The organism is Mesorhizobium sp. M0011 (genome assembly GCF_040324155.1).
Lineage (GTDB): Bacteria > Pseudomonadota > Alphaproteobacteria > Rhizobiales > Rhizobiaceae > Mesorhizobium.
Genome location: NZ_JAMYVQ010000006.1, coordinates 55133 through 110616 on the forward strand (window position 1 = coordinate 55133; position 55484 = coordinate 110616).

Annotated in this window: 53 protein-coding genes and 3 tRNA genes (2 of these 56 running past the window's edge); 20 read left to right on the forward strand and 36 right to left on the reverse strand. The window is 62.5% G+C overall.

The window, feature by feature from the left end; all coding sequences use genetic code 11:
- Together NKK51_RS08865 and NKK51_RS08870 are read left to right on the forward strand one after the other, a co-directional pair.
- On the forward strand, positions 1 to 340 hold the 3' portion of the coding sequence (locus NKK51_RS08865; RefSeq protein WP_352552334.1) for a VOC family protein. The gene continues 101 nt to the left of window position 1, outside the view; 340 of the gene's 441 nt are visible here — the last part of the coding sequence; its start codon lies off the left edge, out of view; its stop codon occupies positions 338 to 340.
- A 146-nt stretch (positions 341 to 486) separates the two neighbouring features.
- A complete protein-coding gene (locus tag NKK51_RS08870; protein ID WP_352552336.1) occupies positions 487 to 777 on the forward strand; it encodes a DUF2218 domain-containing protein in 291 nt (96 codons plus the stop codon).
- A gap of 8 nt (positions 778 to 785) precedes the next feature.
- Here NKK51_RS08870 and NKK51_RS08875 read toward each other — a convergent pair whose 3' ends face one another.
- Positions 786 to 1346 carry a DUF1697 domain-containing protein gene (locus NKK51_RS08875; protein ID WP_023812161.1) on the reverse strand — a complete coding sequence of 187 codons (561 nt, stop codon included), beginning with the start codon at positions 1344 to 1346 and terminating at the stop codon, positions 786 to 788.
- 15 nt (positions 1347 to 1361) lie between these two features.
- A complete protein-coding gene (gene ilvA / locus NKK51_RS08880; protein ID WP_352552338.1) occupies positions 1362 to 2618 on the reverse strand; it encodes a threonine ammonia-lyase IlvA in 1257 nt (418 codons plus the stop codon).
- Positions 2619 to 3083: 465 nt separating this feature from the next.
- On the opposite strand from ilvA, the gene NKK51_RS08885 reads away from it, so the two are divergent.
- Positions 3084 to 4157: an alpha/beta hydrolase gene (locus NKK51_RS08885; protein WP_352552340.1), complete on the forward strand. Its 1074-nt coding sequence runs from the start codon at positions 3084 to 3086 to the stop codon at positions 4155 to 4157.
- A 143-nt stretch (positions 4158 to 4300) separates the two neighbouring features.
- Entirely contained in the window at positions 4301 to 5464 is a 1164-nt protein-coding gene (locus tag NKK51_RS08890; RefSeq protein ID WP_023812165.1) for an alpha/beta hydrolase, read from the forward strand.
- Positions 5465 to 5489: 25 nt separating this feature from the next.
- Here NKK51_RS08890 and ade read toward each other — a convergent pair whose 3' ends face one another.
- Entirely contained in the window at positions 5490 to 7298 is a 1809-nt protein-coding gene (ade, locus tag NKK51_RS08895) for an adenine deaminase (protein WP_352552342.1), read from the reverse strand.
- 147 nt (positions 7299 to 7445) lie between these two features.
- Here ade and NKK51_RS08900 point away from each other — a divergent pair, with 147 nt between their 5' ends.
- The 3 genes from NKK51_RS08900 to NKK51_RS08910 all read left to right on the forward strand — a co-directional run bounded on the left by NKK51_RS08900 (position 7446) and on the right by NKK51_RS08910 (position 9426).
- Complete coding sequence (locus tag NKK51_RS08900) at positions 7446 to 8297, forward strand: alpha/beta fold hydrolase (protein WP_352552344.1); 852 nt, start codon at positions 7446 to 7448, stop codon at positions 8295 to 8297.
- Between the two features lie 93 nt (positions 8298 to 8390).
- Entirely contained in the window at positions 8391 to 9056 is a 666-nt protein-coding gene (locus NKK51_RS08905; protein ID WP_352552345.1) for an outer membrane protein, read from the forward strand.
- A 284-nt stretch (positions 9057 to 9340) separates the two neighbouring features.
- A tRNA-Leu gene (locus NKK51_RS08910) sits at positions 9341 to 9426 on the forward strand.
- 240 nt (positions 9427 to 9666) lie between these two features.
- Here NKK51_RS08910 and NKK51_RS08915 read toward each other — a convergent pair.
- Genes NKK51_RS08915 through NKK51_RS08925 form a run of 3 tightly spaced genes read right to left on the reverse strand, consistent with a single transcriptional unit; the run spans position 9667 to position 12841 of the window.
- Positions 9667 to 11115 (reverse strand): aromatic amino acid lyase, encoded by a 1449-nt coding sequence (locus tag NKK51_RS08915; protein WP_352552347.1) that lies wholly within the window; start codon positions 11113 to 11115, stop codon positions 9667 to 9669.
- Between the two features lie 26 nt (positions 11116 to 11141).
- Positions 11142 to 11726 carry a GDYXXLXY domain-containing protein gene (locus tag NKK51_RS08920; RefSeq protein ID WP_352552348.1) on the reverse strand — a complete coding sequence of 195 codons (585 nt, stop codon included), beginning with the start codon at positions 11724 to 11726 and terminating at the stop codon, positions 11142 to 11144.
- A complete protein-coding gene (locus NKK51_RS08925; RefSeq protein ID WP_352552350.1) occupies positions 11723 to 12841 on the reverse strand; it encodes a DUF2157 domain-containing protein in 1119 nt (372 codons plus the stop codon). The genes NKK51_RS08920 and NKK51_RS08925 overlap by 4 nt, the downstream gene beginning before the upstream one ends.
- A 236-nt stretch (positions 12842 to 13077) precedes the next feature.
- Here NKK51_RS08925 and NKK51_RS08930 point away from each other — a divergent pair, with 236 nt between their 5' ends.
- The 5 genes from NKK51_RS08930 to NKK51_RS08950 all read left to right on the forward strand — a co-directional run bounded on the left by NKK51_RS08930 (position 13078) and on the right by NKK51_RS08950 (position 16062).
- A complete protein-coding gene (locus tag NKK51_RS08930) occupies positions 13078 to 13218 on the forward strand; it encodes a DUF1127 domain-containing protein (RefSeq protein WP_013531315.1) in 141 nt (46 codons plus the stop codon).
- 49 nt (positions 13219 to 13267) lie between these two features.
- The gene (locus NKK51_RS08935; RefSeq protein WP_013531314.1) at positions 13268 to 13408 is read left to right on the forward strand and encodes a DUF1127 domain-containing protein; all 141 of its coding nucleotides are present in this window, start codon (positions 13268 to 13270) and stop codon (positions 13406 to 13408) included.
- A gap of 555 nt (positions 13409 to 13963) precedes the next feature.
- Positions 13964 to 15382 (forward strand): methylenetetrahydrofolate--tRNA-(uracil(54)-C(5))-methyltransferase (FADH(2)-oxidizing) TrmFO, encoded by a 1419-nt coding sequence (gene trmFO / locus NKK51_RS08940; RefSeq protein WP_352552351.1) that lies wholly within the window; start codon positions 13964 to 13966, stop codon positions 15380 to 15382.
- A gap of 73 nt (positions 15383 to 15455) precedes the next feature.
- Positions 15456 to 15746: a type II toxin-antitoxin system ParD family antitoxin gene (locus tag NKK51_RS08945; RefSeq protein WP_352552353.1), complete on the forward strand. Its 291-nt coding sequence runs from the start codon at positions 15456 to 15458 to the stop codon at positions 15744 to 15746.
- Positions 15730 to 16062 (forward strand): type II toxin-antitoxin system RelE/ParE family toxin, encoded by a 333-nt coding sequence (locus tag NKK51_RS08950; RefSeq protein ID WP_128304048.1) that lies wholly within the window; start codon positions 15730 to 15732, stop codon positions 16060 to 16062. The genes NKK51_RS08945 and NKK51_RS08950 overlap by 17 nt, the downstream gene beginning before the upstream one ends.
- Before the next feature lie 8 nt (positions 16063 to 16070).
- Here NKK51_RS08950 and NKK51_RS08955 read toward each other — a convergent pair whose 3' ends face one another.
- The 7 genes from NKK51_RS08955 to yajC form a co-directional block, all read right to left on the reverse strand.
- Positions 16071 to 17021 carry a sterol desaturase family protein gene (locus tag NKK51_RS08955; protein ID WP_206638039.1) on the reverse strand — a complete coding sequence of 317 codons (951 nt, stop codon included), beginning with the start codon at positions 17019 to 17021 and terminating at the stop codon, positions 16071 to 16073.
- Positions 17021 to 17395: a hypothetical protein gene (locus tag NKK51_RS08960; RefSeq protein WP_348629836.1), complete on the reverse strand. Its 375-nt coding sequence runs from the start codon at positions 17393 to 17395 to the stop codon at positions 17021 to 17023. Before NKK51_RS08960 ends, NKK51_RS08955 begins: the two co-directional genes overlap by 1 nt.
- A gap of 136 nt (positions 17396 to 17531) precedes the next feature.
- Complete coding sequence (locus NKK51_RS08965; RefSeq protein ID WP_352552355.1) at positions 17532 to 18374, reverse strand: phytoene/squalene synthase family protein; 843 nt, start codon at positions 18372 to 18374, stop codon at positions 17532 to 17534.
- Position 18375: 1 nt separating this feature from the next.
- Positions 18376 to 18768, reverse strand: coding sequence for an Mth938-like domain-containing protein (locus tag NKK51_RS08970; RefSeq protein WP_023812175.1), 393 nt, complete (start codon positions 18766 to 18768; stop codon positions 18376 to 18378).
- A 28-nt stretch (positions 18769 to 18796) separates the two neighbouring features.
- Positions 18797 to 21346 (reverse strand): protein translocase subunit SecDF, encoded by a 2550-nt coding sequence (secDF, locus tag NKK51_RS08975; RefSeq protein ID WP_352552357.1) that lies wholly within the window; start codon positions 21344 to 21346, stop codon positions 18797 to 18799.
- Positions 21347 to 21471: 125 nt separating this feature from the next.
- On the reverse strand, positions 21472 to 22596 hold the full coding sequence (locus NKK51_RS08980; RefSeq protein WP_352552358.1) for a SecDF P1 head subdomain-containing protein: 1125 nt from the start codon (positions 22594 to 22596) through the stop codon (positions 21472 to 21474).
- Positions 22597 to 22625: 29 nt separating this feature from the next.
- Positions 22626 to 22964, reverse strand: coding sequence for a preprotein translocase subunit YajC (gene yajC / locus NKK51_RS08985; RefSeq protein ID WP_023812178.1), 339 nt, complete (start codon positions 22962 to 22964; stop codon positions 22626 to 22628).
- A 275-nt stretch (positions 22965 to 23239) separates the two neighbouring features.
- Here yajC and NKK51_RS08990 point away from each other — a divergent pair, with 275 nt between their 5' ends.
- On the forward strand, positions 23240 to 24115 hold the full coding sequence (locus tag NKK51_RS08990; RefSeq protein WP_352552360.1) for an ATP-binding protein: 876 nt from the start codon (positions 23240 to 23242) through the stop codon (positions 24113 to 24115).
- A gap of 119 nt (positions 24116 to 24234) precedes the next feature.
- On the opposite strand, the gene NKK51_RS08995 is transcribed toward NKK51_RS08990, so the two are convergent.
- The 13 genes from NKK51_RS08995 to NKK51_RS09055 form a co-directional block, all read right to left on the reverse strand.
- Entirely contained in the window at positions 24235 to 25746 is a 1512-nt protein-coding gene (locus NKK51_RS08995) for a peptidoglycan DD-metalloendopeptidase family protein (RefSeq protein WP_352552361.1), read from the reverse strand.
- A gap of 201 nt (positions 25747 to 25947) precedes the next feature.
- Positions 25948 to 26607, reverse strand: a complete 660-nt coding sequence (locus tag NKK51_RS09000; RefSeq protein ID WP_352552363.1) for a protein-L-isoaspartate(D-aspartate) O-methyltransferase — start codon at positions 26605 to 26607, stop codon at positions 25948 to 25950.
- Positions 26604 to 27362 (reverse strand): 5'/3'-nucleotidase SurE, encoded by a 759-nt coding sequence (gene surE / locus NKK51_RS09005; RefSeq protein WP_128363301.1) that lies wholly within the window; start codon positions 27360 to 27362, stop codon positions 26604 to 26606. Before surE ends, NKK51_RS09000 begins: the two co-directional genes overlap by 4 nt.
- Positions 27362 to 28666 (reverse strand): serine--tRNA ligase, encoded by a 1305-nt coding sequence (gene serS / locus NKK51_RS09010; protein WP_352552365.1) that lies wholly within the window; start codon positions 28664 to 28666, stop codon positions 27362 to 27364. The genes surE and serS overlap by 1 nt, the downstream gene beginning before the upstream one ends.
- A 197-nt stretch (positions 28667 to 28863) precedes the next feature.
- Positions 28864 to 29739 carry a twin-arginine translocase subunit TatC gene (gene tatC / locus NKK51_RS09015; RefSeq protein WP_023812186.1) on the reverse strand — a complete coding sequence of 292 codons (876 nt, stop codon included), beginning with the start codon at positions 29737 to 29739 and terminating at the stop codon, positions 28864 to 28866.
- Positions 29736 to 30518 carry a Sec-independent protein translocase protein TatB gene (gene tatB / locus NKK51_RS09020; protein ID WP_352552367.1) on the reverse strand — a complete coding sequence of 261 codons (783 nt, stop codon included), beginning with the start codon at positions 30516 to 30518 and terminating at the stop codon, positions 29736 to 29738. Before tatB ends, tatC begins: the two co-directional genes overlap by 4 nt.
- Positions 30519 to 30547: 29 nt before the next feature.
- Positions 30548 to 30769: a twin-arginine translocase TatA/TatE family subunit gene (locus NKK51_RS09025; RefSeq protein WP_023812188.1), complete on the reverse strand. Its 222-nt coding sequence runs from the start codon at positions 30767 to 30769 to the stop codon at positions 30548 to 30550.
- A gap of 169 nt (positions 30770 to 30938) precedes the next feature.
- Positions 30939 to 31706 carry an SMC-Scp complex subunit ScpB gene (gene scpB, locus NKK51_RS09030; RefSeq protein WP_128304011.1) on the reverse strand — a complete coding sequence of 256 codons (768 nt, stop codon included), beginning with the start codon at positions 31704 to 31706 and terminating at the stop codon, positions 30939 to 30941.
- The gene (locus tag NKK51_RS09035) at positions 31703 to 32503 is read right to left on the reverse strand and encodes a segregation and condensation protein A (protein WP_050596706.1); all 801 of its coding nucleotides are present in this window, start codon (positions 32501 to 32503) and stop codon (positions 31703 to 31705) included. The genes scpB and NKK51_RS09035 overlap by 4 nt, the downstream gene beginning before the upstream one ends.
- Before the next feature lie 62 nt (positions 32504 to 32565).
- On the reverse strand, positions 32566 to 33585 hold the full coding sequence (gene nagZ, locus NKK51_RS09040; RefSeq protein ID WP_128304010.1) for a beta-N-acetylhexosaminidase: 1020 nt from the start codon (positions 33583 to 33585) through the stop codon (positions 32566 to 32568).
- Between the two features lie 131 nt (positions 33586 to 33716).
- Positions 33717 to 37073, reverse strand: a complete 3357-nt coding sequence (locus tag NKK51_RS09045) for an SPOR domain-containing protein (protein ID WP_352552369.1) — start codon at positions 37071 to 37073, stop codon at positions 33717 to 33719.
- A 103-nt stretch (positions 37074 to 37176) separates the two neighbouring features.
- Positions 37177 to 38934, reverse strand: coding sequence for an arginine--tRNA ligase (gene argS, locus NKK51_RS09050; protein WP_352439903.1), 1758 nt, complete (start codon positions 38932 to 38934; stop codon positions 37177 to 37179).
- Between the two features lie 75 nt (positions 38935 to 39009).
- Positions 39010 to 40224, reverse strand: a complete 1215-nt coding sequence (locus NKK51_RS09055; protein WP_023812194.1) for a deoxyguanosinetriphosphate triphosphohydrolase — start codon at positions 40222 to 40224, stop codon at positions 39010 to 39012.
- A gap of 90 nt (positions 40225 to 40314) precedes the next feature.
- Here NKK51_RS09055 and erpA point away from each other — a divergent pair, with 90 nt between their 5' ends.
- From erpA to NKK51_RS09075, 4 genes are all read left to right on the forward strand, one after another.
- Entirely contained in the window at positions 40315 to 40662 is a 348-nt protein-coding gene (gene erpA / locus NKK51_RS09060) for an iron-sulfur cluster insertion protein ErpA (protein WP_013531288.1), read from the forward strand.
- Between the two features lies 1 nt (position 40663).
- Positions 40664 to 41059, forward strand: coding sequence for a VOC family protein (locus tag NKK51_RS09065; protein ID WP_128304007.1), 396 nt, complete (start codon positions 40664 to 40666; stop codon positions 41057 to 41059).
- 17 nt (positions 41060 to 41076) lie between these two features.
- A complete protein-coding gene (gene xth, locus NKK51_RS09070) occupies positions 41077 to 41871 on the forward strand; it encodes an exodeoxyribonuclease III (RefSeq protein WP_023812197.1) in 795 nt (264 codons plus the stop codon).
- Positions 41872 to 41960: 89 nt separating this feature from the next.
- Positions 41961 to 42260: a hypothetical protein gene (locus tag NKK51_RS09075; RefSeq protein WP_023812198.1), complete on the forward strand. Its 300-nt coding sequence runs from the start codon at positions 41961 to 41963 to the stop codon at positions 42258 to 42260.
- Between the two features lie 49 nt (positions 42261 to 42309).
- On the opposite strand, the gene NKK51_RS09080 is transcribed toward NKK51_RS09075, so the two are convergent.
- From NKK51_RS09080 to NKK51_RS09115, 8 genes are all read right to left on the reverse strand, one after another.
- Positions 42310 to 43170 (reverse strand): tetratricopeptide repeat protein, encoded by an 861-nt coding sequence (locus NKK51_RS09080; RefSeq protein ID WP_032901393.1) that lies wholly within the window; start codon positions 43168 to 43170, stop codon positions 42310 to 42312.
- Positions 43157 to 44881 carry a dihydroxy-acid dehydratase gene (gene ilvD / locus NKK51_RS09085; RefSeq protein ID WP_352552371.1) on the reverse strand — a complete coding sequence of 575 codons (1725 nt, stop codon included), beginning with the start codon at positions 44879 to 44881 and terminating at the stop codon, positions 43157 to 43159. The genes NKK51_RS09080 and ilvD overlap by 14 nt, the downstream gene beginning before the upstream one ends.
- Positions 44882 to 45188: 307 nt before the next feature.
- Positions 45189 to 46409 carry an OmpP1/FadL family transporter gene (locus NKK51_RS09090; protein WP_128304005.1) on the reverse strand — a complete coding sequence of 407 codons (1221 nt, stop codon included), beginning with the start codon at positions 46407 to 46409 and terminating at the stop codon, positions 45189 to 45191.
- 357 nt (positions 46410 to 46766) lie between these two features.
- Positions 46767 to 49550 carry a valine--tRNA ligase gene (locus NKK51_RS09095; RefSeq protein ID WP_352552373.1) on the reverse strand — a complete coding sequence of 928 codons (2784 nt, stop codon included), beginning with the start codon at positions 49548 to 49550 and terminating at the stop codon, positions 46767 to 46769.
- Positions 49551 to 49771: 221 nt separating this feature from the next.
- Positions 49772 to 50590: a PopZ family protein gene (locus tag NKK51_RS09100; RefSeq protein ID WP_352552374.1), complete on the reverse strand. Its 819-nt coding sequence runs from the start codon at positions 50588 to 50590 to the stop codon at positions 49772 to 49774.
- 214 nt (positions 50591 to 50804) lie between these two features.
- Positions 50805 to 52196 (reverse strand): TolC family outer membrane protein, encoded by a 1392-nt coding sequence (locus NKK51_RS09105; RefSeq protein WP_352552375.1) that lies wholly within the window; start codon positions 52194 to 52196, stop codon positions 50805 to 50807.
- Between the two features lie 181 nt (positions 52197 to 52377).
- A complete protein-coding gene (locus NKK51_RS09110; RefSeq protein ID WP_352552377.1) occupies positions 52378 to 53046 on the reverse strand; it encodes a protein-L-isoaspartate O-methyltransferase family protein in 669 nt (222 codons plus the stop codon).
- A 90-nt stretch (positions 53047 to 53136) separates the two neighbouring features.
- Positions 53137 to 53210 (reverse strand) — tRNA-Cys (locus tag NKK51_RS09115).
- A 220-nt stretch (positions 53211 to 53430) separates the two neighbouring features.
- Here NKK51_RS09115 and NKK51_RS09120 point away from each other — a divergent pair.
- Complete coding sequence (locus tag NKK51_RS09120; RefSeq protein WP_352552379.1) at positions 53431 to 53634, forward strand: hypothetical protein; 204 nt, start codon at positions 53431 to 53433, stop codon at positions 53632 to 53634.
- Positions 53635 to 53658: 24 nt separating this feature from the next.
- Here the strand turns inward: NKK51_RS09120 and NKK51_RS09125 are convergent, their stop codons facing one another.
- Positions 53659 to 53916 (reverse strand): hypothetical protein, encoded by a 258-nt coding sequence (locus NKK51_RS09125; protein WP_024503836.1) that lies wholly within the window; start codon positions 53914 to 53916, stop codon positions 53659 to 53661.
- A 223-nt stretch (positions 53917 to 54139) separates the two neighbouring features.
- Between NKK51_RS09125 and NKK51_RS09130 the strand changes: the two genes are divergently transcribed.
- Positions 54140 to 54214: transfer RNA gene (locus NKK51_RS09130), tRNA-Asn, on the forward strand.
- 440 nt (positions 54215 to 54654) lie between these two features.
- On the forward strand, positions 54655 to 54903 hold the full coding sequence (locus tag NKK51_RS09135; RefSeq protein WP_352552381.1) for a hypothetical protein: 249 nt from the start codon (positions 54655 to 54657) through the stop codon (positions 54901 to 54903).
- 381 nt (positions 54904 to 55284) lie between these two features.
- Here NKK51_RS09135 and NKK51_RS09140 read toward each other — a convergent pair whose 3' ends face one another.
- On the reverse strand, positions 55285 to 55484 hold the 3' portion of the coding sequence (locus NKK51_RS09140; RefSeq protein ID WP_127291562.1) for a hypothetical protein. Its footprint extends 46 nt past the window's final position; only the last 200 of its 246 coding nucleotides appear in the window; its start codon lies off the right edge, out of view — the gene reads right to left on this strand; it ends in the stop codon at positions 55285 to 55287.

Sequence of the window (55484 nt, forward strand, 5' to 3'; positions counted from 1 at the left end):
CGAGCAAGGCCGCTTCACGCTGATCTTCCTCGCCGCATCGGAAGACGAGCAAAGCGGCATCGCCGACAAGGCGCCGCTAATCGAACTGACCTACAATTGGGATCCGGAAGACTACAAGGGCGGGCGCAATTTCGGCCACCTCGCCTATGAGGTCGACGACATCTACGCCACCTGCCAGCATCTGATGGACAACGGCGTCGTCATCAACCGGCCGCCGCGCGACGGCAACATGGCCTTCGTCAAGTCGCCGGACGGCATCTCGTTCGAGCTGCTGCAGAAGGGACCGGCCAAGGCCAAGGCCGAACCATGGGCTTCGATGGCGAACACCGGAAGCTGGTAGCCGATCACGCTGTCTTGAGCGGACAATGGCAGTCTGACGGCCCGGTACTGTTTGGTTTTTCAGGGACGGCGCCTATCTCTCTGGCTGAGGCGCCAGGCTTGGGCCGGTGCCCCGGCCACGCAACAGGCGCTTGCCCAGGAGAATTCATGCCGACCAGCCATGCCGACGTCGCCACCGAACATGCCAGCCGCTACCTGCAGCAGCTGTGCAAGCACTGGGCGCACAAATTCCCGGTCGAGTTCGATCCCACCCACGGCACCATCGATCTCTCAATGGGCCGTACCGTCATGGATGCCGATGCGGCAACGCTGCATATCACGGTGTCGACTGACGAAGCAGGATCGATCGAGCGCCTGGAAAGCATTGTCGCCGATCACATCAAGCGCTTTGCTTTCCGCGAAGAGCTGACCTTCGACTGGAAACCCACCTCCGCCTAGGCAGTGACCTACTTCTCACCGGCGTGTGCGGCCATCTCCAGCAACGCCTGCACGGAGCGCCAATTGCGCGCGGTTCCCGGCACTTTCAGCGTGCGCGGGATCAGCCCGGCAAACACCGATTTGCCCAGCCCGTCCGGTGCGCTGAGGTAGAGCACATCGCCCTTGATCTCGAAGCGTTCGGGGCCGGTACACTTTTCGGTCAGCCGCGCCACCTCGTCCGCTGTCGGCTCGCGCTCCAGCACATAGGCGTGCAGCTTCGTGTGGTCCGCGGCAATTTCCGGATAGGGATTTTCGCTCACCAGCCGCTCGAACCACGAGAGATCACGCACCATGATGCGCGAATAAAAACCCCATTTCTTCTCGAAGGCTGCTTCGATCTGTTTCGTCAACGTGACCGCTTCGCCCTCTTTCGCCCGGAACACGGCATTGCCGCTCTGCACATAGGTGGCGACATCGGAGAAGCCGAGCCCCTCGAAGAACGACCGCAGCTCCGCCATCTTGACGATGCGATTGCCGCCGACATTGATGCCGGAAAACAGCGCGACGAAGATTTTTCCCGGCTCAATCATTTGATCTCCGATCGCTCATATGATGAACCCGGCCAGTGTCTCGTTGTCGGTGATGTCCTGATACTGGACGCCCTCGGCCTCGAACTTCGCCTTGAGCAGATCGAAATTGCGGCGGTCCCTGGTTTCGATGCCGATCAGCACCGAACCGAAATTGCGCGCCGATTTCTTCAGATATTCGAAACGGGCGATGTCGTCGTCGGGCCCGAGCAGTTCGAGGAAGTCGCGCAGCGCGCCGGGCCGTTGCGGAAAACGGATGATGAAGTATTTCTTCAGGCCCTCGAAGCGCAGCGCCCGTTCCTTGACGTCCGGCAGCCGCTCGAAATCGAAATTGCCGCCCGAAACCACGGCGACGATGGTCTTGCCCCTGATCTCCTTCTTGGAGAAATCCTTGAGCGCATCGATCGCCAGCGCGCCGGCCGGCTCCAGCACGACGCCTTCGACATTGAGCATCTCGATCATGGTGGCGCAGAGCCGGTTTTCCGGGATCAGTCGCACCGTGTCAGCTGGAAAATCCTTGAGATGACGCAACGGCTCGCGGCCGATCTCGGCCACCGCGGCGCCATCGACGAAATTGTCGACCTTGGCGAGTTTGAGCCGTTTTCCCGCCGCGAGGCTCTCGCGCAGGCTCAGCGCGCCGGCCGGTTCGCAGAAGACGAACCGTGCTTGCCTGCCCTGATCGGCGAAATAATGGGTGACGCCCGCGGCAAGTCCGCCACCGCCGACCGGCAGCATGACGATATCGGGCATGCGGGCGCCCGGCATCTGGTCTGCGATCTCGTAGGCGACGGTTGCCTGGCCCTCGATGATGTCCTTGTGATCGAAGGGTGGCACCATATGGGCACCGGAACTGCCGGTGAATTCCAAGGCAGCGCGATAGCAGTCGTCGAAGAAATCGCCGACCAGTCTGATCTCGATGAAATCGCCGCCGAACAGCCTGGTCTTGTCGATCTTCTGCTGCGGCGTCGTCACCGGCATGAACACAACGCCTCGCCTGCCGAAATGGCGGCAGACGAAAGCAAAACCCTGCGCGTGGTTGCCGGCCGACGCGCAGACGAACAGTTCAGCCTCGTTGCCGGCCGCCAGTGTCTTGCGGAAGAAATTGAAGGCGCCGCGGATCTTGTAGGAGCGGACCGGCGACAGATCCTCGCGCTTCAACAGCACCCGCGCACCGGTCTTTTTCGACAGATAATCGTTTTCCTGCAGCGGCGTTTCAGGGAAGATCTGGCGGATCGCGGCGGCAGCGGCAGCAACACGGGAAGAGAAACTGTTCATCGGAAACCACCCTTGGGAAAGCCGCCTTGCGTTGCACGCTGTCCGCGGACCTCTATCATTGATCGGGTCGCGCACGTCGGTTGTTGAGCGCCCGGACAAGGTGCGGCGCGAGCCCGCGTATTGCATATCCGGCTACGCGGCGCCATCGTCCATCATGTGCGTCCTTCCGGGCGGAAATTTTGCGGAATACTTTCAGCTACTTGCGGGTGCATTCTAATGCCCCCTCGCACCGGGCGGCTTGAAATCGCTATCTCTGCGGGAATTGGAAGGCCGGCGGCGACGGCGCTTATTGCGCGGATCACGCAGGCGTTTTCCGCCATTTTGGCTTTCGCGCAACACTGCGATGCCCGCAGCGGGGCGCCGATCACATTTCGACTGGACATGACTTAGTTCTGCCGCACTCTGCCTGTCCGGGAGGTATCGTGAGGATAGACAGGCCTTTCGGCCGGAGTTGGAAATTCAGGCGTGCCTTTGAAGAAGATTTTTACCGTTGTCCTGGCCTTGTTCGTCGCCGGCTGCGCCGGCCAGCAAACACAGGAATTGCTGGGCAGCGCCATGGTGTCCGCGCCGGTGACGGAGATTGCCGGCAACCACTCGATCTTCATCGCCACGACGCGCAAGAGATCCGACGATCCCAACAAGGTTTTCGACGGCGAACGCTCGGCGACGCTGAACTATGCCCGCGTCAACGTCACCGTTCCGGGGCTTCACAAGACCGGCCAGATCGAGCGCCGCTCGCGCGGCAAGTCGGACGACCCGGCCAAATATTTCATGGCTTCCGAGGTCGTCGGCTACGACACGCAGCCGAAATTCTCCAGCGCGCTCAACGCCGACATCGCGGCGCGTGGCGGCCGCGTCATGGTCTTCGTGCATGGCTACAACACCGGCTTCGATGCCGCCGTCTATCGCCTGACCCAGATCGTCCATGATTCCGGCTATCCCGGCACACCAGTGCTGTTTTCCTGGGCATCGGGCGCCAGGACCACCGACTACGTCTATGACAAGGAAAGCGCCAGCGCTGCCCGCGACCAGTTGGAGGTGACGCTCAGGATGCTGGAGCAGTCCGGCGCGCGGCGCATCGACATCGTCGCGCATTCGCTCGGAACCTGGGTCACCATGGAAACGCTGCGCCAGATGGCCATCACCGGCGACCGCGACCTCGGCGGCAAGCTCGGCGACGTGGTGCTGGCCTCGCCCGACATCGATGTCGACGTGTTCAAGAGCCAGATGCGGCGCTATGGCAAGCCCGACAAGCCATTCATCCTGCTGTTGTCGGACGACGACCGCGCGCTGCGGCTCTCCGGCCTGATCGCCGGTTCACGGCCGCGCGTCGGCGACTACAAGGATGCCGCCGATCTTGCCTCCTATGGCGTGACGGTCGTCGACCTGTCCAAGGTCAAGGGATCGGACAGCTTCAACCATACGAAGTTCGCCGACAATCCGACGCTGGTGAAGATGATCGGACAGCGGCTACGCGAGGATGACGGCTTTGCCAGCGACCGTGACGTGACCGATCGTATCGGCCTGCTTGGACAATAGATGCGGTCCCGCGGTTTTCGCCGTGCCTGTTCACCACTGCGGATGTATCGATTCACTTTGAACTGGACCGCGCCGGTCTCCGGCCTTATCGGAATAGCCAGCGACGTCATGCGTTTGACGTCCCCCTTTGCGGGAGCCGGCGTATGACCATGCGTTCGAAGAGTTATCTCGTCGTTGCATTGACGCTCGCTGTCACCGGCTGCGCCGGCGGGAAAACGCACGACCTGCTCAACAGGACGACGGTCACGGTGCCCGCTTCCGACATCGCGGCCACGCATGAGATCTTCGTCGCCACGACACGCCAGAGGGCAACAAAAGACCCGCGACAGGTGTTCGACGGCGATCGCTCGCTGACCACCAGCTTTGCCCGTGTCGACGTCACCGTCCCGAAAAACCATCAGGTCGGCGCCATCGAGCGGGCCAAGGGATCCGCGAACAGCAATCCGGCCAAGGATTTCACCGCCAAGGACGTCACCTTCTATGAAGGCGCGCCGCAATTCGCCAAGGCGGTCGGCGCCGACATTTCCATGCGCGGCGACCGTGCGCTGGTTTTCGTGCACGGCTTCAACAACGGTTTCGACGACGGCATCTACCGGCTGACGCAGATCGCCCACGACACGAAATATCCCGGCACGCCGGTGCTGTTCTCGTGGGCTTCGAGCGGCAAGACCACGGGTTACATCTACGACAAGGAAAGCGCCAACGCAGCGCGCGACGACCTGGAGGCGACGCTCAGGATGCTGGCCAAGACCAAGGTCAAGAGCATCGACATCATCGCCCACTCGATGGGGACCTGGGTGACCATGGAGGCTCTGCGCCAGCTTGCCATCACCGGCGATCGCGATCTCGACGACAAACTCGGCTACGTCATCCTGGCCTCGCCCGACATCGATGTCGACGTCTTCAAGAAGCAGATGATCCGCTACGGCAAACCCGACAAGCCATTCGCCATCCTGCTCTCGGCGGATGACCGGGCTCTCAAGCTGTCCTCCCTGATCTCGGGCGACAAGCCGCGCGTCGGCGATTATGGCGATGCGGCGGACCTCGCCAGCTATGGCGTGTCGGTGGTCGATCTTTCCCAGGCCAAGGGCGGTGACCGCCTCAACCACGCCAAATTCGCCGACAACCCGATGCTGGTGCAACTGCTGGGCGACCGGCTGCGGGCGCCTGCCGGCCTTGCCTCGGACGAGCCCGTCCCGACTCAGCTCAACAATCTCGGCCAGGGCCTCGGAAAGGCCGTCGGCTCGGTCGCCGAGATCGTCATCACCACGCCGTTCAAGGTGCTGACCATCGCCACCGGCGGGTGAACCGGCTGAGCGCAGACGGCTGATCTCAAACGAAAAGATCAACCTTCTGGAACGTCGTCACGTCGATCAGGCCGACATCGGAAATCCTGAGTTCGGGAATGACGACCAGCGCCAGCAGCGAGTGCTGCATGTAGGCGTTGTTCAGCGAACAGCCCATCTTGCGCATCGCCTCGGTGAGCTTCTCGGCCTTGGCCGCGACGATTTCCGCCCGCTCGTCCGACATCAGCCCGGCGATCGGCATTTCGACCAGCGCCAGTTCCTTGCCCTTGGAGAACAGCACGACGCCGCCGCCGATCGCACCCAGGCGATTGACGGCCAGCGCCATGTCCTGCTTGTTGGTGCCGACGCAGATGATGTGATGGGCGTCATGCGCGACGCTGGACGCCATGGCGCAGTCGCCCATATAGCCGAAGCCGGAAACGAAGGCGTTGGTGACGCCGCCCGTGCCCCGGTGGCGCTCGACCAGCGCGATCTGGCAGATGTCGTTGCGGCGGTCCATGGCGACCAGCCCGTCCTCGACCGGCAGATCGGCCTCCAGCGCGCGCGTCGGCGCCTGGTTCTCGATGACGCCGATGACGCGCACCCGCACCTCGTTGGCGCCTTTGGGAGCAACGATATCGAAGTCGCCGCCCTTCAGCTTCTTGCCGAGCTTGACGGTGTTCTTCGCCGTCTTCGGGTAATCATAGGCCGGAATATCGATTTCGAGCTTGCCGCCCTTGGCCAGCCTGACGCCGCGTGCATAGACCTCGTCGATGGTCATTGCGGCGAGATCCGATACGATCAGCAGGTCGGCCAGCCGGCCCGGCGCGATCGAGCCGATCTCGCGCTCCAGTCTGAAATGCTGGGCGGTGTTGAGCGTCGCCATCTGGATCGCCGTCACCGGCTTCAACCCCTGTTGGATGGCGTGGCGCACCACGCGGTCCATATGGCCTTCCTGGACCAGCGTGCCGGAATGGCTGTCGTCGGTGCACAGGATGAAATTGCGCGGGTCGATGCCGCTCTCCGTCACCGCCTTGATCTGCGAGGCGACGTCGTACCAGGCCGAGCCGAGCCGCAGCATCGCCTTCATGCCCTGGCGCACACGGGCGATGGCATCCTCGGCGCGTGTGCCCTCATGATCGTCCTCGGGACCGCCGGCGGCATAGCCATGGAACGGAAGGCCGAGATCGCGCGAGGCGTAGTGGCCGCCGACCGTTTTCCCCGCTTTCACCGTTGCGGCGATCTCGCCCGACATGACAGGATCGTTGGCGGCGACGCCGGGGAAATTCATCACTTCGCCAAGACCGATGATGTTTTCCCAGCTCATTGCCTCCGCGACATCGGCGACCGTCAACTCGGCGCCTGCATGTTCCAGCCCGGGCGCCGAGGGCACGCAGGACGGCATCTGCACATGCACGTTGATGGGCATCGCGACGGCCTCGTCATGCATCAGCCGCACGCCGGGCAGGCCAAGCACATTGGCGATCTCGTGCGGGTCGATGAACATAGAGGTGGTGCCGTGCGGAATAACGGCCCGGCAGAACTCGGTCACCGTCACCATGCCGCTCTCGACATGCATATGCGCGTCGCAGAGGCCGGGCACCAGATAGCGCCCGCCGGCGTCGACCACCTTGGTGCCCTGGCCGATGGCATGGCTGGCGTTCGGCCCGCAATAAGCGAAACGACCGCCGGCGATGGCGATGTCGGTGCCGGCGATGATCTCGCCCGAATGGACGTTCACCCAACGGCCGTTGCGGACGACCAGGTCAGCGGGTTTGCGCCCCATGGCGACATCGACCAGATGTGTCGCCATCTCGGTCCACGGTCTGGGTTTTGCGGGCGTTGCTTTCGTCATTGGCGATTCCTTCGGTTGTCGCCAGTCTCGCAAATGTCGGCGGGCGCCGCCAGAGCCGTCGGGCCAACACACCGCGGCAGACTGAGCTTGTTGACTAAGCTGGCCAAAGCGCGATTCTGGCTACGGACCGAGCCGTAAGGGGAAAACATGACCCGTTTTTGCAAAGTGTTCGCCATCGTCATCTTGTTCGCCGCCTCGAGCGCTTTTGCCGCCGCCGAGGAACGTTGGCAGACCTTGCCGGAGCCTGCAGCCATGCCCAAACCCGATCAGAGCGGATATGCGCCGGTGAACGGCATCCATATGTACTACGCCGTTTTCGGAGCGGGTGACCCCGTGCTGCTCATCCATGGTGGCCTCGGCCACGCCGACATCTGGGCCAGCCAGGTGGCCACGTTTTCCAAGACGCACAAGGTGATCGTCGCCGACAGCCGTGGTCACGGCCGCTCCACCCGCACCGAGCAGCCCTATGGCTATGACTTGATGGCGTCGGACTATCTGGCGCTGCTCGATCACCTGAAGATCGACAAGACCGCGCTCGTCGGCTGGAGCGATGGCGGAATTATCGGTATCGACATCGCACTGCATCATCCGGAGCGGCTGACAAGGCTCTTTGCGCAAGCCGCCAACGTAACCACCGACGGCGTCGATCCGGGCGTGATGACCAACAAGACCTTTGCCGCCTACATCGACCGCTCCGGCCGCGAATACAAGAAGATGTCGAAAACACCGGACCAGTATGACGCCTTCGTGGCGCAGATGAGCCATATGTGGGAGACCGAGCCGGCGTGGACCAAGGAGCAGCTCGCTGAGATAACCACGCCGACGGCGATCGTTGCCGGCGACCATGACGAAGCGATCAAGCGCGAACACACCGAATATATCGCCTCCGTCATCCCGGGCGCGAAGCTGATTATCCTGCCCAACGCCAGTCATTTCGCCATGCTGCAAGCGCCGGACGAATATAACCAGGCTGTGCTGGACTTCATCGACGCCAAATAGAGGATTCTGTGCGGCGACAGGGGGATTGCGATTGCGGCGAATGCGGTTATCCTTCTGGCGAGGACCTTTCTGAATCGTCATTTGGGGAGTTCGATGCGTCGACTGATAGTCGCAAGTGCCGGTTTTCTTGCCGTTCTGGCCGTGCCGGCTTTTGCAGCCGACCCAGCGGTCGACGTGCCTATGACCGCGCCCGGCTTCGACTGGACGGGCTACTACGCTGGTCTGCAGGCCGGCTATGGCTGGGGCCAATCCGATATATCGGTGACAGAAGGCGCGCCGTTTTCCATCGCGCCCGACATTGACGGCGGTTTTGTCGGCGGCCATGTCGCAGGCCTGTGGCAGTTCAACCAGGCGGTGCTCGGCGCCGAGGCGGACCTCAACTATTCCTCGGTCGGCGGCACGATGGTATCGGCGCTGGGAAGCACATTCGGCACCGACATCAAGTGGTTCGGGTCGGTCAACGCCAAGGCCGGCTACGCCATGGATCGCCTGCTGGTCTACGGCATTGGCGGCGTCGCCTTTGCCGGCATCGAAACATCGCAAGTCGCGGGTCCGGCGTTCGCCAGCACGCGCACGAATGTCGGCTGGACCGTGGGTGCCGGCGTCGACTACGCGTTGACCGACAAGTTCGTCGTCGGCGCACAGTATCGCTACTATGATTTCGGCTCCGAGCACTACGACGTGGCGGAACCCTTCAACGATCGCGATCAGAACGTGAAGCTCAACACGGTAGGCATCAATTTGAGCTACAAGTTCTGAGCAGGGCCACAATCGCGACGCTGCCGGACCAGGCAACCACTCAAAGGGCTCTTTCATGGAAGGGTGGCCGACGCTCCCAGTGGGCGGGGGGAATGGGTTGGGCCTGAGAGGCGCCGGCCTTGGCAGATCAAATCCACCACACAGGCATCCTACCACTACCCGCCGCGCCGATAATTCCGTGATCGCGCCAGTATCATCAAGCCGCCCCGTCTGTTTGCACGTTCGGCGAACGATCAACAACACGACTTGACGGCCTGTGTCAGGCGTCTGAAAAGGGCTGGCCTGCGGACGTGGCGGAATTGGTAGACGCAAGGGACTTAAAATCCCTCGATCTCTGATCGTACGGGTTCGATTCCCGTCGTCCGCACCAGCCTTCGCTCTTCGAGCTTGGGGTGGCGGGCCACCTGAAGCTCGTTAGTGCATGTCGCCCAAAGTGACCTCGGTTTTGGGAGAGCGACATGCACAAAGACAAAGACCTGAAGCGGGTCGCCTGAAGGCGCGACACCGCTTAGACAAAGGAGCGTCCTCCGAAGCCTTGGCCAAGGAGGACCGGTTCGAATTTCATCCGTTCAGGCGCACCAATTTCACCAGCCAGGGCTTGTTGGCATCTCTACGCCTCGAACACTTTCTGTGTGAACCATTCCGCCAGCCTGGCAAGCTCAGGCCCCAGCACACGATCGGCACCGACAGGCGGCACGATAGCTCTGATTTGATCGACGAAGGAGCGCAGTGCCGGCGGCGGCGTCCGTTCGGTGACGTGCAGCGCCTGCGAGGCGATCATCGCCAGCATCGCCATGGCGGCATCGACGCAGCGGCCGGCGGTCGCTCCCTTGGTCCATGCGAAGAATGCCGTCGTGGCGACGTCGTCCTGCCCCGCACCGGCCGATTCCGTGCCCGGAATGAAGGTACGTTGCGCCGCCAGCTTGGCCTGCTCGAGATAGCCGGTGATCGCCATCGGCACGTAGCCGACATTGCCGTGGCCATCGCTGTCGGCCGAGTGTCGTCCGGTCATCAGAAGATCGGGCAGCAGCGACACCTTGCCGTTGAGCAGCTTGGAGGCGTGGCGATCACAAAGCAGGCAGATGTCGGCCCATATCGCCGCCAGATCATCCAGCGCCGGCGTCGCCATGGCGTTGTGATAGCCGCCGGTCGAGATGCAGCGGCCGAGCGGATGTGCATCGTCGGGCGGGATATAGACCGGATTGTCCGATATAGAGGCCAGCGACACATTGGCTGCCCGCTCGGCCGACGACAGCGCACGATGCGCCTGGCCGAGGACGCGCGGCACGATGCGGTAGCTGACCGGCGCCTGATAATTGCGTCGCCCATCGCCGGCGCCAACCAGAAATTCCCGCAAACCCTGCAGGGCCGCGGCCTCATGCTCATCACCCCAGAGCGTATCGAGGGCGGCGTCATAGTGTTCGAGCGGGGCGCGAAACGCCTCGATCGACAGCGCGAACACTTTTTGCGCCATGCGGATCCGGCGGCGCGCCGCGAGCGCCGCGTCCGCTACGAGGGCTGCAGCGCAGGGCGAGCCGTTGATCAGCGAGCCGCGTTCCTTGACCTCGAGATCGAAGCGCGTCGAAAGCTCGGCAAACAGCGGATAGAGCGCCAGGATTTCGCCGGCGCCGCCCTGGCCCGAGGCCGGCACTGTTGGCATCGGCCCACCATTGAGCATTGCGGCCACGGCAAGCGCGATGCGTGGCGAGGTGGCGGCGTTGCCCTCGATGAAGTTCGTCAGGCGGGCAAGCACGATTGCCCTGACCACGCGATCCGGCAAGGGATCGCCGAACGAGGTGGCGGCGGCAAACGCCTTGATGCGCGCATGGCGATCCCGCTCGTCGAGTTCGAGCTTGCGGCTCGCCAGCTCTCCCATGGCGGTGGTGACGCCATAGATGACCGGTGGCGGATCGGATTCAATCAGCCTGAGAAACGAGGCGCGGCATTCGGCGATGCGCTGCAAGGCCTTCTCGCCGATCTCCACCGTGTCCTTCTTCCAGGCGACGCGGAAAACAGCGTCGAGGTTGATGTCCTCACGCGTCGACAGGCTAACTGGCATGTTTCACACCACTGCAAATAAGGGACTTAGTAGAGTGGTTCCTCGAACAGCGTCTTGTCGCCATCCACCAGCGCCTTGATCTGCGCGGTGCCGTCGCCGGCGAGCGCAAGACGGATGCCGAATGGCCGCACCCGCATGTCGTTCTGGATCGCCATCCCCTCGCCTTCCGGCAGATAGAAGCGTTCGATGCCATAGTCCGGCGCGATGGTCATCCCTTCGCCGCGAAGATCCCAGCCCTCGGCGATGTGGCCTAAAATATCGGCCTCGTCGGCAGCGGCCGGCGTCGGCGCCTTGCCAAACCAGGCTGTCGTCGGCTGCCAATAGCCGTCGGAGCCCTTCTTCAAGCGCACGACAATCGACGTATCGTCGCTTGAAAATTTGTCGGGCGGAATGTTGGCGATCATTTTCACCGGTACGCGCGATATCTCGTAGCCGAGGATAATATAGTCGCCGCGCAGGAGGTCGCGCGGATCGACGGGTTCGATCTTCAGCAGCACTTCCTTGCCGTTGCGCAGGATCGCCGCCCGGCCGGCGATGATCCAGCTCAGGAAGCCGATTTGAACGAGCGCCAGCACCAGTGCCGAGATGACAAGCCTTTTCCCGGTGATCATGCCGTGGCTCCTTTGGTATCTGGACCTTTCATACGCTTTTCCACGCGGATGATGACGATCGCAAGGATGCCGAGCAGCACTGCGGCGGCCAGGAAGAAGCCGGCCGTATCGAGCATCGATTGCAAGGTCACCACATAGATGATGGCGAGTTCGAAGGCGAAGCCGGCATAGGCAAGCCAGCGCAGCCCACGGCTCTCCCGTCCCGCCAGCACGATTGCCCCGACGATGCCGGCCAGCGCGATCACCGAAGCGAGGGCAAAACCGCTGTTGTAGGTGCTCTCGTCGGCGAGTTCGAACTGGATCATCGCCAGGCCGGTGAGGAAGCCGAGCAGTGCGTGCAAGGGCAAGCGGCCGCCGAGCTGCACGACCCGGTCGACCGGATCCGGCGCGAAGACCGAGGCCGCGAACAGCAGCGCCGAGACGACGACCAGCGGGATAGCCACCTGCAGCGTGTCGTGGTTGGTGACGAGCAGCACAAGATAAAACAGAACCGACAGGATGATCAGGTGGCGCGCCGCCTGGCTGCGGGTCCAGAACGAGACGGCAAACAGTACGATCGCCATGATCACGAAGGCATGCGGAAATTCGCTGCGGCTGTAGTAGTCGAAGCCTTTGAGGAACAGCCAGGCATCGGCGATGCCGACCGAAGCGACCGTCAGCGGATTCGAACGCAGCGCAACCGCCGCCAGCGCCGTGCCGGCGCCCCAGGTGACCAGAGCAGACGCCTCGTCGCCCGAGAGATGATACATCTGGCCGATCAGCGCGATCGAGCCGCCGAAAGCCGCGGCCGCCACGATCCACAGCGCTTCGCCGAGCGCCGCATGGTCGCGGGTCTTCAGCACCGCGCCGCCGACATAGCCGCCGAGGATGACGGCAAACAGTGCCACCACGCGTGCCAGCCGCGGGATGGCGTCCCAGTTGGCGGCGACGAAAATCAGGATGGCGGCGCCGAAAAGCAAAGCGGCCATCATTGCCAGGATAGAGCCGAAGCTGAGCGACTCGCGCGCGTTGGCCTCGACATTGCGCGAAAGCGAATCGGCTGTGGCGGCGTCAATCAGCCCGGCCTGCAGCCAACGCGCGATATCCGCCCTGACTCGCGACGAATACCCCGCCATGCTGTGTCTCCCCCACGTTTGGTCTTTTTTCAGCCGATCCGGTCAAATCGTTGACGCGGCGGCATTTTCCGATTCGGGTTTCTTTGTGTCAGGTCCGTGAACGCCCGTTAATGCTGCATTGCACAATTTGCATTGCTGCCATGCAGCCATAGCGCTTTTAAATCGATATGGGTCCGCCTATTTATAGTTCGTACACAAACGGAATGATCCGCAAGAAAGACGAAACGAGAACTACCATGAACCTGATCCGCAACTACCGCAACTGGCGCCGCTACAGGGACACCGTGTCCGAGCTGAGCCGCCTGAGCAACCGTGAACTGACCGACCTCGGCATCAGCCGCAGCGACATTCCTTACGTCGCTCGCAAGGCGGTCTAATTCTTCGGACCGCGAATGGTCCGAACCAGTTTTGAAAAAGAGAACGACAATGAACCTGATCCGCAACTATCGTAACTGGCGCGTTTATCGCGAGACGGTTACCGAGCTGGGTCGCCTTTCCAACCGCCAGCTGCATGATCTCGGTATCGTCCGCGACGAAATCAAGATCATCGCCCGCCAGGCGATCTAGACAGAATTTCGGCAGGGTCGACCTCCTCCCCGACCTTGACGAATACGGTCACCCCTTACCTCCTCCCAAGGGTTGACCACAAAAACGGCGCCCGCCGCACCTCCTCCCGCGGCGGGCGCTGTTTCCCCGGGGCAAATCAAATTTGCCCAGAAGGGTTTCGCCCCTTTCAAAATTAGCGAAAGAGATTTCGTCAAAGCCGACCTCCTCCCCGGCAATGACGAATAGGTCCGACCTTCACCTCCTCCCGAAGGTTGGCCACCAAAACGGCGCCCGCCGCACCTCCTCCCGCGGCGGGCGCTGTTTCCCGGCCCCAGAAGGGTTTCGCCCCTTTCAAAATTAGCGAAAGAGTTTTCGTCAAAGCCGACCTCCTCCCCGGCGATGACGAATATGGTCGGCCTTCACCTCCTCCCGAGGGTCGACCCCAAAAACGACACCCGCCGGACCTCCTCCCCCGGCGGGTGTTGTTGTTTTCTGGGGCGCTCCGATCAGCAGCTGTTTGCTCCGCACCGCGCACGGCAATTGCAATCGCCGCATCAAGCGATTATTCCGGCGTTCATGAGCAAAAACCCAATCCACATCATCGGCGGCGGCCTCGCCGGTTCCGAAGCCGCATGGCAGGCAGCCGAGGCCGGCGTGCCCGTCATCCTGCATGAAATGCGGCCCGTTCGCGGCACCGATGCGCATAAGACCGACAGCCTGGCCGAGCTGGTCTGTTCGAACTCCTTCCGCTCCGACGACGCCGACAACAATGCCGTCGGCCTGTTGCATGCCGAAATGCGGCTGGCCGGCTCGCTGATCATGAGCGCCGGCGACGCCAACCAGGTGCCTGCTGGCGGCGCGCTCGCCGTCGACCGCGACGGATTTGCCGACGCGGTGACGAAAAGGCTTGAAGCGCACCCGCTGATATCAATCCAGCGCGAGGAAGTGCCGGGCCTGCCGCCGGCGGATTGGGACCAGGCGATCATCGCCACGGGTCCATTGACCGCGCCCTCACTTGCCCAGTCGATCGCGGAAGCGACCGGCGCCGATGCGCTAGCCTTCTTCGACGCCATCGCGCCGATCGTCCACTTCGACACGATCGACATGGACATTTGCTGGTTCCAGTCGCGCTACGACAAGGTCGGGCCCGGCGGCACCGGTAGGGACTACATCAATTGCCCGATGGACAAGGACCAGTACCTTGCCTTCGTTCAGGCGCTGGTCGACGGCCAGAAAACCGAATTCAAGCAATGGGAAGGCACGCCCTATTTCGACGGCTGCCTGCCGATCGAGATCATGGCCGAACGCGGCGTCGAGACGCTCCGTTACGGCCCGATGAAGCCGATGGGGCTGACCAATGCACACAATCCGACGGTGAAGGCCTATGCCGTGGTGCAGCTGCGGCAGGACAATGCGCTGGGCACGCTCTACAACATGGTCGGCTTCCAGACCAAGCTGAAGCACGCCGAGCAGGTGCGCGTGTTCCGCACCATACCGGGTCTCGAAAACGCCGATTTCGCCCGCCTCGGCGGCCTGCACCGCAACACCTACATCAACTCGCCGACCTTGCTCGACGCTTCGCTGCAGCTGAAGTCGCGCCCCGGCCTGCGTTTTGCCGGCCAGATCACCGGCTGCGAGGGCTATGTCGAGAGTGCCGCGATCGGCCTGCTCGCCGGCCGTTTCGCCGCCGCAGAAAGGCTCGGCCATGCGCCGTCGCTGCCGCCGCTGACCACGGCCTTCGGCGCGCTGCTCAACCACATCACAGGCGGCCACATCGTTTCGGATGACGAGCCGGGAAAGCGCTCTTTCCAGCCGATGAACGTCAATTTCGGCCTGTTCCCGCCTGTGGAAGCGCCGAAGGCCGAGGGCAAGCGCATGCGCGGCAAGGACAAGACCGTCGCCAAGCGGCATGCCATCACATCGCGCGCACGCGCCGATTGCCGGCAATGGCTGGGATTGGCGGCGCAAACGGAAACGGCCGAAGCTGCAGAGTAGCCAGCTTCCTCTCTGATTGGACCATAGGCGTCAAGTAGGATACTATCTCACTTCTTGCCTAAGAGAGACAGCCATGGAATCCGCCGAGAAACTATCGATCACCGTCACGCCCGCAATGGCGCGCATGATCCGCGAAAAGGTCGAAGATGGCTCCTTCGGATCGGCCAGCGAAGTCATCCGTGCAGCCCTTCGCGCCTTCCAGCGCGAAGAGGAAGAGCATGCCGAGCGCATGGCGTCGATCAGAGCCCGGGTGAAGGCGTCGATCGAGGATACAAGGCCGGGCCATTCGGGAGAAGAGGTTCGCACTCACCTCCGGGGACTCTTCGCCCAGTATTCGAGCCGTGCCGATGATTCGGCGGCTTGAGGTCGAGTATCGTGAAGATGCCAGAAATGATCTGGCCAACATTTTCAGACATATAGTCGAAGCCAATGGAAGTCCTGACGTCGCGCTGAAGTTCGTTCTGCGCATCGAAGACCGGTGCCAGAGCATCGGCAACGCGCCTCGCGGCGGTCGTTCCCGCGACGACATCCTGCCAGGATTGCGAACAGTTCCGTTCGAGCACTCTGCAGTCATCGCTTACATCATCGACGATAACTTCGTCCGCATCGTCAACATCTTCCATGGCGGTCGCGACTATGAAACGCTGATGCGCGAGGGCGGGTCGAGCGAACCATCCTGAGGCGATGGTTATTCGGCTGGCTCGACACCAGCCGCCGGCAACCCCGGCTTGCCCGCCTCATCAGGATTTCGCCTGACATAGGCAGCTTTCAATGTCTCGGAAGTTTCGCGCGAGCCGTCATGGCTCCAGCCCGGCGGCTTGATCAGATAGTTCAGGCGGTCGCTCAACGTCAGACCGGGCGCAAAGGCATCCCTGAACATGCCGATCCATTCATGGAACGCCACTTTCAGCGGATTGAAGGTGCCGAGATTCCTGACGATGCCGTAGCGCGGCCGGTCTTCTTCCAGTTCTCCGACGAAGGTGCCGAACACGCGATCCCAGATGATCAGCGTGCCGGCATAGTTGGCGTCGAGGTAGCGCGGATTGGTGGCGTGATGGACGCGGTGGTGTGACGGCGTGTTGAAGACGAACTCGAACCAGCTCCACATCTTGCCGATCGTCTCGGTGTGGATCCAGAACTGCCAGACAAGGTTGAAGCCGAAGGTGAAGGCAATCACCGCCGGGTGGAAGCCGAGCAGCACCAGCGGCGCCTGCAAAACGAACATGAAGGTGAACAGACCGGTCCAGCTTTGCCTGAGCGCCGTCGACAGATTGTAGTGCTGGCTGGAATGGTGGTTTACGTGTTCGGCCCACACCCAGCGCACCCGGTGCGCGATGCGATGATAGACGTAGTAGCGCAGATCATCGAGCAGGAAGGCGGCCAGGAACACCCAGACCGACAGGCCGAGATTGAAGACGCGGAATTGCCACAGCCACAGCAGTGCCCAGTAGGACACGACGCCAAGCAGCAGCCCGGCAACGACATTGCCGGTGCCCATCATCAGGCTGGTCAAGGTGTCGCGCGTCTCGAACGAATCCCTGGCGCGGCCGGTGCGCACCAACCAAAGCTCGATCAGGATCGCGACCACGAAGAACGGGATGGCCAGTTGGGTGACTTGCGGGAAATTGTAGCTGTCCATCACGCGGCCTGCCCAGTGGAATTTGAACCTTGCGGCTCAAGCGCTTTCAGCACGCCCTGTGCATCCGTTGAGCTGGCAAAGCGGAAGCGGCCGCCCTTCCAGGTGAAATCGGCGAGCCGCAGCGAAACCGTGTTCGCATCTCCGGCGTTCAAAACCGCGACATTCTGAGGCGAGACGATGCGGGTCAAAAAGCGATCGCCGATGCTGTGAACGATGCCGATGCGCCCTCGCCCGATATCCAGAAACGCCGTCTTGGCATCCGCTGTCAGGCGGACCACCGTCGCGATCTCGTCGGGAAAATCCTCAGTGAATCGGCTCACTGCGCGATCGACACTGCTGAGCGTCGCCGTCTTGCTGCCGCCGGTGAAATGCACCGCCGCAACCGACAGCGCGATGCCGAAGGTAACGATCGCTACCAATATGGGTAAGCTCATTCATCTCCTCCGGGCCGGCCTGTTGTCTTCAGCAACAGTTTGGCGCGGGGACGTCTTAACATGATTGACGTTTACGTCAAAGCGCAGGCCAGCCCTTGCTCGCGCGACGCAGCAGCAGCCAATGCCGGCGCAAGGCCGACAGCCGCGCCACGCCTTCGAGCGGCGAACCATTCTCCATCTTGCCGAGATAGGCACGTGACAGGGCGAGCGGCAGGAATGCCGGACGCAGCGATACAGGCAGAGCCGGAGCGCCTCGCTCGAAGGCGGAAAGATGTTCCCGTGCCAGCGCCATCATCGCCGCCACCGCGCGTTTGGCGCCGGGTCCGCCATCACCGGCAACGAACTCCTGCGGCGAAGAGCCGGCCGCTGCAAGGATATCGGCCGGGACAAAACACTGTCCGCGCCGGCGATGCAGCGGCAACAGCAGCAGCAGGCCGGTCATCGCCTGCGCACAGCCTGCCCTGCCCGCCAGATCGGCAAAGCGCGGCGCCTCGACGGGATCGAGCACCATCGCCGCAAGCTGGATGAGTGCTGCGGCCGTCTCGCCGCAATAGCCTTCCAGATCGGTGCGCGACGGCATCGGGTCGTCGTAGAGGTCGAAGATGCGCGCATCGAGCATGTTCTCGAAGGCCGGTTTCGGCAGGTTGAATGTCGCTATTGTGGCATTCAAGGCTTCGGCTGTGGGATGGCCGGCGCCCGCCTCCCCACCGGCGGCAATGACATCGCGCCACCATTGCAGCCGCACCTCGCCCGGCAGCGCCTCATGGATGCGATCGCGAATACCGGCGATCTCGGCGTTGAAGGCGTAGAGCGAAAACAGCGCGCCGCGCTTGTCCGCCGTTGCATAGAGCGCGGTCAGATAGCGGTCATGGTCGGTGGCGCGCACCGCGTCCATGACGATTTCAGCGCTTCGAGACATGTCAATCGACGGCAATGAGCGCTGCGGCCACCGCGCGCTCTTCCGCCAGAAGGACATTGTAGGTCCGCACCGCGGCCCCCGTCGACATCGGGTCGGATGCAATGCCGGCGGCCTTCAGCGCGGCCCGCAATGCGGCGGGCAATGGCCTGAGATCCCTGCCCATGCCGACCAGCAGGATTTCGACCTTGTCGGCCTCAGCCAGCAGCCTGTCGAAATCCGCCACCGTCAGCGCCAGGGGATCAGCCGGTTCCCAACCATGGATGCCGGATGGCAGGCACATGAGCGAACCACGGTGCGACATGTCGGCAAAGCGGAACCCGCCATTGCCGTAGGCTTCGATCGGCGCGCGGCCCGGAAAATGCGCCTCGCGGATGACGATGCCTTTGCTGGTCATCGTTCTGTCATCCCTTCGGGGCGGCGCGTCAGGTCGCGACCGCCTTGCCGCCATTGACCGGCTTCTCCTCGTCGGCAGTTGCCTGCGGCCGCAACTTGAACAGGATCAGCAGCGGTGCGGCGATAAAGATCGAGGAATAGGTGCCGAAGACGACGCCGAACAGCATGGCCATGGTGAACGAGCGGATCACCTCGCCGCCGAACAGCACCAGCGCCAGCAGCGCCAGGATCGTCGTCACCGATGTCAGTGTCGTCCTCGACAGAGTCTCGTTGATGGCGTTGTTCAACAGTTGCGGCAGCGGCATCCGCTTGTATTTTCGCAGATCCTCGCGAACACGGTCATAGACCACGATCGTATCGTTCAGCGAATAGCCGATGATGGTCAGGATCGCCGCCAGCGATGACTGGTTGAACTCCAGCCCGGTGATGACGAAGAAGCCAAGCGTCATGACCACGTCGTGCACCGTCGCCACGATGGCGCCGACCGCGAACTGCCATTCGAAGCGGAACCAGACATAGACCAGGATGCCGAGCAGCGCGATCAGCATGGCGATCGTGCCTTGCTTGGCGAGTTCTCCGGAGACAGTCGGTCCCACCACTTCGACGCGGCGGAAGTCATAGGCGTCCTGCAGCTCGCCACGCACCTTGTCGATGACGGTCTGCTCGGCGTTTTCGCCGCCATCCTGCGAGCCGACGCGGATCAGCACGTCGTTCGGATCGCCAAACTGCTGCACCTGGACTTCGCCGATGTTGAGTTCGGTCAGCCGCGCGCGAATGTCGGCAATGTCGGCATTGCCGCTCTTGGCTTTCACCTCGATCAGCGAACCGCCCTTGAAATCGATGCCGTAATTGATGTCGACGGTCATGAACAGCACGACCGAGAGGACCGAAAGGAGGGTCGACAGCGCGAAGGTCCAGCGGCGGATGCCCATGAAGGGGATTTTTGTGCCGGGTGGGATGAAAGTCACCGGCGCCTTCGGCAACTCCTTCGGACGCGCCCGGCGCAGCCAGATCGAGACCAGCAGACGGGTGAAGGTGAAAGCGGTGAAGACCGTGGTCAGGATGCCGATAGCGAAGGTGATGGCAAAGCCCTTCACCGGCCCGGTACCGAGATAGAACAGCACCACGGTGGCGATCAGCGAGGTGACGTTGGAATCGACGATGGTCGCCAGCGCCTTGGTGAACCCGGTATCGATCGCCTGGATCACGGAGCGGCCGGCGCGTCGCTCCTCGCGGATTCGTTCGTAGATCAGCACGTTGGAATCGACCGCCATGCCGATTGTCAGCACGATACCGGCGATACCAGGCAAGGTCAGCGTCGCGCCAAGCAACGAGAGCACGCCGACGATCATCGCCACGTGCACCGCCAGCGCGATGTTGGCCAGGAAGCCGAGGAAGCCGTAGGCGACGAACATGAAGGCGACGACGAGGATAGAACCGATGATGCCGGCGACCTTGCCGGCATGGATCGAATCCTGGCCAAGGCCTGGACCCACCGTGCGTTCTTCGATGACCGTAAGCGTTGCGGGCAACGCGCCGGCACGCAGCAACACCGCAAGGTCGTTGGCGCTCTGGGCGGTGAAGTTGCCGGATATCTGGCCGGTGCCGCCAAGGATCGGCTCACGGATCTGCGGCGCCGATATCACCTGATTGTCGAGGATGATGGCGAACAGCTTGCCGACATTTTGCGAGGTCGCCTGGCCGAAACGCGCCGCCCCTTTCGAATCAAAGCGGAACGAAACCACCGGCTCGTTGTTCTGAGAATTGTAGGTCGCCTGCGCATCAACGAGGTTTTCGCCCGAAACGATGACGCGGTTCTCGATCAGATACGGGACTGGCGGATCGTCCTGCGAATACAGCACCGACGAGCCGGCGGGCGGGCGCGCGTTGAGCGCGTCCTGCACAGGCATCGACTGGTCAACCATCTGAAAGGTCAGCTTGGCGGTCTGGCCGAGGATTTCCTTCAGCCTTTGCGGGTCTTGAAGACCTGGCACCTGGACCAGGATACGGTCGTCGCCCTGCCTCTGCACGATCGGTTCGGTCGTGCCGAGTTCGTTGACGCGACGCTCGACCACTTCGATCGACTGCGCCAATGCAGTCGACGTGCGGTATTTGATGCCGGCGTCGGTCACGGTGAACTTGAGCAGGCCGGGCTCGGAATCATCGAGCGTCATTTCCTGGATGGAGCCGCCGGTGAACAGGCCGGCAGCGACCGGATCGGTCAGCGTCTTCAGCGCCGTCTTGGCGGCATCGATCTGGGCGGGATCGGTGATACGGACCTGCAAGACACGTCCGGTGCCGGCGAGGCCGGTGTAGCCGATCTTGGCGTCACGCAGCAGCGTGCGGATTTCGTCGCGCGTCGTCTCCAACCGGTCCTTGATCAGATCGTTCTGATTCATCTCCAGCAGGATGTGCGAGCCGCCCTGCAGATCGAGGCCGAGCGTCATCTGCCGCTTCGGCACCCAGTCGGGAAGCTTGGCCAAAGTGCTTGCGGGGATGAGATTGGGCGCGGCGAGGATCACCGTGATGGCCACGGCCACCCAGATCAGGATCATCTTGAAGCGCGAAAAATACAGCATATGGCGTCGTCCGTCAGAGCGTGTCCGCGGATCGCTCCGCCTAAAATTCGGTTATTTCTTGGCATTCTGGTTCGCCACCGGCTCACCATTCATCCGCGCATCTGTGGTTGTCGAGCACAAGGCGGTCACTTTGGTGCTGCCATCGGACTTTCTTCAACTATTGTCAATCGTGCGGGTAAGCGGCCATTGCGTAATAGCACGGCGAGATCGTTAGCGTCCTCGACAGTGAAATTGCCCGATATCTGGCCGATGCCGTCAAGGATGGGCTCGCGGATTACCGGTACTGAAATCACCCGACCGTCCAGCACGACTGCAAACGAACTGCCGACATTCTGCGGGGTCTCCCGGCTTAGCCGTGCGGTTCCTTTTGAATCGACCCGAAACAGGACAATCGGCTTGTTACTTTGCGGGCTGTAGGCCGGCTTCGCATTGATCAGGTTGTCATCCGAAACGATGACACGGTTCTCGATCAGGTAGGGGACCGGCGGATCGTCGTGTGAATAAAGCATGCTGGACGAATTGGGCAGCGGCCCATTAAGCGCGTCTTTCACCGGCATCGATCCATCAATCATCTGGACAGTCAGCTTGGCGGCACGAACAAGGATACTACTTAGCCTATGCGAATCCTTGAGGCCCGACACTTGGACCATAATCCGATCATCGCCTTGTTGCCGCACGATCGGCTCCGAAATGCCCGATTCAACCCTCCTGAAGTCATGGATGCGATGCTTGATGACCTCCACTGACTGCTTCAAAGCCGCGGACGTTAGGTATTTGATGCCGGCGCCCGTGATGACGAATTTGAGCAAGACTGGTCCGGACTCATCCAGCACCAGCTCCTGGACTGCGTCATCATCGGCAGACGGATCGGTCAGTGTCTTTAGCGTTACTTTGGCCAAAACAAGCTGAGCGGCATCCGAAATGTGTACCTGAACCGCGCGACCCGATACAGCCAGACCGGTATAGCCGATGTGAGCGGAACGCAGCAGTGAGCGGATTTCGTCTTGGGTCGTCTCCAGCCTGCCTTTGATCAATTCGTCCAGATCCAGGCCGAATACGAAGCGCGAAATGCCCTTTTGATCGAGGCCAATCGCCGTCTGGATTTTTGGTGCCCAATAAGGCTGCTTCGCGAGCGGACTTGCCGCGAAAAGGATGGACACATCAAGCACTGCTGTAATGACCGCAGCCACACAGATCAGAACTATCCTGAAGCGCGAAGAAGGCGGCAAATGGCGTCCTCCGTCAGGCATGCTGGCGGATCCCTCCGCCGACAATTCGGTTATTTCTTGGCGTTCTGGTTGGCGACCGGCTCGCCCTTGACGCGCACATCGGCGATCGTGGAACGCAGCGCCGTCACCTTCATGCCACCGCCGAGGTCGATCTCGAGCTCGTTGTCGTCGATCACCTTGGTCACCTTGCCAACGAAGCCGCCGCCGGTGACGACCGTGTCGCCGCGACGGACCGCGGCCAGCATCTCGCCGCGCTTCTTCAGCTGCGTGCGCTGCGGCCTGATGATCAGAAAATACATGATCACGAAAATCAGGACAAACGGCAAAATGCTGATGAACATGTCTGGAGAAGCGCCGACGCCTTGGGCGTATGCCGGTGTCACGAACATCGAGGTACTCCTGAATTTTGAAAACAGCCGCCAATCTGGCGGCCCCTTGAAATTTGGCCGGAATATAGTCGGTAAAGTTGTCAATGCAACTGCGCGGCCGCCCAAATCGGCTGCTTTTCCGGCCTGTTGAGCCGTGTTAGAGCAGGATCGCGAAAAGCGCGAGCCAGTTTTTGGAAAAGATCACGCTCGAACAAAAGGTTGCAGCCGGTTTTGTATCAGACGGAATCGGCCAGCTTCACGCCCCCACACGTCAAAACGCGAAACAAAAGACAGCCATGACCGACAGCAGCATTGAAGCCCTGAACCAGAAACTCGACCGGCTGATCGAAGCGGTGAGCCGTCTTGCCCCGCCGCCGGTACCCCAAACCGACATCGGCGCGGCCGATTGCTTCGTCTGGCAGGCCGATCCGGGCTATCTGGAACCGGTGCGCAGGGTTAACCGCGTCGACATCGGCCTGATCCGTGGCGTCGACCGCGTCCGCGACATCCTTGTCGACAACACCGAACGCTTCGCTGGCGGCTATCCGGCCAACAACGTATTGTTGTGGGGCGCGCGCGGCATGGGCAAATCGTCGCTGGTCAAGGCCGTGCATGCCCAGATCAACGCCAGGACCAAGTCCGACCTGCCGTTGAAGCTGATCGAAATCCACCGCGAGGACATCGACACGCTGCCGAAGCTGATGGGATTGCTCAAGGCGGCGCCCTTCCGCTTCATCCTGTTTTGCGACGACCTCTCCTTCGACCATGACGACACCTCCTACAAATCGCTCAAGGCAGCGCTCGAAGGCGGCGTCGAGGGCCGCCCCGCCAATGTCATCTTCTATGCCACCTCGAACCGCCGGCATCTTTTGCCCCGCGACATGATCGACAACGAGCGCTCGACCGCCATCAACCCGTCCGAGGCGGTCGAGGAAAAAGTGTCGCTGTCCGACCGGTTCGGGCTGTGGCTCGGCTTCCACAAATGTTCGCAGGACGAGTATCTCGACATGATCGACGGCTATGTCAGGCACCATGGCCTTGTCGTGGATCCCGAGCAACTGCGCGCCGAAGCACTGGAATGGGCGACCACCCGCGGCAGCCGCTCAGGTCGCGTCGCCTGGCAGTTCACCCAGGACCTAGCTGGCCGCCTCGGCAAGCCGCTCAAGGATTGATCCGCTCGCAACCAACTGAAAAAGCCCGCTCCTTGCGGAACGGGCTGAGCCGGCGGGCCGGACTGGAGGTCAGACGGCCCACAAATTGCTTTTTTTCTTCTATTCGAGATAACTCCCGACTATTCGAGATAGCCCGACGGATCGACTGGCGCCGAGTTCTTGCGCACTTCGAAGTGCAGCTTCGGCGAATCCGTCGTGCCGCTCATGCCCGACAGCGCGATTTCCTGGCCGCGCTTGACCTTCTGGCCGCGCTGCACCTCGATCGAGCTGGCGTGGCCGTAGACGGTGACCAGGCCATTCTCGTGGCGCACCAGCACCGTGTTGCCGAATTCCTTGAGGCCGTCGCCGGCATAGATGACGACACCGTTTTCGGCTGCCTTGACCGGTGTGCCAGAGGGTACGGCGATGTCAACGCCGTCTTTGCCGGAGCCGAAACCGGAAATCACGCGGCCGCGCACCGGCCAACGCATCTTGCCTATGCCGGTGGCGTCTGGCGCGACGGCATCGTCGGCCTCGGCCTGCTGGATGACCTTCGAATCCTTCTTCGGCGGCGTGTAGGACGCCAGCGTTTCCGACGGCGTGGTCTTTGCCGCGGCCTGCGTCGTGGCCGTCGTCACCGGATCGACCTTGGCCGGCTTGGCAGCGGCGACGGTCACGGTTCCACCGGCAGGCACCTTCAGGGTCTGGCCGATCTTGAGCAAGCCATCCTGCATGCCGTTGGCCTGCTTGATGGCAACGACACCGACACCGGTCTTCCTGGCAATCGAGGAAAGCGTGTCGCCCGACTGAACCGTATAGGTGCCAGCTGCATTGGTCGCCTTGGCCGCGGCTACCTGCGGCTTGGGCTCCTTGGGCTGGCTCGCGGCGGCCGACGTGTCGACCTGAGCGGCGGACTTGCCCTCCCTAGGCTTCGGCTGCTGCGGCAGGACGGCCACCTTGTCGGGCGCAGTGGCCGGCAGGTTGTGCTTGGTGTCTTTCGCCGGCTTGGCATCCGCGAGCTTCGGCTCGCTCTTGCTCGAATAGGCGTAGGCCGGGATGACCAGCTTCTGGCCGGTCTTCAGCCCCTTGGTCGCGCTCAGCCCGTTGACCTTCATGATCACGTCGGACGGCACCTTGTAGCGCTGCGCCAGGCCGCCGATCGTTTCGCCGTCCCTGACGACGATCTCGGTTGCATGCGGAGTGCCGGAAGCAGCCACGCGGGGTTCGTCAGGTTGCGAAACCTTGAAAGGCGACGCCACTGGGGCGACGGCGCCGGTCGTGGTCCTGTCGACATGCGGTGCCGGGGCCAATGCGGTGCGTACCGGCTTCGATACCGGCGCCACTTCGGGAGCCTGGGCAACGGGCGGCGGCAGCGGCCGCGTCGAGACCGGATCGAGGCTGGAGCGGCTGACCGACTGTGTATGGCTGCCATCGACCGGAGCGGCGGCGACATCGCCCGGATAGGGCTGCTGTACGGCATCCTGCTTATTGATGATGGCGCGCTGATTGTTGGTCGAGGATGTAAAGACATCGTCGACGCCATTGAACCGCGAAACCTGGGAACTGCACCCCGCAGCAGCACCCGCGACCATCAGTATGGCGCAGCCTCGCGCCAGATTGCGACCGTTTGTCTTCAAAACACTGAGTTGCATCGCACTAACCCGCACATACCCGGTACAAACTAGGCATGATTAAAGCGCGTTAATGTTACTCGACGGTTAACCCCATGGAATCCGACGCAATTTTTCTTAAAATATTAGAGAGCGAGCCCAGGGGAGATTTTCAGGTCATGCCGGCCGGGGTCGAAGACGGCGCGCACCTGACGCGGCGTGGCCTGAACATCGACATACGCGCTAGATGATAGCGGCGACACCGCGCAGGATCGGCTGCAGGCGAACGAGGCCGATGTCTTCACGCTCGAAGCGGCTGCCGACCTTGGTTAGCTTGGCCAGCACCTGTTCACCCTCTTCGGGGCCGATCGGAGCGATGACGATACCGCCGCTCGACAACTGGTCGAGCAGGAAGCGCGGCAGGCTGTCGAAGGCAGCCCAGGCGACGATACGGTCAAATGGCCCTTCATTCGGCAGCCCGCCGGAACCATCGGCGTGGCGCACGATGACATTGCCGATGCCGAGCGCCTCGAAGCGCTGCCGCGCCTGCTCGGCGAGCGTCTTGTAGCGATCGGTGGTGATGACCCGCGCCGCCAGCCGCGACATCACCGCCGAGGTGTAGCCCGAGCCGGTGCCGATCTCGAGCACGCGGTTGCCCTGCTCGATAGCGAGCGCCGCGATCACCGCCGCCTGCATGTCGGCACCTTCGATCGCCTCGCCGCATTCGATCGGCAGCATACGGTCCGACCAGGCGATCTGATGGAACTGGGCCGCCAGGAAGCCGCGCCGCGGCGTCGCCTCGAAGGCCGCGATCAGCGCCTTCGGCACAGTCCCCCGACCGCGCAGACGCAGCAGAAAGGCAGCAAAACCTTCGCGGTCATCGATCGGGAGGCCCTGGTTCATGCAAGCGCCTTGCTCAATTGGTCACGGATTTCATGCGCGGTGAGGTCAAGCTGAAGCGGCGTCACCGACACCAGCCTGTTGCGTAAGGCGTAGAGATCGGTGCCTTGCTTGCCCTCGACCGGCTCGCCGCCGAAGCGCAGCCAGTAGTATGGCAGGCCGCGCCCGTCACGGCGCTCGTCGACCCACAGGGAGTGCACGAGCTTGCCTTGCGTGGTGACCACCGTGCCGGCGACCTCTTCGGGCGTGCAATTGGGAAAATTGACGTTGAGCAGCACGCCGTCCGGCAACGGCGTCGCGACAAGTTTCTTCAGCAGCGCCGGCGCCAACGCCTCTGTCGTCTCGTAGGGCACGACGCGATCTTCGCCGACATAGCTGTAGCCCTGGCTGAGCGCGATCGAGCGGATACCGAGCAGCGCGCCTTCCATGGCGCCGGCGACGGTGCCCGAATAGGTGACGTCGTCGGCGATGTTGGCGCCCGAATTGATGCCGGACAGGATCAGGTCGGGTGCGCCAGGCAGAATTTTCTTGACGCCCATGATGACGCAATCCGTCGGCGTGCCGCGCACGGCAAAATGCTTCTCGCCGATCTTGCGCAGCCGCAGCGGCTCCGAGATCGACAGCGAATGCGCGTAGCCGGACTGGTCCTGCTCGGGCGCCACCACCCAGACATCGTCGGACAACGTGCGCGCGACACGTTCGAGCGACGCCAGGCCCTCGGCATGAATGCCGTCGTCATTGGTCAGGAGGATACGCATTATTTCGCTTCGATCTTTTCCAGACCGCCCATGTAAGGCCGCAGCACTTCAGGAATGGTTACGCTGCCATCTTCATTCTGGTAGTTTTCGATGACGGCGATGAGCGCGCGGCCGACAGCAGTGCCCGAACCGTTGAGCGTGTGGACAAAGCGGTTGCCCTTGCCGTCTTTGTCCTTGTAGCGCGCGTCCATGCGGCGCGCCTGGAAATCGCCGCACACCGAGCAGGACGAGATCTCGCGATAGGCGTTCTGGCCGGGCAGCCAGACCTCGATGTCGTAGGTCTTGCGCGCCCCAAAACCCATGTCGCCGGTGCACAGCGTCATGGTGCGGAACGGCAGGCCGAGCCGCTTCAGCACTTCCTCGGCGCATTGCGTCATCCGCTCGTGCTCGGCAAGCGACGATTCCTGATCGGTGATCGACACCAGCTCGACCTTGTAGAACTGATGCTGGCGCAGCATGCCGCGCGTGTCGCGCCCGGCCGAGCCCGCTTCCGAACGGAAGCACGGCGTCAGCGCGGTGTAGCGCAGCGGCAGTTTTTCATGCGCGGTGATTTCTTCCCGCACAAGGTTGGTGAGTGGGACCTCGGCGGTGGGAATCAAGCCAAGCCTGCCCTCCCCGTGCGGCGTGAAGAACAGATCTTCCTCGAACTTTGGCAATTGGTTGGTGCCGAACAGAACATCGTCCTTGACCATCAACGGCGGGATGACTTCTTCGTAGCCGTGTTCGGTCGTATGCAGGTCCAGCATGAACTGGCCGAGCGCACGTTCCATCCGGGCCAGTCCGCTTTTCAGCACCGTAAAGCGCGAGCCCGACAGCTTTGCCGCGCGCTCGAAATCCATCATGCCGAGCGCTTCGCCGATCTCAAAGTGCTCCTTCACCCAGTTCGGCCGCGTCGGCACCTTGCCGACGAGGTGCTTGACGACATTGTCGTGCTCGTCCTTGCCGACAGGCACGTCGTCGAACGGCACGTTGGGAAGCACTGCCAGCGCATCGGTCAGCGCCTTGTCGAGCTCGCGTTCGCGCGCCTCGCCGTTCTGGATGAAGACCTTGATCTCGCCGACTTCGGCTTTCAGCTTTTCGGCCAAGGCGGCATCGCCCGAACGCATGGCGTTACCGATCTCCTTCGACGCGGCATTGCGGCGCTCCTGCTTGGTCTGCAGTTCGGTAACGTGCTCGCGCCGCGCCTCGTCCGAGGCGATCAGTCCGTCGACCATGGACTGCGCCTCACCGGCCGACCACGAGCGCTTCACCAGCGCCTCGACAAGGGCCTTCGGGTTGTCGCGAATCCATTTGATGTCAAGCATAGTTTGAACGCTCCTGGGTAGCATGTCGCCCAAAAGTGCGCAGCGGTTTTGGGACAACAACATGCTTCAAACAAAACTGAAACGCATCGCTTTGAGTGCGATGCGTTTCAGCCAGAGGGCGTAAACCGCATCCGAGATCGATGCAAGATGGGCGGGGCGACGACTATGTTTTTCCGCCGCTGCAGCCGCTCTGTTGCCTATGAGGAGGCAGGTGCCGGGGGCTCGTCCGGTGCTTTGTCCGCCACCTCGTCCGCCGCATCCTGCTTCTCGCGTGCCACGCGCTGCTTTTCCCGATCGCGCTCGATCAGCCGGGCAGCCCAGATGGAGACCTCGTAGAGAAGGATGGTCGGGATGGCCAGGCCGATCTGACTCATCGGATCGGGCGGCGTCAGTATCGCCGCGACGACGAAGGCAATGACGATCGCCCATTTGCGCTTCTCGGCCAGTCCCTTGGACGACAGCATGCCGACCCGTGTCATCAGGCTGGTCACCACCGGCAGCTGGAACACCAGGCCGAAGGAAAAGATCAGCGTCATGATCAGGCTGAGATATTCCGACACTTTCGGCAGCAGCGAAATCTGCACCTGATCGTCGGTGCCGGCCTGCTGCATGGCGAGGAAGAACCACATCACCATCGGCGTGAAGAAGAAATAGACCAGCGACGCACCCATCAGGAACAGGATCGGCGACGCGATCAGGAACGGCAGGAAGGCATTCCGCTCGTTCTTGTACAGGCCGGGCGCGATGAACTTGTAGATCTGCGTGGCGATCAGCGGAAAGGCGATCACCATGCCGCCGAACATGGCGAGCTTGACCTGAGTGAAGAAGAATTCCTGCGGCGCCGTGTAGATCAGCTCGACCTTGTGCGGATCGAGCCCTGCCCATTGCGTCGCCCATTTGAACGGCACGACCAGGAGGTTGAACAGTTTCTTGGCGAAGAAGAAACAGACCAGGAAGGCAACGAAGAAGCCGCCCAGCGACCAGATCAGCCGCCGGCGCAACTCGATCAGATGCTCCATCAGCGGCGCCGACGATTTCTCGATCTCGTCCTTTTCGGTGTCCGAAACGCTCACTTGGCGGCTCCAGCCGTCTTCTTGGCCACCGGCTTCTTCACCGCTGCAAGCTTCGGTTCGGCTTTCGCCCCCGTCTTGGTCGCTACAGTCTTGGCCGCGACAGCGTTGGCCGCAGCGGGCGTCTTGGCCCTGAGCGTTTCAGGCTGTGCCGTCGTCACGGCCTTCGCCTGCGTCTTGGACGCAGACGCTGCCTTCGCGGCTACCTTTGCACCATTTGCCGAAGCTTTTGCAGCCGGCGTCGCTTTTGCCGGTGCAGGCTTGGTTAGTTTCTTCGCCGCGGACGCCTTCGGTGCCGCAACGGGTTCCGCCGGCGCTGACGAGGTCACCACCGATTCGTCGGTCATTGCCGGAAAAATCGGCGCTGCTGGCGCTGCTTCCGGCCCGTTGACGCCAGGTATGGTCGTTGCACCGTTCTTCAACGGCTCGGCCGCCTGCGGGGTCGAAGCGACAGAGCTTGCCGGATCGGCCGGCTTCGGCTTCATCGCCGCATCGACGCCGGAGCGAACATCGGCCGCGGCCTGTTCGAACGGATTGAGCTGCTTCCTGATCTCGGCCATCGGGCTGAGACCCCTGAGCTCGTCGACTGACTTCTTGACGTCGTCGAGCTCGGCTTCCTTCAGCGCCTCGTTGAACTGTTTCTGGAAATCGGACGCCATGGCGCGCAGCTTCGCCGTCGTGCGGCCGAAGGTGCGCAGCATATTGGGCAAATCCTTGGGTCCGACGACCACGATCATGACGATCGCGATGACCAGCATTTCGGTCCAGCCGACTTCAAACATGGCACTCTGTTCCGACTAGAACCTTTGGCTCAGCTCTTGCTGGCTTTTTCCTTCGCGGCCGCAACGGTCTCGTCGGCACGGTGTTCGACGGTGCGCTTGTCTTCGGCAACCTCGTCGTCGGCCATGCCCTTCTTGAAGCTCTTGATGCCCTTGGCCATATCGCCCATCAGCTCGGGAATCTTGCCGCGGCCAAACACCAAAAGCACGATCACCAGCACGATCAGCCAATGCCAAATCGAAAATGAACCCATAGCAAATCTCTCTCGAATGTTTTCCCTGGCGATGATCTATGCGTTTTCGCGTTGGGATTCAAACACAACTGCGACAGAGTTTATGAAAGGGTGACGGATGTCACGCATTTTCGACGGGAACGCCCGCTACGAATCCGCGCATCCTCATCAAGTTCGCCGCCAATGCCAGTCAATCTTCCGTGACGCGCGGCGTCAGCAGGCCGAGTTCCTCGAGATCGATATCGGTCAGCGCATCCTCGTCGTCGGTCAATGCGTCGGGATCGGCCGGCGGCTGCGGAATGGAGAAATTCGACGGCATGCGGCCCGAAAGCAGTCCGGCCCCCTTCAGTTCCTCCATGCCAGGAAGATCGCGAATCTCTTCCAGCGCGAAATGGTCGAGGAAGGTCTCCGTCGTGCCGTAGGTCACAGGGCGTCCGGGCGTCTTTCGCCGGCCGCGCATGCGCACCCATTCCGTTTCCAGCAGCGTGTCGAGCGTACCTTTTGAGGTCTCCACGCCCCTGATGTCCTCGATCTCGGCACGCGTCACCGGCTGGTGATAGGCAATGATCGCCAGCACTTCGAGAGCCGCGCGGGAGAGCTTCCTTTGCTGGACGGTATCGCGGCTCATCAGGAAAGCCAGGTCGCCGGCGGTGCGGAACGCCCAGGCGTCGCCCACACGCACCAGATTGACGCCGCGCCGCGCATAGATCTGCTGCAGCTCGGCCATGGCCAGGGCAATGTTGATGCCGTCAGGGAGGCGGGCCGCAAGCTGCTTTTCGCTGACGGGTTCAGCGCTGGCGAACACGATCGCCTCGGCCATGCGCACGGCCTCGGCCAGATGCAGCCGTTCGGCCGGGTTCTGTAGCTGCTGCTCGGCCGGATCCTGGGAAAGCAACTCCTCTTCGGGTTCATCGCCGACCTTGAACGGGACAACCGAAGCGTTGAAGCGTTCGCTCATGATGCCACCTCGACTGCCTTGATTGCCTGCGTGCGGCCGCGCAGGTAGATCGGCGCGAACGTCTGATCCTGCCGCACGTCCATCGTGCCGTCGCGCACCAGCTCCAGCGTGGCCGCAAACGAACTGGCGATCGCCGTGCGCCGCTCCTCGGGACTGGTCATGTATGCGATCAGAAAACTCTCCAGCGCCGTCCAGTCGCTTGCAGCCCCGACCAGGCGGGTCAGGATGTCGCGCGCGTCCTTGAGCGACCAGACACCGCGCCTGGCGATGGTCACATTGTTGATCGCCTGCTTCTGGCGCTGCTGGGCATAGGCGGTCAAGAGATCGTAGAGCGAGGCCGAATATGCGTTACGCTTTTCGACGATGACCATTTCCGGCATGCCGCGCGCAAACACGTCTCGGCCGAGCCGGTTGCGGTTGACCAGACGCGCCGAGGCGTCGCGCATGGCTTCCAGCCGCTTCAGGCGGAACTGCAGCACCGCCGCCAGTTCCTCGCCGCTTTCGCCCTCGTCGCCGGGCTGCTTGGGGATCAGGAGCTTGGACTTGAGGAAGGCCAGCCACGCCGCCATCACCAGATAGTCGGCGGCAAGCTCCAGCCTGAGCGCCCTCGCCGTCTCGACAAAGGTCAGATATTGCTCGACCAGCGCCAGGATCGAAATGCGAGCCAGATCGACCTTCTGGGTGCGGGCAAGATGCAGCAGAAGATCGAGCGGACCTTCGAAGCCGGCCACGTCGACGACCAGCGACGGGTCGCCGGTAACGCGTGAATCGTCATTCTCGGCCCACAGACGGTCCATCGGTGCGGCCTTCGCGGCCTTGCTTTCCAATGCTTCCGCCACTGCCTGTCGCTTTCCCTTTGCTATGCCACCGCATCGAAGTAGGTGGCGAATTCGGCACGTATTTCGGTTTCTTCAACCGTGTCACGGTTCTTTATATAGGTCAGCGCCCGCTTTGCGCGCTCCAGCGACGTGCCCTCAAGCCCCATGGTGCGCGATGCGATGCCGGCCATCTCCTCAAAAACGCCGTTGCAGTGAAGGACCAGATCGCAGCCCGCCGCAAGGATCGAGGCCGCCTTTGTCGGGAAATCCCCAGAAAGTGCCTTCATCGAGGTGTCGTCGCTCATCAGCAGTCCGTCGAAGCCGATTTCGCGCCGGATGATCTCGTCGATGACCTTGCCGGAGGTGGTCGCCGGATTGTTGGGGTCGATCGCGCTGTAGACGACATGGGCTGTCATCGCCATCGGCAGATGGCTAAGCTCCTTGAACGGGGCGAAATCATGCCGCTGCAGATCGCTGAGCGAGGCATTGACCACCGGCAGTTCGAAATGCGTGTCGGCAAAGGCACGTCCATGACCCGGAATATGCTTCATGACCGGCAGCACGCCGCCCGACATCAGCCCTTCCGCGGCTGCGCGGCCGAGCTCGATCACCGGTCGCGGATCCTTGCCATAGGCCCGCGCGCCGATGACATCGCTGGCGCCTTCGATCGGCACATCGAGCACCGGCAGGCAATCGGCTGTGATGCCGTAGCGCAGCAGGTCGAAGGCATGCAGCCGCGCCATCAGCCAGGCCGCTCGGGCGCCGGCATCATGATCGTCGCGCCACAGCGCGCCGAGCGCGCCGCCGGCGGGATAGTTCGGTGCCAGCGGCGGTCGCAAGCGCTGCACACGGCCGCCTTCCTGATCGATGAACACCAGCGCGTCCGGACGCCCTAGGCAGTCCCGCATCTCGGCGACCAGATCGCGGATCTGTTCGGTCTCGCCAATGTTGCGCGCAAACAGGATGAAGGCCCACGGGCATTCATTGCGATAGAAATTGATTTCTTCGCGGGTAAGCGATTTCCCGGCACAGCCGAGGATCATGGATTTTGATTCGGTCATGTCGGCAGTTTAGGGCTTTGTGCGATCAAAGGGAATCGCCAGGGATTCATCCGGGACAATGCCGGATCTGCTTTCCCCATGAAAAAGCCGGCGCGGTGGACCGCGCCGGCTTTTGATGGTTGGCTCCGGCTTTAGCGCGAGACGAAGCAGTTGCCGCCGGCGGCCTTGTAACTGGTGCACAAACTGATCGCGTCATTGCGTGACTGGGCCGGAACGCGCACGCGGTAGAACGTGCCTTTGCCGGCGATCTCGGCCTTGACGATGTTGGCGGTACGCCCGGCAAGCACGCTGCCATAGCGGCGCTGCAGATCCTGATAGCTGGACTGGGCGCTTTCGACGGTCGGCTGCGAGGCGATCTGCATCGACCACGAGCCACCGCCGGCCGCGGTCGATGCCGGATCTATGGACGCAACCTGATCGGGCTTGACCTCGCCGACAACATCGACCGGCTGGTCGGACGGACGCTGCGGCGCGAGCGGAACCTTTGCCGGCGTGTTCGCCGATTGGGCCTCGGCTTTCGGCTTGGCGACCGGCTTGAGGGCCGGTTCGTCGTCCGCCTGGGCGGCGGCAGGCGCCACGGTGCCGGTCTGGTCCGCATCGGCTTGCGCCGCCGGGGCGACATGCTGCGGCGCCGGATCGACCGGCTCGGTAGCGGCCATTTGCGGAGCGGCGGGCGCTGCCGGATCTTCACGCGGCACCAGCGAACCGTCCGACTTGACCACCATGGTCCTCACCTTGCGCGGCGCAACGGCGACGACATCGGCATTGGTGCCCTTGTCGGCATCCTGCAGCACCTGCGCGATGCGATCCTCGGACTTGGGCGCCGGCGCAGTGCTATCGGCAGAAGCGTTGTCGGCCGAAGCGGCGCCGGACATCGGCGCGGCATTGCCGACATCGGTTCCAGCGGCGGCTGCATTCTGGTCCGGCGAAAGATCGATGGCGCGGGCCGGGTCCTTCGCCTGCACGTCAACCGGCTCTTCGACGTTGGTGACCAGCTTTTCCTGGACCGGCTCGGCTGGCTTTGCGCCCCTGACCGCGTCGTAGACCTTGTTGTCCTGGTTGGGCACCACGGCGCCGCCCGGATTCTCCGGCTTAACCTTGATCGGCGCGTTGTCGGCCTTGACGATGACAGGCGCTTCGCTGCCGCCCTTGCCGCCAAAGGACAGCGCAAAGGCACCGAGACCGCCCGCGACGGCGACCGCGCCGACAATCGCGGCGATGAACAGGCCGCGTCCGCGCGACGGCCTCGCGGCCTCACGCTCGCCGAGCCCCGGGACAGCCATAGCCTCGTCGAGTTCGGGATCGTAGTCGAGTTCATCGACGGTGAAATCATCGGCTTGGGAAACCGGCTGGCTCCCTGGCAGACTGTCAAGGTCGAAACCAGAGGCGTCGGCATAACCCGTGGGCGCCGCCGCGCGGGCGGACATGTCCATCGGCCGCGCGGCATAGGTCCGCGCTTCCGGCTCATAGCCCGGCTTGATCCCATCATAGCCCGGCTTGACCCCGTCATATGCCGGCTTGAGGCTGTCATAGCCCGGCTTGAAGCCCGCGGCATAGGAGTCATCATCGTAAGACGCGCCGGCCAAATTGCCTGTGGGAGCGGCAGCGACCTCCACCGCGTTCATCTCGGAGAGAAGGCTGGAGAACTCCGCATCGAGATCGTCGTAGCCAGGCGACGCTGGCTGGTCTTCCTCGAAGTGCAGTTCGGGAATATCGAGATCGTCCGCCAGCGCGACGACACGCTCGGGTACATCGACCGTTTCGACGTCGGGCATGTCTTCGTAATGCGCCGGCTGGCGCGATTGCGGCGCCGATACCGGGGCAGCGGGAGCCACGGCCTCGACCGGCTCGGACGAACGGTAGGATGTCATGGCGGCGACTGCCGGCCCGGCGGCCACGGATGCCACCGAAGCGGCCGGCTGAGCGCCAAACGCAGGCTGAGCGCTGAATGACGGCTGCTGCGGAACCGGCGTCACGCGGCTCCACGAACGCGGCGGCTCTGCCGGTTGGGAACGCTCCGCAAGCCAATCGAGAGAATCCGCCGAATTGTCCCGGTCAGCGGCTTCGTCACGCGGATCAAGATCCTTGGGCAAAGCCGCGTCGAACGCATCATCGTCGAAATCGACATCGCCAACCGTGTTCCAGGTCGTATCCTGGAGTTCATCAAGCATAAGGTCGTCAATATCCGCATCGGCCGCTTGGGCCGTGCCAACATGCCGGTCCTGCTCAGGCGCGGGTTCGTCAAGATCCCAGTCGAGGTCGCCGACAAGGTCGGCCGGTTCCTCGGCGGGCTCGGCAACAGGCGGCAGGGCAGCGACAGCCGGCTGAGCCGTGACGGGCTCACTGGCCACCGGCACTGTGCGCGCCGTCATGGCACCCAGCAGCGCATTCAACTCGTCTTCCAGGCTCCGTTCGTCCGCGGTCGGGGCATGCACCGCGGCTGCGATGTAGGCTTCCGGCGCCGCCGGCTGGGCGGCAACGGCGGCAACCTCTGTGACCGGCTCTTCGACCGTTTCGGCAAACGCGTCGTCCAAATTCAGGTCAAAAGCATCGTCCGGCACGCTCTCAGGGCTGGGAAGCTCGCCCTTCGCGTCAGCGACATCGGCAAACGCATCATGCGTTGGCGGCTCGTCGAAGGCATTCGGCTCATCCGCGCGAACGTCGAAATCCATGTCGACATCAGCCATGGCGTCGTCGAAATGGCCGGCAAAGCTTTCATCGGAGATTGCATGGCCGTCACGCGCCGCCGCTTGCTCCGGCATGGGATACTCGACGGGCTCGGCGACCACGAATGACTGTTCGGCCGCCGAATGGTCGTCGAGCACCAGCTCGTCTTCAAGCGAGACTGCCACCGCATCGTCGAATTCGTCATCTGAGGCAACTGGCTCGACAGAAGCGTGCGTGTCGGCAACGGCGTATTGGGCCTCTTCGGCTTCCTCATCGATCCGGAGGTCCTGGTCGAGCGAAGTGGCAAGCTCGTCCGCCATCGACTGATCGTCCTCGAAGGGGGAGACGTCCTCAAGCGAACCGGCGACGGCATCGTCAAAATCAGACGCGAAAGCCGGCTCGACGGACGGCGCGGCTTCAGCTGCGACCGCATGGCTGGTGCCGGCGACGTGGCCGTCGATCTCAGCCATGTCCAGTTGGAAATCGTCGTCGAGCGACACCGAAAGCTCGTCGTCCATCGCGCTGGCGTCAGCCGCTTGGAATGCCGGCTCATGCTCGAAGGTCGGCTCATGAGCCTGGACAACCGGAGCGGCGTCGCTGTCGTCAGCGCCGAACTCGCCCATCATTTCTTTCTCGAGATCGATATCGAAATCGCCCTCTTCGAGCCCGCGATCGGCGGCTGGGGCCTGCGGCTGGGCGGGCGATTGCGGCCTGACCGGCTGGCGCGGGTCGAATCCCATGATCCTGGTCAGTTCCGCGAACGGATCATCGTCAGCGATGTCGTTGTTGTCGGCTACTCTCAGCTGGGTTCTGTCTGCCATTATTGTTCCCGAACTCGCACTCATTCGGACGCCATGGACGTCGCGTAGGGTTGGCCCTTACCAGCGCAATGTGGGCAAAAGGTGACAGGTTATTTAGTCAAACCTAACGCATTTCGGTGGGCGCGGCGGCCCCGATCAACGTCAGGCCGGACGTCAAAACGTCCGAAACAGCCTGCACCAGCCCTAGTCTGGCATGCGTCAATTGTCGGTCGTTAACCTTAACAAAACGTAAGTCCGGATTATCCGTGCCACGGTTCCAGTGTCCGTGGAAGCTGGAAGCCAGATCATAGAGGTAAAATGCCAGCCGATGCGGCTCGAGCGCAAGGGCGGCGGACTCGATCAGCCGCGGGTATTCGGCGAGCTTGCGGATCAGGCCGATCTCGCCCTCATCGGTCAGCAATGCCGCGGCCGACGCCAGGCTGTTGCGGTCGAAATTGGCTTCGCCCAGTTGCTCGCTCGCCTGCCGGAACACCGAATGACAGCGCGCCGAGGCGTACTGGACATAGAACACCGGATTGTCCTTGGACTGCTCGGTCACCTTGACGAAATCGAAATCCAGCGGCGCATCGTTCTTGCGGTAGAGCATCATGAAGCGGATCGCGTCGCGGCCGACCTCCTCCACCACTTCGCGCAGCGTCACGAAATCGCCCGACCGCTTCGACATACGCACCGGTTCGCCCTCGCGAAACAGCTTGACCAGATTGCACAGCAGGACAGTGAGCTTCACCTCGTCGCCGGCAATCGCCCGCGCCAAGGCCTCCAGCCGCTTTACGTAGCCGCCATGGTCGGCGCCGAGCACATAGATCAGGTCGACGAAGCCGCGATCGACCTTGTCCTTGAGATAGGCGACGTCGGCGGCGAAATAGGTGAACGAGCCATCGGACTTGACCAGCGCCCGGTCCATGTCGTCGCCGACCGCGGTCGAGCGGAACAGCGTCTGCTCGCGGTCCTCCCAATCGTCGGGTTTCTCGCCCTTGGGCGGCGGCAGCTTGCCCTTGTAGATATGGCCCTTCAGCGTCAAATCGTTGATCGCCGAGCGGATCTTCCTGGCATTGTCGGCGTGCAGCGTGCGCTCGGAGAAGAACACGTCGTGATGCACGTTGAGCATCGCCAGGTCCTCGCGGATCATCGCCATCATCGCATCGATGGTGCGATCCTTGACGATGGCGAGCGCCTCGTCATCGGGCATCTGCAGAAGCGAGCGGCCGAATTCCGCGACCAGCGCCTGGCCGACGGGCACCAGGTAATCGCCGGGATAGAGACCGGCGGGTATTTCGCCGATATCGTCGCCCAGCGCTTCGCGGTAGCGCAGGAATGCGGAACGGCCGAGCACGTCGATCTGCGAGCCGGCATCGTTGATGACATATTCCTTGGTCACATCGTAGCCGGCGAAGGCCATCAGATTGGCAAGCGCGTCGCCGACGACAGCACCCCGGCAATGGCCGACATGCATCGGCCCGGTCGGATTGGCCGAGACATATTCGACATTGGTCTTCCTGCCGCCGCCAACCGTCGAGCGGCCATAGTTGCGGCCCTCGCCGAGCAGTGCGGTCAGATGTGTCTGCCAGAAGCCGTCCTTGAGCCTGAGATTGACGAAACCGGGCCCTGCCACTTCCGTCGCCGCGACATCCTTGTCGTCACGCAGCGCCTGCGCCAGTCTTTCGGCCAGCGCGCGCGGGTTCTGGCCGGTCGGCTTGGCCAGCACCATCGCCGCATTGGTCGCCAGGTCGCCGTGGCTGGCGTCGCGCGGCGGCTCGACGGCAATGCGCGACAGGTCAGGCGAAACGCCGTCTTTGTCTTTCAGATCAAGCGCTTCGACGGCTTTTATGATTCGCGCGGTGAAATCGGCGAAGATGTTCATTTGTGTGACTCTGGGGTCTGGCTCTGGCGGCTTTGCAGCGAATCCGGCTCGTTGGCCGGCAAAATCGAGCCCGCCCTAGCCCAATTCAGGCGTATGGTCAAACAAACGCCGGTGTTCCTTGAGCGCGTAGGTGTCGGTCATACCCGCCAGGAAGTCGGCGACGCTGCGCGCCTTGATGCGGTCGTCGGCCCGATCCAGCCCCTCGCGCCAGCCGTCCGGCATGGCGCGCGGATCGGCGAAATAGGCGTCGAACAGATTTTTGACGATCTGCTCGGCGTCCGCGCGCACCCGCATAACCTCCGCGTGCCGGTAGAGGTGCTTGTACAGGAAGGCCTTCAGTTCTTTCTCCAAGGCAGCCATTTCGGCCGAGAAAACTACCATCGTCTCGCCAGCTGCCCTCACTGCATCGGCGCTCCGCGGCTTGATGCGATCGAGATTGGCGGTCGTCGACTTGATCACGTCCTCGACCATGGCGGTTATCTGCCGCCGCATCAGCTCGTGGCCGGTGCGCACATCATCGAGGGAGGGATAGCGTGAGCGAACGCCTTTCAGGATCGTTCCCGGCAGCGAAACCGTCTCCAGCATGTCCAGCGTCAGTAGCCCTGCCCTCAAGCCGTCATCGATGTCATGCGTGTTGTAGGCTATATCGTCGGCGATCGCCGCGCATTGCGCCTCGATGCCGGCGAACCGGTCGAGTTCGAGATCGTGCAGTTCAGAGTAATCACGGATCGCCTGCGGCACCGGCCCTTTCAGACCCTTGCCGTTGGCGTCCGTCAGCGGTCCATTGTGCTTGACCAGGCCTTCCAGCGTTTCCCAGGTCAGGTTGAGCCCATCGAACTCGGCGTAGCGCGCCTCCAGCCTCGTCACGATGCGCAGCGATTGCGCGTTGTGGTCAAAGCCGCCCCAGGTGGCCATCTTTTCGTTCAGCGCGTCCTCGCCGGTGTGGCCGAAGGGCGTGTGGCCGAAATCATGCACCAGCGCCACCGCCTCAGCGAGATCCTCGTCGCCGCGCAGCGCCCGTGCCAGGGCGCGCGCGATCTGCGCCACTTCGATCGAATGGGTCAGCCGGGTGCGATAGTGGTCGCCTTCATGCGCGATGAAGACCTGCGTCTTGTGCTTCAGGCGCCGGAAGGCCGTCGAATGGATGATGCGGTCACGGTCACGCTGGAATGGCGTGCGGGTCGGGCTTTCCACCTCGTCGAACAGCCGTCCGCGCGACTTTGCCGGGTCGCAGGCATAGGCGGCGCGCGGCCGATAGCCGAATCCGATGTCGCCCAACTCATTGGTCATGGCTGATGCTGCCGCGTTTGACTTAGCCAGGTTGACTTGGCCCCTCGCGCTTCATACCTATCATGTGAAACCGAAAGCAAGGTGACGCCCATGGGCGCTGATGCCAAGACTGCCATGAAAGTCGATATGACCGAGGCCGCCGCCAAGCGGATCGCCAGGATTGTCTCGAACGAGGCCGGCAAGACGGCGCTGCGCGTGTCGGTCGAAGGCGGCGGCTGCTCGGGCTTCTCCTACAAGTTCGATCTGGTCGATACGCGCAATGACGACGACGTCGCCATCGAGAAGGACGGTGCCACCGTGCTGATCGACGATCTGTCGCTGGTCTATATGGGCGGCTCTGTGATCGATTTCGTCGACGATCTGATGGGCCAGTCGTTCCAGATCCGCAATCCGAACGCCGTCGCCTCCTGCGGCTGCGGCACGAGTTTCTCCATATAGAATGCCTGCTATCGGTGCGGTCCGTCAGATCGCGCTGTCGGCTGGCCGTGATCTCGACGCCACGCTGGCTTTCTGGCGCGACGTGCTCGGCATGGCGGTTCATGCGCGCTTCGACCCGCCGGGCATCGCCTTCATCATGGCCGGCGATATCAGGCTGCTGTTCACCGACGGCATACCGGCCGGAACCGTCTATCTCGACATATCGGGCCTCGATGACTTCCATGCCTCTGCGGTCGCGGCAGGCGTACCCTTCACCGCGCCGCCAACACTTGTCCATCGCGACACAGAGGGCCAGTTCGGTCCAGCGGGGGAAAGCGAATGGATGGCCTTCCTAAAGGACCCGGCTGGCAATACGATTGGCCTCGTCGAACGCCATCCGCCGCAAGAATCCAACTGAACAGCATCGAGACCGCCATGAAAATCGTCACCTGGAACATCAACGGTGTCCGCGCCCGCATTGGCAACCTCACCCATTGGCTGACCGAGAGCGCACCCGACATCGTCTGCCTGCAGGAGATCAAGTCGGTCGACGAGCAATTCCCGCGCGCCGAGATCGAGGCGCTTGGCTACAATGTCGAAACCCACGGCCAAAAGGGTTTCAACGGCGTCGCCCTGCTGTCGAAGCTGCGCTTCGACGAGGTGATCCGAGGCCTGCCCGGCGACGATGCCGATGAACAGGCGCGTTTCATCGAAGGGGTTTTCTCGACTGACAAGGGCGCGCTGCGCGTCGCCTCGCTCTATCTGCCGAACGGCAATCCGATCGATGACGAGAAGAAGTTTCCTTACAAGCTGTCCTGGATGGCGCGGCTGGAGCGCTGGGCCGAAGAACGGCTGAGACTGGAGGAGGCTCTGGTGCTCGCCGGCGACTACAACGTGATTCCCGAGCGGATCGACGCGCGGTTTCCGGAGAACTGGCTGGGCGACGCGCTGTTCCAGCCGCAGACGCGACAATCCTTCCGGCGGCTGCTCAACCTTGGTTTCACCGAGGCGGTGCGCGCGGTCACCGACGCACCCGACACCTACACATTCTGGGACTATCAAGCCGGCGCGTGGCAGAAGAACAACGGCATCCGCATCGACCACCTGCTCTTGTCGCCGGAAGCCGCCAACCGGTTTTCTTCCGCGTCGATCGAAAAGCACGTGCGCGCCTGGGAAAAACCGTCCGATCACGTGCCGGTGGCGATCGATCTCGCACTTCAGCCGGCCTGAGAGAACCCTCGCCGGGCACGTCTGCGCTGGACCTCATATCGCCACATTTCGCGCCGCTCATTGCGGGCCAGCATGGCGGCTGGGGTTCCATGAGCACACGATTTCATCTTTGTCCGATCGGCCTGGCATTTGCCATGGCCGCTCCCGGTGCGGCATTTGCCGACCAGGAATGCCTGGCCAATGGAAAATCCTACCAGCTTGGCCAGGTCGCCTGCCTGACGCTTGCCGACCGGAGCCATCTGGCTCGCTGCGACATGGTGCTCAACAACACATCGTGGACGAAGATCGGGGATAGCTGCCCGGAAAACACGCTGGCGCCACAACCCCATGTCACGCCGATCTCGACGCCGGCGCCCAGCATGGTGCCGACGGAGCCGATCGAGAACTGATCACGATCGAAAATCGAGTGCTGCTGGTGAAGCTGACGCGGCCGCGAGATTACTGATCCGCGTTGTTGCCCTTGGTGAGGATATCATCGGCCAGCGAGATGGCGGTACGGCGGTCGGCCTCGCCGGCGGTGGCAAATGCCTCTTCCTGCATGCCGCGGATCCAGGGCTGGTCAGCCGGTGAAGCGCGTTCGAGCGCTGCCGTCATCATCGCCAGGCCGCGAACGATCTTGCCGCTCTGGAACAACAAATGGCCCAGTGTCGCTTGGGCGCCGGCATGGCCTTTCTCGGCGGCGAGTTGGAACCAGCGCCCGGCCTGCTTGACACTGGCTTTCACGCCGCCCTCGCCCTTCAAGAACATCTGCCCCATCTCGAACTGCGCGTTCGGATTGCGGTAGTTGGCGGCGGCGCGCATGTAATATTCCTGGGCCGCCACCTCGTTCTCGGCGACCGGGCTGCCGGGAATGCCCGTGCGCAAATAGTCGCCAAGCGCCACCAGCGCGTCGGAGACATAGCTTTCCTCAGGCGAGCCGGGCTCGACGTCCTGATCGACGATCTCGGAGAAGAACTTGAACGCCTCGTAGTCGTCGCGCGCCACGCCGTCGCCCTCGGCATACATGCGGGCAAGCTTCCAGGTGGCACCGATCTGGCCGTTTTCGGCAGCGTATTTGTAGGCCTCGGCAGCCTGTTCCTTGTGGCCGTTCTTGTAGGCGGAGAAGCCGAACTGGAAGACCGCCCAGGGGCTGGATTGCGGCTTCACCCCGGTCTTGTCGTCGAACACCTTGTCGTCGAAGGCCATGGCCTGGCCCACGGCGCCAAAGGTCGCGCCAAATGTGGCGGCCACGACCAGTGCCGAAAAGACAGACGACCTCAACAACTCTGGTGTTGACTTCAACAACTCAGATGTCCGCATAACAGTGTGTTTCTTTCGCACCGCCCGGATGAGTCACCGCGCCATCGCGCGCCGGCCCTACCGTCTGTGCATATTTCCATATCGCGCCCGACTGATAGTCGGTCGCGCGCGCCTTCCACGTCTTTGCCCTCGCCGCCAGTTCGCCATCGGACAACGCCACGTCGATCATGCCGTTCACCGCGTCGATCGAGATCACGTCACCATCCCTGAGCAGTCCGATCGGGCCGCCTACGGCTGCTTCGGGGCCGACATGGCCGATGCAGAAACCGCGCGTCGCGCCCGAGAAGCGCCCGTCGGTGATCAGCGCCACCTTGCCGCCCATGCCCTGGCCGTAAAGTGCTGCCGTCGTCGACAGCATCTCGCGCATGCCGGGGCCGCCGCGCGGCCCCTCGTAGCGGATGACGAGAACTTCGCCTTCCCTGTAGTTGCGCTGCGTCACCGCCTCGAAACATTCCTCTTCCGAATCGAAGCAGCGTGCCGGGCCGGAGAACTTCAACTCCGCCATGCCCGCGACCTTCACGATCGCGCCTTCGGGGGCAAGGTTTCCCTTCAAGCCCACGACACCGCCGGTTTGGGTAATGGGTGTGTTGGCCGGGCGGACCACGTCCTGATGCTCATTCCAGACAACGTGCTGCATGTTTTCGGCCAAAGTGCGGCCAGTCACGGTCATGCAGTCGCCATGCAGATAGCCGTGGTCGAGCAGCGTCTTCATCAGCAGCGGAATGCCGCCGGCCTCGAACATGTCCTTGGCGACATATTTGCCGCCCGGCTTGAGGTCGGCGATGTAAGGCGTCTTCTCGAAGATCTTGGCCACGTCGAACAGGTCGAACTTGATGCCGGCCTCGTGGGCGATCGCCGGCAGATGCAGTGCCGCGTTGGTCGAACCGCCGGTGGCCGAGACCACGGTCGCCGCATTCTCCAGCGCCTTCAGCGTGACGATGTCGCGCGGCCGGATGTTTTTCGCGATCAGTTCCATGATCTTTTCGCCGGAGGCGAAATTGAACCGGTCGCGCATTTCATAGGGAGCCGGCGCGCCGCAGGAATAGGGCAGCGCCAGGCCGATCGCCTCGGCGACGGTGGCCATGGTGTTGGCGGTGAACTGGGCGCCGCAGGAACCGGCCGAGGGACACGCGACCTGCTCGATCTCAAGCAGTTCGTCGTCGCTGATCGTGCCGACCGAGTGCTGGCCGACCGCCTCGAAAACATCCTGCACGGTGATCTGGCGGCCGCGATAGCTGCCGGGCAGGATCGAACCGCCATAGATGAAGATCGACGGCACGTTGAGCCGCACCATGGCCATCATCATGCCGGGCAGCGACTTGTCGCAGCCGGCCAGCCCGACCAGCGCGTCGTAGCAATGGCCGCGCATGGTGAGTTCGACCGAATCGGCGATGACCTCGCGCGACACCAGCGATGACTTCATGCCCTGGTGACCCATGGCGATGCCGTCGGTGACGGTGATGGTGCAGAATTCGCGCGGCGTGCCGCTGGCCGCAGCGACGCCCTTCTTGACCACCTGCGCCTGGCGCATCAGCGAGATGTTGCAGGGCGCCGCCTCGTTCCAGCAGGAGGCGACCCCGACCAGCGGCTGCGCAATCTCGGCCGCCGACAAACCCATCGCATAGAGATAGGAACGATGCGGCGCACGCGCCGGACCGACGGTCACATGGCGGCTGGGGAGCTTAGCCTTGGAGATGACTTTGGCGTCCATACTCTTCCTTGCCCCATCTTCCCTGCAAATGGGGCGGAGCGGCCTGCCCCGTCGCCGAGCCTTTTGGCGCGTGTCCCGAGACAAGATCGAGGTGCGCCGGGTTTATGGCGGGAAATGGGCAATTTCCTCAGCCCGGCTTCCAGCGCAGGGGTTGTTCAGAAAGTGTTGCCAAAACGTCACAATCGCACGGGGCGAAAGAGGTGCGGCTAATATGCAACGCAGCTTGGATACGGGGCGCACGGGCGATGCCGGCTCAAACGAAAAAGGCCGAGCAACGCCCGGCCTTTTGCTTAGAATTTTCAGTTGCTTAGAACTTGATCTTGATACCGCCGGAAATTGCCGTGACCAGATCGTTGCCGAAGTCATAGCTGTCATCGGTGCCCGCGATATAGCCGTTCTCGCCAGCCAACTCCCCTGAATGGCCGCTGGTCAGCACACCGACCGCACCTGCCAGACGAACCTCGATATTCGGCCTGGGCGTATAGGCAACGCCACCACCCAGCGTCCAGGTATCGGTCTGTGCACCATAGCCATGCGACGTGCCACGATCCCAGGAAAGCTGCCCAGCGGCACTCCACTGATCATTGAACTTGTGACCGATACCGCCCGTGACAGTCCAGCCATCACGATACATCAGGTCGAGTGAAGTTAGTTGGCCCAGACCATTCGTGACGCAGAATGAGGAGGGTGTACCCTGGGCACAGATCGGAACGCTTTGCAGGACGCTCCAATTGACCCACTTGATCGAACCGAAAGCGAGCCAGCCAGGTGCGATGCCCGACTGCAGTTTCAATTCGAGCGAATCCGGCATTGACTCCGTCGCACCATAAATCGGTACAGAGACGACGCCGCCGATGTTCAGAGTACCAGAGATATTGTCGAGCTTCACTTGCGAATTGTAGACAAGGCTGGCGCGCAGCGCGATATCTGGAATTTCATAAGCGACGCCCGCACGCCAGCCCCAGCCATCGGCCTCCAGATCGACACGACCGACCATCGTGCCGAAGCCAATATCTGTGTAGTTCTCCTTGAAGCCATAGATCTTCTGGTAGAAAACACCGCCTATGAACCGAAGCTGGCCTTTGCCGGCGTCCATCTTGTAGGAGCAGGTAGCCGCGTAGTTGTCGCTCTTGATGTCGGTTTCGATATTCGAAAACGCGCCGTTCCACGCATTTCCCGGCGCGGTATGTGCACCCCAGGGCTGCGAATAATCGACCATGCAATCCACGCCTTGCACGACCTGGACCTTGGCTCCAATGCGTGGAACCCAATAGCCCTCGGCTCCGTCGGCCGAGGTGCCCAAACCGAGATCGGCTCCGCCCGGGCCGCGCGCATTCTTGTACTTGCGGTCCGGCATCACATAGGTCGCTTCCGCTTCGGTCGCGAACGGAGCCGGATCAAACAACAGGTCGATATCGTAGCCAGCACGCTCCAGGCCGCCGGCATGTGCCGGGTTCATCGCCGTCCCGATCAAAGCCAGCGAAAAGCAGCCCGCCCCAAGCAGCGCTTTCAGTCGCAGAATAGTCATGAAATGTCCTCCCCGAATTCGAGTGCATCAAGCTAGAACCAATTCGGGTTAACGGTGCAACAACGAATTCAAGAGCGTACATGTACACATTCGCCAGGCGCATTTTCGAGGAAATGCAACCGGATGCGGCAAGGCCGAAAACGGTCCGTGATGGCGGATCTGCTTCCAAAAAACAGAGGAAACCCATCCAAAAAGGTTCGAAAACAGCGTTTTTTGCGGTCCGGGAGCCCCATTGTTACATTATGGCAACAATGGGGCTAAAACTTCCGTTTACGTCAAAATTAACGCAACGGCATGCTGATTTTCGAGGCGGAAAACCAGCAGTTTAGAGAGGGCTAAAGTCTCGCGAATCTATCCTTAGCCGGCGTCGCGAACCCTGGCCAACGCGACTGACAGCTTGCCCTGCGCATCGCGGTATTCGGCGAGCTTTTCACGCTCGGCATCGACGATCTCGGCCGGCGCGCTGGCGACGAACCTTTCGTTCGACAGTTTCTTGTGCAGGCGCGCGATCTCCTCGGTCACCTTGGCCAGTTCCTTCTGCAGCCGTGCCGCCTCGGCGGCGAGGTCGATCAGGCTGCCAAGCGGCAGGCAGACCGTCGCCTCATTGAGCACGATCTGCGCCGAGCCCTTGGGCGCGACATCGGCAAGCGAGATGTCGCCGACCCGCGCCAGCCGCTTGATCGCCGAATCCTCGCGAACGAGGCGCTCGCGTGTCAGATTATTGGCGCCGACCACGACGAGCGGTGCAATGGCTGCCGGCGGCACGTTCATCTCCGAACGGACGGAGCGGATGCCGGAGACGAGTTCGACCAGCCAATTGATGTCCGCTGCGGCCTCGGCGTCTTCGAAATCCGGTGACGGCCATGCCGCATGGCACAGCAGCGAGAGGCGTTGCTTGCCTTCGCCAGCGGTCTGCGCCCACAGTTCTTCGGTCATGAACGGCATCATCGGGTGCAGCAGCTTATAGATCTCATCCAGCACGAAGGCGACGCAGGCGCGGCTTTCGGCCTTGGCCGCCTCGTCGGCGCCCATGAACACCGGCTTCAGCAATTCCAGATACCAGTCGCAGAACAGGTTCCAGACGAAGCGGTAGGCGGCACCCGCCGCCTCGTTGAAGCGGTATGAGGTGATGCCGTCCGTGATTTCGCGCGCCGCGCGCGTCAGTTCGGTCAGGATCCAGCGGTTGACCGCCAGCTTCGCGTCATTCAGCCAGAACTCGTCATTGCGCGCGACCTCGTTCATTTCGGCGAAGCGCGTCGCGTTCCACAGCTTGGTGCCGAAATTGCGATAGCCGGCGATGCGCGCCGGGTCGAGCTTCACGTCGCGGCCTTGCGCCGCCATCACCGTCAGGGTGAAGCGCAGCGCATCGGCCCCGTATTCGTCGATCAGGTCGAGGGGGTCGACGACGTTGCCTTTCGACTTCGACATCTTCTGCCCGTTCTTGTCGCGCACCAGCGCGTGCATGTAGACGGTGTGGAACGGCTCCTCGTCCATGAAGTGCAGGCCCATCATCATCATACGGGCAACCCAGAAGAAGATGAGGTCGAAGCCGGTCACCAGCACGTCGGTCTGGTAGTAGGTCTTCAGCTCCGGCGTCTCATCAGGCCATCCCAATGTCGAGAACGGCCACAGCGCCGACGAAAACCAGGTGTCGAGTACATCCTCGTCGCGGGTCAGGATCTCGCCCGGCTGGAAATTCTCCAACTTGTCCTCGACCCAGCCCTTCCAGGGTCCTTCCAGAGCCAGGTAGTATTCGATCGCGGCGCCGAGCGCCTCTTCCTCGGTCTTCTCGACGAAGACGCGCCCATCCGGCCCGTACCATGCCGGGATCTGATGACCCCACCACAGTTGGCGTGAGATGCACCAGGGTTCGATATTTTCCATCCACTGGAAATAAGTCTTTTCCCAATTCCCGGGTATGATCTTGGTGCGCCCCTCGCGCACCGAAGCGATCGCTGGCTTGGCCAGTTCCGCCGCATTGGCATACCATTGCTCGGTCAGGAACGGCTCGATCGGCACGCCCCCGCGATCGCCATGCGGGACGGCGTGGCGATGCGGCTCGACCTTTTCGAGGAAGCCGCCCTCTTCCATCAGCTCGACGATCTTCTTGCGCGCGACGAAGCGGTCGAGGCCGTCGAGTTCGTCCCAGACAATTTGGCGCTCCGGCGTCACCTCGAGGCCGGCAAGGAAATCCTCATTATCCCTGAGGCTTACCGCCGCCTCCGTGGTCAGGATATTGATCGCCGGCAGCTTGTGGCGCTTGCCGACCTCGAAGTCGTTGAAATCGTGCGCCGGCGTGATCTTGACCGCGCCCGAACCCTTTTCCGGATCGGAATACTCGTCCGCCACCACAGGAATCCTGCGACCGACGATCGGCAGGACGATGTTCTTGCCGACCAGATGCCGGAAGCGCTCGTCGTCAGGGTGCACGGCGACGGCCGTATCGCCCAGCATCGTCTCCGGGCGCGTCGTCGCCACGGTGATGAAGGTTGTTGGGTTTTCCGGGTCGAAGACCTGGCCCTCTATGGGATAGCGGAAGTGCCAGAGATTGCCGTTGACCTCCTGCTGCTCGACCTCGAGATCGGAGATCGCGGTGAGCAGCTTGGGGTCCCAGTTCACAAGGCGCTTATCCTTGTAGATCAGCCCTTCCTTGTAGAGCCTGACGAACACTTCGAGCACGGCCTTGGACAGGCCTTCGTCCATGGTGAAGCGTTCGCGCGACCAGTCGGCCGAGGCGCCGAGCCGCTTCAGCTGGTTGAAGATCGCGCCGCCGGATTCGGCCTTCCACTCCCACACTTTCTCGATGAACTGTTCACGGGTCAGGTCGCGGCGATGGATCTGCTTTTCCATCAGCTGCCGCTCGACCACCATCTGCGTGGCAATACCGGCATGGTCCATGCCCGGCTGCCACAGGACATTCTTGCCGCGCATGCGCTCGAAGCGCACCAGTATATCCTGCAGCGTGTTGTTGAGCGCGTGTCCCATATGCAGCGAGCCGGTGACGTTCGGCGGCGGGATGACGATGGTGAAGGCTTCCGCCCCCTCCTCGGCCCCGGCACCGGCGCGAAACGCGTCGGCCTCTTCCCAGACTTTGGCGATCTTCGGCTCGACGGTTTTGGCGTCGTAGGTCTTTTCAAGCATGGGAAAATGGTCCGCGCTGTCGGGAGTTTTGCTGGTCCGGTGTAAATCGGAAGGCTTTGGCCAAGTCAACCGCAAGGGCTGTCTCGGACCCTCACAACCAGATAGGCGCGGCCTTGGTCATTTCAACGGAAAGCGATCCGTCGTCCTTGCCAACAAGCTGACCTCACCAAAGGAAACGGCGCCACGAGGGCGCCGTTTCCTTTGGCGATCGGCATGGGGAACTACTGCGCCCCGCGCGCCACGCGCTCTATCTCCTCGCGCACCAGCCTTTCGACCAGTGTCGGCAGATTGTTGTCGAGCCAGTCCTGCAGCATCGGCCGCAGCATCTCTTCGGCCATTTCGTCGAATGTCTTCTTGCTGCGGCTGGCAAACGCGTCGGAAAGCTCGCCAAAGGCAGCCGCGACCTGCCGGCCGGTGTGCTCGGAAACGATCGCCGGACGCGGCGCGTCGCTGGCCGCCACCGGTCGCACCACGCTTGCATCCGGACGAGACTGCTCGACGGCTGCTTTCGCGGTCGGTTCGTCACTTGGAGTCTCCACGGACGGCTGGGCAGCGGTCTTGGGGGCTTCGCTCCGGTCCGACACCGCCCTCGCCTGCTCACCGACCGCGGCGATCTCGCGACGCCAATCGGCGATGGAAGCGTCGGCGACAGGACGCGATCCCGGCGCTTCAACCGTGATTGGCTCGGCGGCGACGCGGGCGCTGACCTCGGCAAGTGTCATCGATGGCTTTGCCGGGCTGGGATCGGGGCGCACCGGCGTTTCCATGCGTGCGACCACCGGCTCGGCCGCCGGCAACTGTGCCTGGACTTCCGCCAGCGTGACCGGCTTCCTGCCCTCGGGGGCGGCATGCAGGTCGGCACGGAATGCTTCCACGTCGGGGGCTGCATAGGCGCTCGACGCGCGCTCCAGATCCTGGCTCAACTCATCGGCGTCGCCCGGCTGCTTGCGGCCGCCGTCGCTGTCCTCGATGATCCGCCTGATGGAAGCCAGTATCTCTTCCATGGAAGGTTCGCGCTGTGCGCTGCTTGCCGTTGCCATCGTCACATCCGCCGCCCTTGTGACCCCTGTTGGGTTTTCCGATCCGGCAGAGCCGGATCGAATCATGGCGACAGCGTAACCGACGGATCGCCGCACGAGAATCCCCAATCTGGGGACTTGTGGGATTTCAACAGATTAGCGCGATCTGAAGCCGAGAGCGCAGTACGAAAGATCCTGCTCAAACGAGGAATACGGCCAGTCCTGGCCGAACGCTTCAGCGGCCGTCCGGCGTGCGCAGGCCGTACCACTTGTCCTTGACCGCGTTGTAATGCTCTTCAGGCTTGTATTTCGCTACCTGCAAGCCAAGGCGGTCGACGGACAGACGGCCGGTCGCCTGCAGGATGGCGTAGCTCGCCACCACCACATCATGTTCGTAACCGGCCTGGTTGATCTGGGCGGTGATGACCGTCGCCTGCGCGTTGAGGACGTCGAGCGTGGTGCGCTGGCCGACATTGCGCTCTTCGATGACACCGTTCAGTGCCAGCTTCGCGGCCTCGATCACCTGCCTGTTGGCCGTCAGCTGCTGCTGCGCGGCGGTGTACTCGGTCCATGCGGCGGTGACGGCCTGGCGCACCTGGTCGCGGCTGACGTCGACCTGGATGCGGGCCTGGCTGAGCGATTCCTTGTCCTGGCGCACGATCGCCGAGGTGCGGCCACCCGAATAGATCGGGATGGTCAGCGTTGCCCCGACACTGGCCGAATTGGTCGTGCCATCCTGCGAACCCACGCCCGGCAAAGGCGAGGTATTGCGATAGGCGCTCGAAACGCCGGCGGAAGCCGACAGCTGCGGCAGCAGCGCGCCTTCGGCCGACTTCACCGAAAATGCCGCGGCGTCGACCAGATGCTGCGTGGCAAGGATGGCCGGATGCTCGTTCGAGGCCACCCCGACGGCGGCGGCGAGGCTCGACGGCAACAGCTTTGCCACCGGCGAAGCGCCCTTGAGCTTGCCCGGCTCGTCGCCGACGATCTGGCGGTAGATCGCCGCACTTGCCAGCGCCTGCGCCCGGGCGGCACTCAGCGACGCCACCGCGGCGGCCCGCGAAGCATCGGCCTGGGCGACATCGGTGCGCGTGCCTTCGCCAACTTCGAAGCGCGAACGCGCCGCGCGCGCCGTTTCGGTCAGGAACTGCAGGTTCTGCTCGGTCAGCACGGCGACCTGCCGGTCGCGAATCACGTTCATATAGGCTTGGGCCGCGCTGAACAGGATACCCTCTTCGGTGTTGCGCAGGCTTTCGACGGAAGCGCGGACCTGCGCTTCGGCGGCAGCGACATTGTTCCTGGTCTGAAAGCCATCGAACAGCATCTGGTTTATCTGGACGCCAAAATTTCCGGTGGTCAGCCGCACGCTCGAATTGGTGCCGTTGAGATGGCTGCTCGAATAATCAATATCCGCCGAGCCGGTGACAATCGGGCGGTAGCCTGACTTGGCGATGGCGACACCCTCGTCGGTGACGCGAACGCCCGCGCGGGATGCATTCAGCGTGGAATTGTACTGATAGGCCTTTGCAAGCGCGCCGGAGATGCTTTCGGCTGAAGCCGCCAGTGGGGACAGCATGGTCGCCGAAACGAGGACGGCGGTGAAAAGTGACTTGCGTAAAGACGGCACGGTTAAACCCTCATTCGTTTTCCATGGGAACCGCGCCGCGCCTGCTTCTCTCATTGATCAGCCGGCGCCGCGTGTTCGATGTTCCCTGCTGCTCACCCCAAAGTGCCCCCAGTCTGGGATCCGCAGCGATCGTTCAAATGCAAGCGACCATGACACAGCCTCTCCTGCAAGGCCAAATCATTCAGAATTCGAAAGCACGAATGCGTTCAAACCCCGGTAGTGGCTTAATTGCCGCATTAAATGCACGTCTTCCGGTTACAACCCCCCCTGCCTTGAAAAAGAGACGGGCCACGCCGGAATTGCCCTGCCCTTCGACGGCGACAAGGCGGCCGCCTTCGGCGAGTTGGTCCAGCAGCGCCACCGGCACTTCCGCGACGCTGCCACCGACGAAGATGACGTTATAAGGCGCCTTGGCGGCATGCCCCTGCGGCAACGCGCCCTGGACGACGGTCACATTGCCGCAGCCAAGCGACGAAAGCGTCGATCTGGCGGTTTCCGCCAGCGCCGAATCACTTTCGAGCGCCACCACGGACCCGGCCAGCCGCGACAGGATGGCCGAGGCGTAACCCGTTCCGCAGCCCACATCGAGCGCCGAATCGGTCGGGTTGATCTCGGCCAGTTGGATCAGCTTGGCCAACGGCGATGCTTCCATCAGGTAGCGCGCGCCGTCCGCGCCGGTGGCAATGCGGATGTCCTCGTCGATATAGGCCAGATCGCGCTGGGCGGCGCCGACAAACATCTCTCTTGGGACGACAAGCATTGCATCGAGCAGCGGCGCGCTGGTTACATCGGTGGTGCGGACCTGGCCGTCGACCATCTTGACGCGTAGTTCGGAGAAATCAGCGCTCATGTCCCAACCAATCCGCTTGCCGCGCCAGAACCGCGGTCCATTGTGTCAGGAACTTCAGGCCCCTGCGCTGCCGCGCGGGGGCCCGGGCATTGGAGGCCTCGCCCGGAATCGAACCGGGGTGCAAGGATTTGCAGTCCTCTGCGTAACCACTCCGCCACGAGGCCTCATTGCTCCCGGCGTTCCACCCGGTTCCAATAGGTTGCGGCGAAAATGCCGTCAAGCGGCCACCGTGCATTCCGAACGGTTTCCTCGCGTCAGTCCGGACGGCACCCGGCAAATCGTCGGATCGGGCCTGACCGCTCCATTAGCGGACAATTAAGCATAGCCTGCCCGAAGAAGAAACTCATCGGCGGCCCGTCGTTGGACATGGCAGGAGGAAGAGCCATGCACCGGACAGTGGCAGCAAATACAAGTGCCTCGTCCGGCCTGTCCCTGCCACAATGCGGAGAGCGTCTGCATTACGCAATCGACCGTCTGTCCATCGAAGGTGCGGACAGCCTGTCGCCGCATGACAGGGCAAGGCTTGCCTCGGCCGCGGCGATTCTCAAGCAAATCCATGAGGCACTGGAAGAACACGCCGCCCGCTGAACACCCACCTTGCGCTATCGGAGGTCAATCGGGCCGGCGACGCCGTTCCCACCAGACGACAAAGCGACGCCGGTGACGGCGAACCATGGCGAATTCATAGGACAGCACCAGCAATCCGAGCGGAACCATCCAGAAGCCGAGGATCGGCAGGAAACCGAGGATACCGCCGATGGTCAGCAGGATGCCGATCGTGATTCTGAGCCCGCGCGAGCGCGGCATTTTGAACTCGCGCCCGAAAACGGAGATTTTCCGCGCCGGCATCTGGTTGTCTTGTGCTGTCATCGTCTCGAAAAATTGACCCGTTTGATTGTTCGCAAGCATGCTGGAACCAAAGCCGCCCCAGCGCTTTCGGTTCCATATCCCCGCCAAGACGGCTAATATGAGGGCTTCCTTCGACGATTGCGAGAAACGCCTGCGCGAAAAAGCCTCGGAAAAATGTGAAAAGCTTCTTTGCAAAGCCGAAAAGGGCAGCTATAGGCTGCGCCACTCACATAAGAGCATCCGTTCCCCGGTAGCTCAGTGGTAGAGCAACCGGCTGTTAACCGGTTGGTCGCTGGTTCGAATCCGGCCCGGGGAGCCAATCTTTTCAAAGCCTTGAGACGGTCAGGTCGCCCATAGGGGCTGATCTATGGCATGTCTGCAAAATCGCGGTCAGCAGGTTGATTCTCAACTTGACCTGGCGCCGCTGTCCAGCGCCGTCGATGACGCCGCGGCATCGGGACGGTTCGCGGGAGCAGGCATAAGGCCTTGCTTCGATCTCGGCGATCTCATCTCTTGCCGTTCGGGTTGGGTGCCGGTGCCTCTCGCACATCTCGCGGTGGCGGGTCGACATGCTTAAGCTCTGGCGGGACTTCTTTGTCCCGGCGTTGCACAGGTATCTTCTCCGGTGCGGGCTTCGATGGTAGCTCTTTGATCTTGCTCGGCATAATCGAGTTAACCGCCCTGCCGGTCTCTTGTTCCGTAGCGAGCAGAAAACCTGAATGCGTGGGGAACCGGGAACATCGAAGAGCGTTTTCTCGCATGCTGAAGAAGATCGCCCTCGCCGCCGTGCTGGTCCAGGTTGCCGCGTTTTCGGCTCTCATCACCCAGACGGTCCTCTTCGCGTCCACGGCCACACAGGCCGCCGACGCGAAGCCCGGCGACGCAGTCGCCGTCACCATTGAGAACGAACGGGACAAGGCGGCGCAACCTATTGTTGCCGGCCAATGTCCAACGCGGCTTCTGGCGAGCAAGGTCTTCACGGGGAACGTAATTACGGCGCAACAATAGCTCGCCATCGATGCCGGCCATCCGTCGATCCCCCCAATTTAAGTCAGGGCAATGTGCTTGAAAGCACAATGATTCCTGTTACTTGCGACGTAGGGCGAGTGCGTTGGGGTTGGGCAAGAATTGGTATGATTTCATCGAATATGGAATGCCCGCGCTGTCATGGCAGCGGCAGGGTTTTCGACTGCTCCAAGTGGTATGCGTCAAACGGGCACTGCTGCCCGCAGGGAACCCATCGGGGTGGCTGCCCTGGAAAGACGGGCGCCTGCGCGGAATGCGACGGCCTGGGGACGATGGCGGAGCCTCCGCTGAGAGCCGTGGCGTAATCTGCGAGAGCCGCGCATGCCGCTGATGACGGCGCGGAGGCGCCCGAACGAGCATATTTTACTCTGCTGGTGTTTCTGCGCGTGGTGCGGCCAGAACCGTGATGTCCATCCTGGCGACCTTGGATGCCGCGCGGCCTTGCGCGCCAGCATCCATATCGCCGCCTGCGGCAACCATGATTTTGGCCAGATGTCCCACGGCGTCCGCGCTGCGGCCCGGCGAAAATCCTTCCCCGGTTTGCGGCTTCCCCACTGCCGTTT

Excerpts from the sequence above, each read along its gene's own strand:
- surE (WP_128363301.1), bottom strand. The coding sequence starts at position 27,362 with ATGCGTATCCTCCTGACCAATGACGACGGCATTCATGCCGAGGGCCTG.
- NKK51_RS08965 (WP_352552355.1), bottom strand. The coding sequence starts at position 18,374 with ATGTCTCGAAGCGCTGAAATCGTCATGGACGCGGTGCGCGCCACCGAC.
- NKK51_RS08950 (WP_128304048.1), top strand. The coding sequence starts at position 15,730 with ATGATTCGGCGGCTTGAGGTCGAGTATCGTGAAGATGCCAGAAATGAT.
- argS (WP_352439903.1), bottom strand. The coding sequence starts at position 38,934 with ATGAACATCTTCGCCGATTTCACCGCGCGAATCATAAAAGCCGTCGAA.
- NKK51_RS09120 (WP_352552379.1), top strand. The coding sequence starts at position 53,431 with ATGCACCGGACAGTGGCAGCAAATACAAGTGCCTCGTCCGGCCTGTCC.
- yajC (WP_023812178.1), bottom strand. The coding sequence starts at position 22,964 with ATGTTCGTGACACCGGCATACGCCCAAGGCGTCGGCGCTTCTCCAGAC.
- NKK51_RS09135 (WP_352552381.1), top strand. The coding sequence starts at position 54,655 with ATGCTGAAGAAGATCGCCCTCGCCGCCGTGCTGGTCCAGGTTGCCGCG.
- ilvD (WP_352552371.1), bottom strand. The coding sequence starts at position 44,881 with ATGGACGCCAAAGTCATCTCCAAGGCTAAGCTCCCCAGCCGCCATGTG.
- NKK51_RS08890 (WP_023812165.1), top strand. The coding sequence starts at position 4,301 with ATGACCATGCGTTCGAAGAGTTATCTCGTCGTTGCATTGACGCTCGCT.
- NKK51_RS08980 (WP_352552358.1), bottom strand. The coding sequence starts at position 22,596 with ATGCCTGACGGAGGACGCCATTTGCCGCCTTCTTCGCGCTTCAGGATA.
- NKK51_RS08930 (WP_013531315.1), top strand. The coding sequence starts at position 13,078 with ATGAACCTGATCCGCAACTACCGCAACTGGCGCCGCTACAGGGACACC.
- serS (WP_352552365.1), bottom strand. The coding sequence starts at position 28,666 with ATGCTTGACATCAAATGGATTCGCGACAACCCGAAGGCCCTTGTCGAG.
- NKK51_RS08970 (WP_023812175.1), bottom strand. The coding sequence starts at position 18,768 with ATGACCAGCAAAGGCATCGTCATCCGCGAGGCGCATTTTCCGGGCCGC.
- NKK51_RS09025 (WP_023812188.1), bottom strand. The coding sequence starts at position 30,769 with ATGGGTTCATTTTCGATTTGGCATTGGCTGATCGTGCTGGTGATCGTG.
- NKK51_RS08935 (WP_013531314.1), top strand. The coding sequence starts at position 13,268 with ATGAACCTGATCCGCAACTATCGTAACTGGCGCGTTTATCGCGAGACG.
- NKK51_RS08905 (WP_352552345.1), top strand. The coding sequence starts at position 8,391 with ATGCGTCGACTGATAGTCGCAAGTGCCGGTTTTCTTGCCGTTCTGGCC.
- NKK51_RS09055 (WP_023812194.1), bottom strand. The coding sequence starts at position 40,224 with ATGACCAATGAGTTGGGCGACATCGGATTCGGCTATCGGCCGCGCGCC.
- erpA (WP_013531288.1), top strand. The coding sequence starts at position 40,315 with ATGGGCGCTGATGCCAAGACTGCCATGAAAGTCGATATGACCGAGGCC.
- ade (WP_352552342.1), bottom strand. The coding sequence starts at position 7,298 with ATGACGAAAGCAACGCCCGCAAAACCCAGACCGTGGACCGAGATGGCG.
- NKK51_RS09110 (WP_352552377.1), bottom strand. The coding sequence starts at position 53,046 with ATGAGCGCTGATTTCTCCGAACTACGCGTCAAGATGGTCGACGGCCAG.
- NKK51_RS08955 (WP_206638039.1), bottom strand. The coding sequence starts at position 17,021 with ATGGACAGCTACAATTTCCCGCAAGTCACCCAACTGGCCATCCCGTTC.
- NKK51_RS08920 (WP_352552348.1), bottom strand. The coding sequence starts at position 11,726 with ATGATCACCGGGAAAAGGCTTGTCATCTCGGCACTGGTGCTGGCGCTC.
- NKK51_RS09100 (WP_352552374.1), bottom strand. The coding sequence starts at position 50,590 with ATGGCAACGGCAAGCAGCGCACAGCGCGAACCTTCCATGGAAGAGATA.
- NKK51_RS08945 (WP_352552353.1), top strand. The coding sequence starts at position 15,456 with ATGGAATCCGCCGAGAAACTATCGATCACCGTCACGCCCGCAATGGCG.
- NKK51_RS08870 (WP_352552336.1), top strand. The coding sequence starts at position 487 with ATGCCGACCAGCCATGCCGACGTCGCCACCGAACATGCCAGCCGCTAC.
- NKK51_RS08995 (WP_352552361.1), bottom strand. The coding sequence starts at position 25,746 with ATGCAACTCAGTGTTTTGAAGACAAACGGTCGCAATCTGGCGCGAGGC.
- NKK51_RS08925 (WP_352552350.1), bottom strand. The coding sequence starts at position 12,841 with ATGGCGGGGTATTCGTCGCGAGTCAGGGCGGATATCGCGCGTTGGCTG.
- tatB (WP_352552367.1), bottom strand. The coding sequence starts at position 30,518 with ATGTTTGAAGTCGGCTGGACCGAAATGCTGGTCATCGCGATCGTCATG.
- NKK51_RS08875 (WP_023812161.1), bottom strand. The coding sequence starts at position 1,346 with ATGATTGAGCCGGGAAAAATCTTCGTCGCGCTGTTTTCCGGCATCAAT.
- NKK51_RS09075 (WP_023812198.1), top strand. The coding sequence starts at position 41,961 with ATGAGCACACGATTTCATCTTTGTCCGATCGGCCTGGCATTTGCCATG.
- xth (WP_023812197.1), top strand. The coding sequence starts at position 41,077 with ATGAAAATCGTCACCTGGAACATCAACGGTGTCCGCGCCCGCATTGGC.
- NKK51_RS09000 (WP_352552363.1), bottom strand. The coding sequence starts at position 26,607 with ATGAACCAGGGCCTCCCGATCGATGACCGCGAAGGTTTTGCTGCCTTT.
- NKK51_RS09045 (WP_352552369.1), bottom strand. The coding sequence starts at position 37,073 with ATGGCAGACAGAACCCAGCTGAGAGTAGCCGACAACAACGACATCGCT.
- NKK51_RS08990 (WP_352552360.1), top strand. The coding sequence starts at position 23,240 with ATGACCGACAGCAGCATTGAAGCCCTGAACCAGAAACTCGACCGGCTG.
- NKK51_RS09065 (WP_128304007.1), top strand. The coding sequence starts at position 40,664 with ATGCCTGCTATCGGTGCGGTCCGTCAGATCGCGCTGTCGGCTGGCCGT.
- NKK51_RS08915 (WP_352552347.1), bottom strand. The coding sequence starts at position 11,115 with ATGCCAGTTAGCCTGTCGACGCGTGAGGACATCAACCTCGACGCTGTT.
- NKK51_RS09080 (WP_032901393.1), bottom strand. The coding sequence starts at position 43,170 with ATGCGGACATCTGAGTTGTTGAAGTCAACACCAGAGTTGTTGAGGTCG.
- NKK51_RS09090 (WP_128304005.1), bottom strand. The coding sequence starts at position 46,409 with ATGACTATTCTGCGACTGAAAGCGCTGCTTGGGGCGGGCTGCTTTTCG.
- NKK51_RS09035 (WP_050596706.1), bottom strand. The coding sequence starts at position 32,503 with ATGGACCGTCTGTGGGCCGAGAATGACGATTCACGCGTTACCGGCGAC.
- ilvA (WP_352552338.1), bottom strand. The coding sequence starts at position 2,618 with ATGAACAGTTTCTCTTCCCGTGTTGCTGCCGCTGCCGCCGCGATCCGC.
- NKK51_RS09095 (WP_352552373.1), bottom strand. The coding sequence starts at position 49,550 with ATGCTTGAAAAGACCTACGACGCCAAAACCGTCGAGCCGAAGATCGCC.
- scpB (WP_128304011.1), bottom strand. The coding sequence starts at position 31,706 with ATGAGCGAACGCTTCAACGCTTCGGTTGTCCCGTTCAAGGTCGGCGAT.
- NKK51_RS08900 (WP_352552344.1), top strand. The coding sequence starts at position 7,446 with ATGACCCGTTTTTGCAAAGTGTTCGCCATCGTCATCTTGTTCGCCGCC.
- nagZ (WP_128304010.1), bottom strand. The coding sequence starts at position 33,585 with ATGACCGAATCAAAATCCATGATCCTCGGCTGTGCCGGGAAATCGCTT.
- NKK51_RS09125 (WP_024503836.1), bottom strand. The coding sequence starts at position 53,916 with ATGACAGCACAAGACAACCAGATGCCGGCGCGGAAAATCTCCGTTTTC.
- secDF (WP_352552357.1), bottom strand. The coding sequence starts at position 21,346 with ATGCTGTATTTTTCGCGCTTCAAGATGATCCTGATCTGGGTGGCCGTG.
- trmFO (WP_352552351.1), top strand. The coding sequence starts at position 13,964 with ATGAGCAAAAACCCAATCCACATCATCGGCGGCGGCCTCGCCGGTTCC.